General features: G+C 46.4%; 55 protein-coding genes and 1 tRNA gene (2 of these 56 cut by a window edge). 24 read left to right on the top strand and 32 right to left on the bottom strand.

Translation table 11 applies throughout. From position 1 onward, the window contains the following. The 21 genes from murF to tpiA form a co-directional block, all read right to left on the bottom strand. Window positions 1-940, bottom strand: partial view of a UDP-N-acetylmuramoyl-tripeptide--D-alanyl-D-alanine ligase gene (gene murF / locus OXI21_RS05700; RefSeq protein WP_279618596.1) — the 5' portion only. It extends 398 nt beyond the left edge of the window; the window shows 940 of its 1338 coding nt (coding positions 1-940); the start codon lies at window positions 938-940; its stop codon lies beyond the left edge, outside the window. Window positions 941-945: 5 nt separating this feature from the next. After that, window positions 946-2469, bottom strand: coding sequence for a UDP-N-acetylmuramoyl-L-alanyl-D-glutamate--2,6-diaminopimelate ligase (locus tag OXI21_RS05695; RefSeq protein WP_279618595.1), 1524 nt, complete (start codon window positions 2467-2469; stop codon window positions 946-948). Between the two features lie 16 nt (window positions 2470-2485). Beyond that, window positions 2486-4258 (bottom strand): penicillin-binding protein 2, encoded by a 1773-nt coding sequence (locus tag OXI21_RS05690; protein ID WP_279618594.1) that lies wholly within the window; start codon window positions 4256-4258, stop codon window positions 2486-2488. A 4-nt stretch (window positions 4259-4262) separates the two neighbouring features. After that, window positions 4263-4574 (bottom strand): cell division protein FtsL, encoded by a 312-nt coding sequence (locus OXI21_RS05685; RefSeq protein WP_279618593.1) that lies wholly within the window; start codon window positions 4572-4574, stop codon window positions 4263-4265. A 17-nt stretch (window positions 4575-4591) separates the two neighbouring features. Further along, a complete protein-coding gene (gene rsmH, locus OXI21_RS05680) occupies window positions 4592-5533 on the bottom strand; it encodes a 16S rRNA (cytosine(1402)-N(4))-methyltransferase RsmH (RefSeq protein WP_279618592.1) in 942 nt (313 codons plus the stop codon). Window positions 5534-5992: 459 nt separating this feature from the next. Continuing rightward, window positions 5993-6550 carry a pilin gene (locus tag OXI21_RS05675; RefSeq protein WP_279618591.1) on the bottom strand — a complete coding sequence of 186 codons (558 nt, stop codon included), beginning with the start codon at window positions 6548-6550 and terminating at the stop codon, window positions 5993-5995. A 251-nt stretch (window positions 6551-6801) separates the two neighbouring features. Beyond that, window positions 6802-7323 (bottom strand): pilin, encoded by a 522-nt coding sequence (locus OXI21_RS05670; protein ID WP_279618590.1) that lies wholly within the window; start codon window positions 7321-7323, stop codon window positions 6802-6804. Between the two features lie 100 nt (window positions 7324-7423). Beyond that, window positions 7424-7975, bottom strand: a complete 552-nt coding sequence (locus tag OXI21_RS05665) for a pilin (protein WP_279618589.1) — start codon at window positions 7973-7975, stop codon at window positions 7424-7426. 414 nt (window positions 7976-8389) lie between these two features. Further along, a complete protein-coding gene (locus tag OXI21_RS05660) occupies window positions 8390-9394 on the bottom strand; it encodes an AAA family ATPase (RefSeq protein ID WP_279618588.1) in 1005 nt (334 codons plus the stop codon). Further along, complete coding sequence (gene tmk / locus OXI21_RS05655; protein ID WP_279618587.1) at window positions 9384-10055, bottom strand: dTMP kinase; 672 nt, start codon at window positions 10053-10055, stop codon at window positions 9384-9386. Before tmk ends, OXI21_RS05660 begins: the two co-directional genes overlap by 11 nt. Then, a complete protein-coding gene (gene mltG / locus OXI21_RS05650) occupies window positions 10056-11114 on the bottom strand; it encodes an endolytic transglycosylase MltG (RefSeq protein ID WP_279618586.1) in 1059 nt (352 codons plus the stop codon). Between the two features lie 100 nt (window positions 11115-11214). Next, the gene (fabF, locus tag OXI21_RS05645; protein WP_279618585.1) at window positions 11215-12459 is read right to left on the bottom strand and encodes a beta-ketoacyl-ACP synthase II; all 1245 of its coding nucleotides are present in this window, start codon (window positions 12457-12459) and stop codon (window positions 11215-11217) included. A 159-nt stretch (window positions 12460-12618) separates the two neighbouring features. Then, the gene (gene acpP, locus OXI21_RS05640; RefSeq protein WP_279618584.1) at window positions 12619-12852 is read right to left on the bottom strand and encodes an acyl carrier protein; all 234 of its coding nucleotides are present in this window, start codon (window positions 12850-12852) and stop codon (window positions 12619-12621) included. Between the two features lie 126 nt (window positions 12853-12978). Further along, entirely contained in the window at window positions 12979-13713 is a 735-nt protein-coding gene (gene fabG / locus OXI21_RS05635; RefSeq protein ID WP_279618583.1) for a 3-oxoacyl-ACP reductase FabG, read from the bottom strand. A 175-nt stretch (window positions 13714-13888) separates the two neighbouring features. Further along, a complete protein-coding gene (zapD, locus tag OXI21_RS05630) occupies window positions 13889-14605 on the bottom strand; it encodes a cell division protein ZapD (protein WP_279618582.1) in 717 nt (238 codons plus the stop codon). Continuing rightward, window positions 14602-15267 carry a dephospho-CoA kinase gene (gene coaE / locus OXI21_RS05625; RefSeq protein WP_279618581.1) on the bottom strand — a complete coding sequence of 222 codons (666 nt, stop codon included), beginning with the start codon at window positions 15265-15267 and terminating at the stop codon, window positions 14602-14604. The genes zapD and coaE overlap by 4 nt, the downstream gene beginning before the upstream one ends. Before the next feature lie 7 nt (window positions 15268-15274). Beyond that, entirely contained in the window at window positions 15275-16219 is a 945-nt protein-coding gene (locus tag OXI21_RS05620; RefSeq protein WP_279618580.1) for a prepilin peptidase, read from the bottom strand. Between the two features lie 3 nt (window positions 16220-16222). After that, window positions 16223-17440, bottom strand: coding sequence for a type II secretion system F family protein (locus OXI21_RS05615; protein WP_279618579.1), 1218 nt, complete (start codon window positions 17438-17440; stop codon window positions 16223-16225). 196 nt (window positions 17441-17636) lie between these two features. Beyond that, window positions 17637-17721 (bottom strand) — tRNA-Leu (locus OXI21_RS05610). Between the two features lie 4 nt (window positions 17722-17725). Then, entirely contained in the window at window positions 17726-18049 is a 324-nt protein-coding gene (gene secG / locus OXI21_RS05605; RefSeq protein ID WP_279618578.1) for a preprotein translocase subunit SecG, read from the bottom strand. A 48-nt stretch (window positions 18050-18097) separates the two neighbouring features. Beyond that, a complete protein-coding gene (gene tpiA, locus OXI21_RS05600) occupies window positions 18098-18850 on the bottom strand; it encodes a triose-phosphate isomerase (RefSeq protein ID WP_279618577.1) in 753 nt (250 codons plus the stop codon). Between the two features lie 170 nt (window positions 18851-19020). Between tpiA and OXI21_RS05595 the strand changes: the two genes are divergently transcribed. The 9 genes from OXI21_RS05595 (at window position 19021) to pckA (ending at window position 29503) form a co-directional block, all read left to right on the top strand. Further along, entirely contained in the window at window positions 19021-20070 is a 1050-nt protein-coding gene (locus OXI21_RS05595) for a rod shape-determining protein (protein ID WP_279619406.1), read from the top strand. 57 nt (window positions 20071-20127) lie between these two features. After that, window positions 20128-20988: a rod shape-determining protein MreC gene (mreC, locus tag OXI21_RS05590; RefSeq protein ID WP_279618576.1), complete on the top strand. Its 861-nt coding sequence runs from the start codon at window positions 20128-20130 to the stop codon at window positions 20986-20988. Between the two features lie 9 nt (window positions 20989-20997). Next, entirely contained in the window at window positions 20998-21483 is a 486-nt protein-coding gene (gene mreD / locus OXI21_RS05585; protein ID WP_279618575.1) for a rod shape-determining protein MreD, read from the top strand. Further along, entirely contained in the window at window positions 21480-23384 is a 1905-nt protein-coding gene (gene mrdA / locus OXI21_RS05580; RefSeq protein ID WP_279618574.1) for a penicillin-binding protein 2, read from the top strand. The genes mreD and mrdA overlap by 4 nt, the downstream gene beginning before the upstream one ends. Window positions 23385-23386: 2 nt before the next feature. Beyond that, entirely contained in the window at window positions 23387-24523 is a 1137-nt protein-coding gene (gene rodA, locus OXI21_RS05575) for a rod shape-determining protein RodA (protein ID WP_279618573.1), read from the top strand. After that, on the top strand, window positions 24524-25705 hold the full coding sequence (gene mltB / locus OXI21_RS05570; RefSeq protein WP_279618572.1) for a lytic murein transglycosylase B: 1182 nt from the start codon (window positions 24524-24526) through the stop codon (window positions 25703-25705). It abuts the gene before it with no gap. A 5-nt stretch (window positions 25706-25710) separates the two neighbouring features. Further along, complete coding sequence (locus OXI21_RS05565; RefSeq protein ID WP_279618571.1) at window positions 25711-26493, top strand: septal ring lytic transglycosylase RlpA family protein; 783 nt, start codon at window positions 25711-25713, stop codon at window positions 26491-26493. Window positions 26494-26570: 77 nt separating this feature from the next. After that, window positions 26571-27767, top strand: coding sequence for a D-alanyl-D-alanine carboxypeptidase (locus OXI21_RS05560; protein WP_279618570.1), 1197 nt, complete (start codon window positions 26571-26573; stop codon window positions 27765-27767). 128 nt (window positions 27768-27895) lie between these two features. After that, window positions 27896-29503: a phosphoenolpyruvate carboxykinase (ATP) gene (pckA, locus tag OXI21_RS05555; protein WP_279618569.1), complete on the top strand. Its 1608-nt coding sequence runs from the start codon at window positions 27896-27898 to the stop codon at window positions 29501-29503. 135 nt (window positions 29504-29638) lie between these two features. On the opposite strand, the gene OXI21_RS05550 is transcribed toward pckA, so the two are convergent. The 4 genes from OXI21_RS05550 to pilB all read right to left on the bottom strand — a co-directional run bounded on the left by OXI21_RS05550 (window position 29639) and on the right by pilB (window position 33879). Next, the gene (locus tag OXI21_RS05550; protein WP_279618568.1) at window positions 29639-30220 is read right to left on the bottom strand and encodes a DJ-1/PfpI family protein; all 582 of its coding nucleotides are present in this window, start codon (window positions 30218-30220) and stop codon (window positions 29639-29641) included. Window positions 30221-30402: 182 nt separating this feature from the next. Then, window positions 30403-31455, bottom strand: a complete 1053-nt coding sequence (locus OXI21_RS05545) for a methyltransferase (RefSeq protein ID WP_279618567.1) — start codon at window positions 31453-31455, stop codon at window positions 30403-30405. Next, the gene (locus OXI21_RS05540; protein ID WP_279618566.1) at window positions 31452-32171 is read right to left on the bottom strand and encodes a pseudouridine synthase; all 720 of its coding nucleotides are present in this window, start codon (window positions 32169-32171) and stop codon (window positions 31452-31454) included. Before OXI21_RS05540 ends, OXI21_RS05545 begins: the two co-directional genes overlap by 4 nt. Window position 32172: 1 nt before the next feature. After that, window positions 32173-33879, bottom strand: coding sequence for a type IV-A pilus assembly ATPase PilB (pilB, locus tag OXI21_RS05535; RefSeq protein WP_279618565.1), 1707 nt, complete (start codon window positions 33877-33879; stop codon window positions 32173-32175). 134 nt (window positions 33880-34013) lie between these two features. Between pilB and OXI21_RS05530 the strand changes: the two genes are divergently transcribed. The 3 genes from OXI21_RS05530 to OXI21_RS05520 are packed head-to-tail and all read left to right on the top strand — an operon-like array spanning window position 34014 to window position 36053. Beyond that, complete coding sequence (locus OXI21_RS05530) at window positions 34014-35048, top strand: PhoH family protein (protein WP_347815516.1); 1035 nt, start codon at window positions 34014-34016, stop codon at window positions 35046-35048. Further along, window positions 35039-35503 carry an rRNA maturation RNase YbeY gene (gene ybeY, locus OXI21_RS05525; RefSeq protein WP_279618564.1) on the top strand — a complete coding sequence of 155 codons (465 nt, stop codon included), beginning with the start codon at window positions 35039-35041 and terminating at the stop codon, window positions 35501-35503. The genes OXI21_RS05530 and ybeY overlap by 10 nt, the downstream gene beginning before the upstream one ends. A gap of 22 nt (window positions 35504-35525) precedes the next feature. Then, window positions 35526-36053, top strand: coding sequence for a hypothetical protein (locus OXI21_RS05520; protein ID WP_279618563.1), 528 nt, complete (start codon window positions 35526-35528; stop codon window positions 36051-36053). Between the two features lie 82 nt (window positions 36054-36135). On the opposite strand, the gene cmoB is transcribed toward OXI21_RS05520, so the two are convergent. The 4 genes from cmoB to tatA are packed head-to-tail and all read right to left on the bottom strand — an operon-like array spanning window position 36136 to window position 38995. Further along, window positions 36136-37089: a tRNA 5-methoxyuridine(34)/uridine 5-oxyacetic acid(34) synthase CmoB gene (gene cmoB / locus OXI21_RS05515; RefSeq protein ID WP_279618562.1), complete on the bottom strand. Its 954-nt coding sequence runs from the start codon at window positions 37087-37089 to the stop codon at window positions 36136-36138. Between the two features lie 30 nt (window positions 37090-37119). Then, complete coding sequence (cmoA, locus tag OXI21_RS05510) at window positions 37120-37875, bottom strand: carboxy-S-adenosyl-L-methionine synthase CmoA (RefSeq protein ID WP_279618561.1); 756 nt, start codon at window positions 37873-37875, stop codon at window positions 37120-37122. After that, window positions 37872-38711, bottom strand: coding sequence for a Sec-independent protein translocase protein TatB (gene tatB, locus OXI21_RS05505; RefSeq protein ID WP_279618560.1), 840 nt, complete (start codon window positions 38709-38711; stop codon window positions 37872-37874). Before tatB ends, cmoA begins: the two co-directional genes overlap by 4 nt. 44 nt (window positions 38712-38755) lie before the next feature. Continuing rightward, entirely contained in the window at window positions 38756-38995 is a 240-nt protein-coding gene (gene tatA / locus OXI21_RS05500) for a Sec-independent protein translocase subunit TatA (protein ID WP_279618559.1), read from the bottom strand. Between the two features lie 379 nt (window positions 38996-39374). On the opposite strand from tatA, the gene gpmI reads away from it, so the two are divergent. The 3 genes from gpmI to uvrA all read left to right on the top strand — a co-directional run bounded on the left by gpmI (window position 39375) and on the right by uvrA (window position 45266). Then, window positions 39375-40904 (top strand): 2,3-bisphosphoglycerate-independent phosphoglycerate mutase, encoded by a 1530-nt coding sequence (gpmI, locus tag OXI21_RS05495; protein WP_279618558.1) that lies wholly within the window; start codon window positions 39375-39377, stop codon window positions 40902-40904. An 81-nt stretch (window positions 40905-40985) separates the two neighbouring features. Continuing rightward, window positions 40986-42347: a S41 family peptidase gene (locus OXI21_RS05490; RefSeq protein WP_279618557.1), complete on the top strand. Its 1362-nt coding sequence runs from the start codon at window positions 40986-40988 to the stop codon at window positions 42345-42347. A gap of 93 nt (window positions 42348-42440) precedes the next feature. Beyond that, the gene (uvrA, locus tag OXI21_RS05485) at window positions 42441-45266 is read left to right on the top strand and encodes an excinuclease ABC subunit UvrA (RefSeq protein WP_279618556.1); all 2826 of its coding nucleotides are present in this window, start codon (window positions 42441-42443) and stop codon (window positions 45264-45266) included. Between the two features lie 119 nt (window positions 45267-45385). Here uvrA and OXI21_RS05480 read toward each other — a convergent pair whose 3' ends face one another. The 3 genes from OXI21_RS05480 to sufU form a co-directional block, all read right to left on the bottom strand. Further along, a complete protein-coding gene (locus tag OXI21_RS05480) occupies window positions 45386-47554 on the bottom strand; it encodes a pilin (RefSeq protein ID WP_279618555.1) in 2169 nt (722 codons plus the stop codon). 39 nt (window positions 47555-47593) lie between these two features. Beyond that, a complete protein-coding gene (locus tag OXI21_RS05475; RefSeq protein WP_347815515.1) occupies window positions 47594-47902 on the bottom strand; it encodes an iron-sulfur cluster assembly protein in 309 nt (102 codons plus the stop codon). A 177-nt stretch (window positions 47903-48079) separates the two neighbouring features. Further along, window positions 48080-48541 (bottom strand): Fe-S cluster assembly sulfur transfer protein SufU, encoded by a 462-nt coding sequence (gene sufU, locus OXI21_RS05470; protein WP_279618553.1) that lies wholly within the window; start codon window positions 48539-48541, stop codon window positions 48080-48082. A 238-nt stretch (window positions 48542-48779) separates the two neighbouring features. Here sufU and accD point away from each other — a divergent pair, with 238 nt between their 5' ends. The 9 genes from accD to OXI21_RS05425 form a co-directional block, all read left to right on the top strand. Further along, complete coding sequence (gene accD, locus OXI21_RS05465; protein ID WP_279618552.1) at window positions 48780-49652, top strand: acetyl-CoA carboxylase, carboxyltransferase subunit beta; 873 nt, start codon at window positions 48780-48782, stop codon at window positions 49650-49652. A gap of 7 nt (window positions 49653-49659) precedes the next feature. Continuing rightward, the gene (locus tag OXI21_RS05460) at window positions 49660-50994 is read left to right on the top strand and encodes a bifunctional folylpolyglutamate synthase/dihydrofolate synthase (RefSeq protein ID WP_279618551.1); all 1335 of its coding nucleotides are present in this window, start codon (window positions 49660-49662) and stop codon (window positions 50992-50994) included. Continuing rightward, a complete protein-coding gene (locus OXI21_RS05455) occupies window positions 50978-51862 on the top strand; it encodes an SPOR domain-containing protein (protein ID WP_279618550.1) in 885 nt (294 codons plus the stop codon). Before OXI21_RS05460 ends, OXI21_RS05455 begins: the two co-directional genes overlap by 17 nt. 27 nt (window positions 51863-51889) lie before the next feature. Beyond that, window positions 51890-52570, top strand: a complete 681-nt coding sequence (locus OXI21_RS05450; protein WP_279618549.1) for a CvpA family protein — start codon at window positions 51890-51892, stop codon at window positions 52568-52570. A 121-nt stretch (window positions 52571-52691) separates the two neighbouring features. Beyond that, complete coding sequence (ubiG, locus tag OXI21_RS05445) at window positions 52692-53384, top strand: bifunctional 2-polyprenyl-6-hydroxyphenol methylase/3-demethylubiquinol 3-O-methyltransferase UbiG (RefSeq protein WP_279618548.1); 693 nt, start codon at window positions 52692-52694, stop codon at window positions 53382-53384. Next, window positions 53381-54106: an SDR family NAD(P)-dependent oxidoreductase gene (locus OXI21_RS05440; protein WP_279618547.1), complete on the top strand. Its 726-nt coding sequence runs from the start codon at window positions 53381-53383 to the stop codon at window positions 54104-54106. Before ubiG ends, OXI21_RS05440 begins: the two co-directional genes overlap by 4 nt. A gap of 43 nt (window positions 54107-54149) precedes the next feature. Beyond that, on the top strand, window positions 54150-55628 hold the full coding sequence (locus OXI21_RS05435; protein WP_279618546.1) for a pitrilysin family protein: 1479 nt from the start codon (window positions 54150-54152) through the stop codon (window positions 55626-55628). A gap of 2 nt (window positions 55629-55630) precedes the next feature. Further along, on the top strand, window positions 55631-56950 hold the full coding sequence (locus tag OXI21_RS05430; protein WP_279618545.1) for a pitrilysin family protein: 1320 nt from the start codon (window positions 55631-55633) through the stop codon (window positions 56948-56950). 360 nt (window positions 56951-57310) lie between these two features. Further along, window positions 57311-57671, top strand: partial view of an ATP-dependent DNA helicase gene (locus OXI21_RS05425; protein ID WP_279618544.1) — the beginning only. 1589 nt of this gene lie beyond the right edge of the window; 361 of the gene's 1950 nt are visible here — the first part of the coding sequence; it begins with the start codon at window positions 57311-57313; its stop codon lies off the right edge, out of view.

Genomic DNA, 57671 nt, shown 5'->3' with positions numbered 1-57671 from the left:
GTTCCAAGCGCCCTTTCACCGGCATTAATGCCTCGAGCCCTTGTTTAATATCCTCAAAGGTTGCCCCCGCCATAAGCGCCGCCGCTGCCGCTGCCGCACTGTTACGAATATTGTGCGCGCCAAGGAGATTAAGCGAAACTTCAACGGATTTGTCTTGATAGCGAAGCACAAAGGTCATTCCTTCGATAATCTCGTAAGTTAAATCCGCTTGCGCTTTTTCATAGACGCCAAACGTGATCTGCTTGTGCCCCGCGGCTTTCTCTTTCCACAACGGTGCATAGGTATCATCGCTATTAATAACGGCAACGCCATTATCGGTTAACCCTTGATAGATCTCCGCTTTCGCATTCGCAACGCCTTCAATGGAGCCAAACCCTTCTAAATGACAAGGGCCTGCGTTATTGATAATGGCGATATCAGGCCCAACCAAGTCGGTTAAATAAGCAATTTCACCGGCGTGATTTGCGCCCATTTCGATCACGGCAATGTCATGTTTTTCACTCAGTTTTAAGAGCGTTAATGGACAGCCCACATGATTGTTAAAATTGCCTTCAGTCGCTAACACCGAATGGCGCAGACTTAAAATGGAGCGGATCATCTCTTTGAGCGTTGTTTTACCATTTGATCCGGTAAGCGCAATGGTGGTACCTTGCCACTCTTTTTTCCACGCTTTGGCTAAAACGGCGAGGGCTTTTTGGCTATCGTCCACCACAATTTGCGCGAGCTCTGCCGATGGAATAAATCGCTCAACAACCGCCGCAATTGCGCCTTTTGCCGCCGCACTTTCTAAAAACTGGTGTGCATCGAAATTATCGCCTTTCCACGCAAAAAAGAGTTCACCCGGTGCGAGAAGCCTCGTGTCAGAGCTTGCACCAAAAAAGTGAGCATCTTCGCCATGCAAAGTGCCATGAATAATGTGACTTGCTTCTGATAGTTTCATAATAATCATTCTCTATTAAAACGTTCGATCTCTTCGATGTCTGAAAAGTGGATGACGCGATCGGCTAAAATTTGGTAATCCTCATGCCCTTTCCCCGCAACGAGGACAATGTCGCCTTTTTGAGTCTCTGATAACGCCATCGCGATCGCTTTTTGACGGCTAATCTCTTCTAAAATAGAACTGCTTTCAGGCGTTTTTAGCCCGGTTTTAATCTCATCGATAATCGCCTGCGGATCTTCACTACGGGGATTGTCGCTCGTGATCACGACACGATCCGCGTGCGCTTCAGCAATTTCGGCCATAAGGGGGCGTTTCCCACGATCGCGATCGCCACCGCAACCAAAGACCACGGTCAATTGCCCCTCCGAAAGGTGTTCCCGCAAGGATTTTAACGCCTGCAATAATGCATTGGGTTTATGGGCATAATCCACCAGTGCCACCGCACCATTTTTAAGCTCAACTCGCTCCATGCGCCCTTTGACGTGGGTAATCCTCGGTAAAATTCCGACAATCGCCTCCATCTCAATGCCATAACTTAATAAAATCCCCACCATCGCGGTGAGATTATAGGCATTAAAACTGCCATAGAGCGGGCTTTCAAGCGCATACTGCTTGCCTTGAAATTGCAGCGTAAACGCAAGGCCGCTATGAGTCAGCGTGAGAGCTTGAATCTGTAAAAAATTAGGGTGATCGCACTTGCCTTGCCCGTAGGGATATAAAATCCGACTTGGAATCCGTTCTTGCAGCCCGTGATAGAGCGATTTTCCTAACCCGTCATCGATGTTTAACACCGACGAAACCGACTCATACTCATAAAAGAGCTTCGCTTTTTCCGCCGCATAAGCTTCAATCGTGCCGTGATAATCGAGATGATCGCGAGTTAAATTGGTCTGTGCGGTGACTAAAAAACGTAAATTTTCCACACGTTTTTGCGCAAGTGCATGGGAGGTGACTTCCAGCGTGCAAGGCCTTTTGCATGCTCCTTCTTCACCCTTATACTTGACATCAAAGGCTTGGTTAATCTCACTAAGGGAGCGGTAGAGAGCAAGAAGATCCGGGGTTGTATGAGTATTTTCTTTGAGCTCACCTAAAAATCCAATCCCGTTGGTGCCAATGAGCGCACAGGATTGCCCTAAATGCTCAAAGGCTTGCGCGACAAATTGGGTCACCGAGGTTTTCCCTTCCGTTCCCGTCACCCCCATCAGCGTTAAACTTTCAATGGCGTTTTGATAAAAGGCGTAGCCAATTTTAGGAAGAAGCGCGGTTAGATTTTCAATCTCAATGGCAGGAAGATCGCTTGGAATCTCATACCCTTCTGCCGCTTCATAAACAATTGCGCTCACCTCTTTCTCGCGTAGCGCATCAAGAAAGGCTAGTCCATGAGAATGCTCGCCCCGCAGTGCAAAAAAGAGATCGCCCGCTTTTGCGTAACGGCTATCAGACGAGAGCCCGCCAATTTCGAGCGCCCCCCAATCAGCCTTTAAAACAGCATTATCCACAAACGGTTTTAATAATTCGGCAAGTCGCATAAAGATCCTTTTGTTGTTATTGTGAGATGAGTTGCAGTTTCGGCATCCTCATCATTCCATCAGGCCTTATCCCCATAATTCGTAACGTATTTCCCATCACTTCAGAGAATATCGGAGCGGCCACAAGCCCTCCATAATACCCGCCTTCAGTAGGCTCATCAATCATCACAGCGATAATAAACTCAGGGTCCGTCACCGGCGCAATGCCGACAAAAAAGCTGCGATGCTTATTATCACTATAGCGCCCATTTTCCAATTTTCGTACCGTTCCGGACTTTCCAGCGACGCGGAATTTATCCACCTGCCCACGCCAACCGCTGCCGCCCTTACTTTTATTAAGTACATCTTCAAGCAGATAGAGCACCGTCTCCGCACTCTCTGGCGAGAAAACCCGAGTTTCCGGCAATTGATAATTACTGCGCACGATGCGAAGCGGTTTATAAACGCCTTTATTGGCAAAAACCGTATACATCTGCGCAAGTTTCAGCGTGTTGACGCTCAAACCGTATCCAAACGATTTTGTCGCATATTCAAATTCATTGCGCTTCCATGCCGAAAGATCGGTCACCGTTCCCGGCACCTCTCCAACAAGGCCAAGATGGCTCTTTTCCGCAATGCCGAGCATTTTATATTTACGCCATAAAATATCAGGATCCATCGAGAGCGCAATTTTCGCCACGCCAATGTTACTCGATTTAATCAAAACGCTGGCCACATCAAGCTCTTTGGCATACCCAACATCGCGTACTACATGCCGGCCAACGCGGAAATAACTGCCAATTTTAATGGTGGTATCAGGGCGCCATTTTCCCGTTTCTAATCCCGTTGCCACCACAAATGGCTTCATGGTTGACCCCGGTTCAAAGACATCGGTAATCGCACGATTTCGCAGTAACCCGGGCGTAGCGCGATCTTTGGCACGATTCGGATTTCCCGCTGGCTGATTCACCATTGCGAGAATTTCACCGGTTTTAGCATTGGCGACCACCACCGTTCCGCCTTTGGCTTTATGTTTAATCACTGCCGCTTTAAGTGCTCGATAAGCAACAATCTGAATTTGACGATCGATCGTTAAGGTGAGATCGCGCCCAGGCTCTTCCGCCGTTAATACCTCACGATCTAACAGTCGCCCGCGACCATCGCGCGTCAGGCGATATTTCCCATTCGTTCCACTTAACCACTCATCATACGAGAGCTCCACCCCTTCGATTCCCTCATCATCAATATTGGTAAATCCAAGCAGGTGCGAGGTGATCTCCGCATCGGGATAATAGCGTTTATACTCTTTAATTAGCGAAATACCATCGCCCTCAATTTGACGGACGAGATGGGCCATTTTTGGAGAGATGTGGCGCGCAATCCAAAGAAAGTGAGTGTTTTGACGTTTTTGCACCGCCTGATAAAACTCATTGGGATCACGCTCTAAAACATGCGCAAGCAGCGCAATCTTATAGGGATTATGAATGAGCTGTTTAGGGTTAATTGCGATCGATTCCACATCGACCGATACCGCGATACTGTTACCATTGCGATCATAAATGGAACCGCGCACCGCGTTAGTATTCTCAATTTTACGGTAGCGTTTATTGCCCTCAGCGATCAGCTTATCCGCTTGCGTCACTTGACGATAAAAAGAGCCGGTTAATAAAATTCCCGCCACAACAAAAAGCGCAAACAACACCAGTTGTCTGCGCCAGTTGGGTAAATTAAATTGCCCAATACGTTGAAGTAGCGCCGGTTTATCACCCTTTTTTTTAGGGGTTCCTGTTCGCTTTGAAGCTGCCTTCATACCATTAATTTCTCATCGAATATTGCTCTGCCTCTTGAGCGTTACGCGCTGCAACATTGCCCATCGCCGGTGCTTCGATCACATATACAATCGCGCTTGACTCCGGAACGACCATGCCAAGCTGTTCGCGACTGCTCTCATCTAAAAGCGCCTCGGTAATGAGCGTGCTCTCTTCAAGTTTGAGCTTTTTATAATCTTCCGTTAATCGATGATTCTCTTTTGCGACGCTCTCAATCTCGCGCACAAGCTCCTGAGACTGCTGCGTATTCGCAACACTGTACATGCCAAGAGCCATCACCATAACCCCAAGTATCATTGTAAATCTTGCCGTAATCATTTTATTTTCTCTGCTATTCTCAAAACTGCACTTCGCGCACGGATATTCCGCTCGCACTCTTCATCACTCGCTTTAATCGCTCTGCCAATTAATTTCAGATCCGGATTCGAATCGGTAATTAAGATAGGAAGGTCGGGAAATAGATCCTTCACCTCCGAGCGATCGCGCATAAAATTCTTCACAATTCGGTCTTCTAACGAGTGAAACGAGATCACCACTAAACGCCCACCAACGGCTAAGGAATTCACCGCCCCTGATAACGCTAAACGAAGCTCATCGAGCTCACTATTTATCGCAATCCGAATCGCTTGAAAGACGCGCGTTGCGGGATGTTTCTGCTTACGCCCTTGCCTTAGCGGATTCACTCGGGTGATGATTTCAACCAGATCAAATGTGGTGGAAATCTCTCGCTCTTCTCGCTCCTTGACAATTTCACGTGCAATCCTTGCGGCTAACCGTTCTTCCCCATAATCGCGAAATACTTGAATCATCGTCTCAAGCGGCGTTGTCATCACCCACTCGACGGCGGTCATTCCTTCCGCCTGATTCATCCGCATATCGAGCGGCCCATTTCGCATAAAGCTAAATCCACGGCTCGCATCATCAAGCTGTGGCGACGACACCCCGATATCCATCAGTACGCCGTCGACTTTTTCAATGCCAATCGATTTTAAATGCGCTTCAATGCCACTCATATTGCCCCGACAAAAGGTAAAATTGTCATCATCAGCAAAATGGAGTTTGGCATGGGCTTCCGCCGCTTCATCTCGGTCAATCGAAATGAGTCGCCCCGCCCCCTTTAACTCATTTAAAATCAGACGTGAGTGCCCTCCTCGACCAAATGTTGCATCGACATAGATGCCATCTGGTTTGATATCAAGCCCCGCTAAACTTTCGTCAGCTAAGACACTTTTATGTTTAAAGGAATCATTACTCACGGGCAAGCCTTCAATTAGGGAGGAAAACAGTTATCAATATGATTGAGTAACTATATATACCACTTTTTACCATTTTTTACCACCAAGGCGTTTAATAAAAAACCACTTTCTTCCCTTTCATCTCCCCGACATAAAACCCATCCGCCAAAAATCGCCTCTACAATCGTCAATATCGAGAGTTTGGCATAATTTAAATAAGGGATAAAAGTGGAAAATCGCGGGGAAAAAGTGGTGAACGAATCTATAGATCTGTAAACAGGCAAGATTTATATCACTATTTATTGATCTTAGTCGTTAATTTTACTGGCTAATTTCAAGAAGTGTAAACTGACAAAAAAGAGGAAGCTTCGATGCGGTAAAAAGTGGGAGACTCTAGGAAAGCTAAAAACTGTGGACAATAAAAAACTCACCCTAAGGTGAGCTTTATAATTCATTCCATAGAAAAAGAGTCGTTCGTGCTTAGCTTGCAGTAGGTGCTGTTAAATCACGGCAACTTGAAGGAAGATGTTTAGTCTGCAATTTCTGCTTAGTCGTTGTACTACCGCTAGTTGTCTCAGTTTCTTTACCATCACATGACCAGCGTACTGCACCGCCGGTATCCCATGCTCTAAGCACTACAATTGCATTATCCTCAACCTTAGTATTGTATTTGATCTCAATATCATTACCTTGGATAGGTGTTGTAATCGTTCCTACTTGACCGGCTGAATCAGTTGGAGCATCTAACACGGTAATGCTTTTAACCGCATTCCCTGTGATATCACTAGGCTCAGCAATTCCAGCCTGTTTATTCGTAGTAGTGTCTCCTTGTTTCTTAGCTGGCCACTTACCATTGGAAGCAAAATATTCCGTGACCGCTGATTTAGCAGATGCGGCTAATTGAATCCCTTCGGCAACGTGCGTCCGTTTTGTATAATCTTGGTACGCAGGCAGTGCGAACATTGCCAAAATACCAATAATCGCCACAACGATCATTAACTCAATTAAGGTAAACCCTTTTTGTAGATTACTTCTCATAAATTACTCCAATTAACTAGTTATAATTTTTATCGACAATAAATATAGAATCGACATTAACTATTAAAGAGAAAATCATGCCAAGAATCAATCATTCACCTAGCTGAGTTCGCAAACCACCATTAATATTTTCAATAACTTACAGATAAAGAAACGTTAATAATTAACGATGCTTCACGATAATATTATTAATAACAATCAAAACAATCTAACAAACCAATAAACTAATAATCTTATTATATAATTATTATCTAAGAGCGCGTAGCAGGATTAGTTAAATCACGACATACGACCGGAAGATATTTATTAGGAATCGCATCTTGATCCTCACTCCCGCACGACCACTGCATCGTCGTTCCATTATCCCACGCTTGCATCGTGACAAATGCATTGGGCGTTTTCGTCACTTTTTGATTAAAGCGTACCACTACTTTGTTACCAGAGATGCCTTGCGCTTTTTCCGCCTCTAAAATTTCCACAGAATTCACCGCGCCGCCTGTAATCTCAGTAGGTTTTGCAAGCCCCACGATTTCATTGAGGGACGTTTGCCCAGCGGATAAATCACTCTTCATGAGCCACTTACCATCATTAGTAATATAATGATAAACCACCGCCATTTTCGCAGTCGATGCCAGCGTCAACCCCTCCGACACATGCGCACGGCGTGCATAATCTTGGTACGCAGGGAGCGCAAACATCGCTAAAATACCGATGATCGCCACTACAATCATTAGCTCAATTAAGGTAAAGCCTTTTGTTTTAGTTTTTTGCATAAGTGATAATTCCTCATTACAAAAAAAGAGCCCGAAATTCGAGCTCTTTAATTTATCTACAATCAAATATATTCTTTATTTTAATAAGAATACAAACTTCCTATGGCTTATCAGCCCAATTAGCTGGTGCTGTACGACAGTTCGCTGGGCGATATTTAGCATCTACAGTACCACCAGCAGTACCTTTGTCACAAGCCCAAATCACAGAACCACCTGCATCTTTTGCCTTTAAGATAACAGTTGCACCAACAGTAAGAGGTTTGTTATCAGAATCTTTACCTCCATCTACCTTTCCTACTTTTTCATTATAAGTGATCGTAATCGTGTTACCTTCCCCACCAGTTACAGTATCAGTACCACCAATAGCCACTGAATCTACAGCATTTCCTTTAATAGATGTGGCAGACTCTAATCCTGCAACTTTATTTAAATCTTCTTCACCACCATCAACTGCTTTAACCCAAACACCATTCGATGCATAATACTCTGTTACTGCAGATTTTGCAGATGCTGCTAAAGAGAGACCTTCTGCAACGTGAGTACGTTTAGTGTAGTCTTGGTACGCAGGAAGTGCGAACATTGCAAGAATACCGATGATCGCAACAACGATCATTAACTCGATTAATGTAAAACCTTTTTGTAAATTTTTCATCTTTACTACCTTTTTTCTATGGAATGAATCACAGTTTAATAACTGCGTTTGACGAATGTCTTGCCTCTATTAGATGCAAGCTTCGTGCCAACGGAAGATATTCTCTTATTTTTTGTTAAGAATGTAAAGCGATGTTAATTTAGATGATTGATTTTTATGGTTACACATCTGTTTTTATAAAGGATAACAATCAAAAAATATTTTTGTAAAGATGCTGAAAAGCCAAATTCAACCTTAATTAAATCGGGGAAATGCCATATTGGCCACAAAAAGGTGCCAATATTTGTCATACCAGGCAATTTTAGACTTGACCCGAATCAAGTTTTTAATTTTGTTCCCAAAAGTGACTTAAAGTGCCAGCTTTATAACGCTCTATATGTGTCTCTGATGGGTATAGAAATAATCGAGAAATTTCTAACGACTTAAAAACCAAGCTTCTAAAGCGTAATCTAAACGGGTCTGTTTATGGCGATCTGCGTAGATATTAACGAGTCTTTCATAACGGGTAAGGCAATTTTTCGCGGGAATACGGGAAAAGTAGCGCACCATTCCCTCCAATGCTGGGAGTGTGGGCATTTTATAGAGCGCATCACGAAGGGCAAGAAAGAGGAGCTCAAAGAGGAGCGTTGCTTTAACCTCATCTTTAACGAGCATCTCAAGCTCTTTAACGGCGTGACTTGGCACCGCGAGAAAATTGAGCAGTTTTGTTGCCATCTCCTCGACACCACTAAAAAAATTAACGTCGTATCGCGCAAGCGCGCCGAAAGGGGAATTAAAACAGAGCTTATAGAGGAGCGTTGCCGTATCGGCATTTAGAGTTAATTCATTTTGTAACCAAGTAACCACGCTGTTTTCACTTGGACTCAGAATAGGATAGTGTTGCGAGCGGCTTAAAATGGTTGCTGGCAATTCCCGCGGGCGCTCCACCGTTAAAATAAATGTAAGATGACTTGGCGGCTCTTCTAAAATTTTAAGGAGGCTATTGGCAGCGCTCACATTCATCCGCTCTGCCTCATCTAGAAAAACAATTTTCCGTGCTGATTCCCCTTTAGTGACGGAGAATTTTTGGATCGTCCGAATTTCATCCACTTTAATCTCACGCCCGCCCCCAAGATAAATAAGATCCGGGTGATGTTCTGCATTAAACCAAGCGCAACTTTGGCAGGCATTACAGGCTTGCGGTAAATCAGCTTGATTTGGCGCTTGGCATAATAAGGCTTTTGCGAGCTCAAGCCCGAGCTCCCGTTGCCCTACCCCTTTTTCACCGCTTAATAAAATGGCGTTGGGTGCTCTCCCCATCTCAAAGCGCGAGAGGATAGAACGATAATAGTCATGAAGCCACGTTGCTTTGTGAAAGGCATTGGGATATTGCTTGGTGAGCGCTAATATTTGCGGTGCGCCCTCTTTTTTACGACTCATGAGCCACTCCTAACGCTCGTGGAAAGCGTGCATCAATCCCGCGTATAATATCCGCTTCAATCTCGCTGATGGTTTGCGTTGCATCAATCCGTACAATTGGCCGCTTACCACTCTCGTAGAGCGTCTTAAATCCTGCATTGACCTTTTCAAAAAAGGTGATTTTCTCTTGCTCAAATCGATCAGTCACATCGCGGGAACGTGCCCGTTTTAAGCCCACTTCAACCGGGATATCAAACCAAAAGGTGAGATCCGCGCGCGGTTTTTCAAGCGTGACGCGCTCAAGCGTTTCAATCATTTCAAGTGAGAGACCTCGCGCAAAGCCTTGATAGGCAAAACTCGATTCGGTAAACCGATCACTTATTACCCACGTTCCGGCATCGAGTGCGGGTTTTATTTTCGTGATCCAATGTTCACGGCGTGCGGCAAACATTAAAAGAAGTTCGGTTACCTCGTCCATCTCATCATTTAATAAAAGCGCGCGAATTTTTTCCCCAAGCGGTGTGCCACCGGGTTCACGGGTTATGACTACATCGATCCCATTTGCCTCTAAAAAGCAGGCAAGCTTGGTCATTTGAGTGGTTTTCCCCGCTCCTTCTGAGCCTTCAAAAGTGATAAATTTTCCCTGCGTCATCGTTATCGTCATTGCTACATCATTATCCATTTACTGTTTCTTAATCGCTTTGCGATATGCCTGCACGGCGCGGTTATGCTCATCGAGCGTATTACTAAAGACATGCTCGCCCGATCCATCGCCTTTTGCCACAAAGTAGAGGCTTTTCCCCGTTGCAGGATTGGCGGCCGCATAGATCGCCGCACGGCTTGGCATCGCAATGGGCCCCGGCGGTAATCCCGCGCGCGTATAGGTATTATACGGGGTATCACGTTTTAGATCACTCAGATAGATATCGCCGCGATAATTATCCCCTAGGCCGTAAATAACCGTCGGGTCAGTTTGAAGCTTCATATTAAGATTGAGGCGACGGACAAAGACACCGGCAATTTCAGGGCGCTCAAAGGCAACGCCGGTCTCTTTTTCAATAATGGAGGCAAGCGTTAACAGTTCGTGAAGTGATTTAATCGGAAGATCGCCATCTTTACGTCTCCAAGCATCTTCCGCCACACGTTGCATTGCGGTGTAACTGCGTTTTAAGAGCGCTCGATCTTCATACCCTTTCGGGAAAAAATAGGTATCCGGGAGGAAATACCCCTCATAATGCGCACCATCTAAACCAAGCGCCGTCATAATTTCATCGGGCGATAATCCCTCTAAGGTAAAGGTGATATCGGGATCTTTTTTAAGCTCGGCAATGAGCTGTTTAAAAGTCCACCCTTCAATGAGGGTAAAACTATATTGAATTGATTGCCCGCTTGTGACAAGGGAGAGAATATCTTGCGCCGTCATCCCCGGTTTTAAGAGATATTCGCCCGCTTTTAATTTACCGGATTGCCCGGTTAGGCGGCTGTAGATTTGGAAATAGCGTTCATCATGCAAACCGGCTTGCTTGGTGAGTTTTTGCGTGAGTGAGGCGAGCGATGTGCCACTTGGAATCTCAAGACGAACCTCTTCGGTCATATTAAGAGGCGTTTTTAAAAAGTTGCCAAGATTATAAGCAAAGCCCACCACACTGCCAAAAATTGCGAAGACCACCACTAAAAAGAGGCCCCGTGAAAAGAGATACTTGATGATGGAAAATATCCAACGTCGAATCAATCGCAACACGCTATATCCTTTATTTATCCGTTTGTCTTATACACTAAAAAAGATATGGATGAATGCGCCTTTGACACATCCACACCATATCTTTTACAGGTAAGGCGTTCTACTCGTCAATTTTTTTAAAGAGCAGTGACCCGTTGGTACCACCAAATCCAAATGAGTTCGATAGTGCGTAGTTAATCTCCATCTTCTGTGCAGTATTAGGCACGAGATTGATTCCTTCACACTCTTCAGCTGGATTGTCTAAGTTAATGGTTGGAGGCGCGATCTGATCACGAATGGCAAGAATGGTAAATACCGCTTCGATCCCACCGGCCGCACCTAAAAGATGCCCCGTCATCGATTTTGTTGAGCTAATCGCGGTTTTATAGATATGATCGCCAAGCGCGCCTTTTACCGCTGCTATCTCCATCACATCACCAACTGGCGTTGACGTCCCGTGCGCATTGATATAATCAATCTCACTTGCATCAATGCCCGCATCGTTAAGCGCTGCCACCATACATTGCATTGCGCCGCTGCCGTCTGGCGTTGGACTGGTAATGTGATAGGCATCGGAACTCATACCAAATCCGGTGAGCTCGCAATAAATCTTAGCGCCCCGTTTTTTGGCATGCTCATACTCTTCAAGTACCAGAACGCCCGCACCATCACCTAATACAAATCCATCACGATCTTGATCCCACGGACGTGATGCCGCTTCTGGATCATCATTGCGTTTAGAGAGTGCACGCACTGCCGCAAACCCGCCAATTCCGGTTGGGCATGTTGCCATTTCAGCGCCACCTGCCACCATCACATCGGCATCACCATACGCAATTAAACGCGCCGCTAGCCCGATTGAATGGGTACCTGACGCACACGCGGTGACCGCCGCTAAGTTAGGCCCTTTAAGACCTCGCATAATGGAGAGCTGTCCTGCGACCATATTGATAATTGCACCAGGCACGAAAAATGGGCTGATGCGTCCGGGACCTTTGTTTAAAAGCGTTGAGTGGCTCTCTTCAATCCCTGGTAATCCGCCAATGCCCGAACCGATCATCGCACCGATACGTGTGGCATTTTCATCGGTCACTTCCAGTCCTGAGTCATCGAGCGCCTCAAGGCCTGCCACCAATCCGTATTGAATGAACTTATCCATACGACGTGCTTCACGAGCACTAATATAATGTGAAGGATCAAACTCTTTAACAGGTGCCGAAAACGTGACGGCATATCCTGTAGGGTCAAAGAGATCGATAGTTTTCGCCCCGCTCTTCCCTGCAACGATATTCGCCCATGATTCGGTTACGTTATTTCCAACGGGCGTTACCGCCCCTAATCCAGTTACTACAACACGGCGTTTCATCCAAAACTCCTTACAAAATATTTTAGCGCTCGTAGATAAAAATAAAGCGACTGATTTAGTGACTTCATATACTACAAAGCCTAAATACAGTCGCCCAAAATTCTTAAATTGTGACTATTGATTACAAATCTCTTTGTATCACAACGTTAAACTAGCTTCTTATAAGTTTGCGTTAACGTAGTCAATAGCCTGCTGAACTGTTGTAATTTTTTCAGCTTCTTCATCAGGAATATCGCACTCAAACTCTTCTTCAAGAGCCATAACTAATTCAACAGTATCGAGTGAATCTGCACCTAAATCGTCAACAAAAGATGCTGTATTTACAACTTGTTCTTCTTTAGCATCAAGTTGTTCCATAATAATTTTTTTGACACGTGTTTCGATGTCGCTCATAACTATATAAATCCTTAAACTAATTTAACAATAGGCACAATCGCCAAAATGCATTTTAAGAAATATTCAGATTAAAGTCCAAACTTATTTCTTGAAGTATGATTATAATCTGAATATTTCGATTAATCAATCCATCAGCATGCCGCCATTGACATTGATCGTTTCTCCGGTGATATATCCCGCACCTTCAGAGGCTAAGAAAGTGACCGCATTGGCGATCTCTTCAGGGGCTCCTAAGCGTGCAAGGGGAATGTTCGCTAGCAGTGCCTCTTTCACTGATTCTGGTAGATCTTTAGTCATATCGGTATCGATAAAACCCGGCGCTACAGCGTTCACTGTAATCCCGCGCGAACCCACCTCTTTTGCCATCGATTTAGTAAAACCGAGCACACCGGCTTTTGCAGCTGCGTAGTTGGTTTGCCCCGCATTACCGGTAATTCCCACCACAGAGCTAATATTAATAATACGGCCAAAACGTGCTTTCATCATCGGACGCATCACTGCTTTTGAGATGGTATAGACGCTCGTTAGATTGGTTTGGATAACATCCATCCAGTCCGAATCTTTCATGCGCATTAAGAGCTGATCTTTGGTGATTCCGGCGTTATTGACCACAATAAGCGGTGCACCTTTTTCATCGGCGATCGTTTTTAATACCGCTTCAATATTCTCATTATCGGTAACATCGAGCACTAAACCACGGCCTTTATCGCCTAAATAGGCAGAGATGGTATTGGCGCCATTTTCAGAGGTGGCCGTACCATACACAAACGCGCCAGCGCCAGCTAAACTCTCGGCAATCGCCTTACCAATCCCACGGGTTGCCCCAGTTACTAAAGCAACTTTTCCTTCAAAATTCATAGTCTCTCCTAATTCTCTAATCGATGAGAATGTTAAAAAATTATCCGTTTTTATCAAAAACAATCCACTGTTTCGAGCGGGGTTTACTCTGTAAAACTGACCTAGATCAGTTTTTTAATCGCTTTTTCCATCAATATTCGAGCGTTATTCAATCACAATTGAGGCAAGTTTTCTCTTATTCGCCACAAATCTCTACAACATATTGGCAATCATCGGGGATTTGTGTCGCGCGCTCCCAAGGAAATTCTTGTTGAAATAGCCTCACACTCAGCTGATGGCGGTTTCCACTAAATTCAGGATAGATATTGGGATCATCGATCTCTAAGCGCACCAGCGCCGCATCCCATTTAATGCTGCTGTAATAAAATCCACGTTTAAACTGGCAATGCTCTTCACGCTTTAAACTGCGGATGGTCTGTAGGGTAAATTCGATCGTTCCCACCATCTTATCGAGTGCTGAAAACCAACGATAAAAGTGATCTTTACGCACTTCATGTGGTCTTTCGAGCCAATTGTGTAAAAGGGGGACATCAAAGCCACAGGTGCCGCCAGGAATATGGATCCGCTGGCGTAAAATATTTAAAAAGGCATTTTCTTTGATCTCATCGTAGGCGCGCACCGACTGCATCGTCAGCTCGGTTTTAAGCGTTTTAGCGTGCTCTTTCACCTCATCGGTGAGATTCTCATTGAATGAAAAATCATCGAGCACCCGCAAAATGCTCACTTTAAGATCGTTTTTAGTCACTAATCCCACGGTATCAAGGAGTGTACGAATCGCAGCAAGCGTTGCGTAAGGGGAATCAAGTTCAATGCAGTTACGCGCCTGATCAACGAGCATTTCAATGCGAAGCAGACGGCGTGCACCTTCACTTAAAGGGTATTCATAAATCATCGTCCGCCCCCTAATGTGTGGTGAATAATGCGTGCATGTAGTTGGTCTAATTTTCGCACAACGCCTCCTCGATCGTGATTAATAATAATAACATCCACCAATTTTCGCCGTTCTAACCGCGAGATTTGTGATGCCATCATCTCATCGGCAAGCGCCTCAGTAATCCCATCGCGCGCCATTAAACGTTTTTTCTGCTCCGCTTCAAACACCTCTACGCCAATGGTGAAATCGGCAAGGTTTAAATAGGGTGAACCTTTATGCAAAAGCGGTACAACCATCAAGTGATAGGTGGAAACGGGCTCTGCAATACGCTCTTTGGTGAGCGATAAAATTTGTGGGTGAAGTATCGATTCTAATATTTTTTTAGCGTTTACGTCACTAAAAATTCGTTTTCTAAGATAGGCCCGATCTAAATTTCCATCGGACGTTAATATCTCTGCCCCGAGCTTTTCCGCAAGCAGCGCTAAGGTTTTACGCCCCCGCTCGCTACCAGGTGACACCACCTCGCGAGCAAGAAGATCGGTATCGACAATATTCGCGCCAAGTGAGCCTAAATACTCAGAGACAAAGGTTTTCCCTGTAGCAATACCGCCTGTAAGTAAGATCACTGGTGGCGCATGCGAGATTGAAGTATCTAAGAAGGCGTTACGATCGTGTGACATATCGTTATTAGAGCCAAAGCGGCGGCACCCATTGATGGATAAACGAGGCACCAAACAATAGATAAATCACCCCGGCAAGCGCTAAATAAGGCCCAAATGGAATTGGCTTACTGCGCTCGTGACGGAAAAAGAGCATTAACGAAATTCCGACAATTGATCCCACAATGGTGGAGATCAGAATAATCGGTAAAATCGCATTAACACCAAGCCAAGCCCCTAAAAGGGCGAGCAACTTAAAATCGCCATGCCCCATCCCTTCTTTACGAAAGAGCGTTTTATAAACAAAGTTAACGATCCAGAAAAAGAGATAGCCAACGACCGCGCCTAAAAACGACGCCTCAAAGGGCATCGACACCCATCCTGCAAAGCTTGCGACCAATCCTAACCACAAAAGTGGCAACATAATTTCATCAGGAAGCAGGTAATGTTTAAGGTCAATAAAAGTCGCGGTGATTAATCCGAGTAACAGCACAATAAAGAGCCCTGTCTCAAGATTCGCCCCGTAGAGCCACACCACGAGTCCCACTAAAATTCCGGTAAGCGCTTCCACAATCGGGTATTGGATCGAGATCGGCGTATGACACCCCTTGCATTTACCGCGTAAAAAAAGCCAACTTAAGACAGGAATATTCTCATAACTCTTAATTTTATAATTGCAATTTGGGCACGCAGATGGCGGCCACGCCAGATAACGATAAGGTTTAGCTGCAAGTGGCGCATCGGGGGTTGCTTGATAGGTGCCATTATCAACCATCTCAATCCCGGTCTTCTCTTTATTTACCACCGCATCATCTAAAATCTCTTTAATATTGGCGTACCACTGACTCTTCATAATCACCGGCAAACGACAGATCACCACATTTAAAAAACTGCCTACCAATAAACCAAAAACTACCGCCACAAACGTGGCGATAGCAGGTTCTTCTTGTAACATGAATAACAGATCATTCATTATTTACACCATGTCTCCCATACTGAAGAGTGGCAGATACATCGCAACGACGATTCCCCCAACGAGAACCCCGAGCACAACGATCAAAATCGGCTCAATAAGCGACATCATTCCATCAATGGCGTTATCAACGTCCTCTTCATAGGTCTCGGCAACGCGGTAGAGCATATCCGATAAGTTACCGGATTTTTCACCAATCCCGACCATATGCACAACAAGCTCTGGAAAGAGCCCTGATTGACGCATCGCAAAGTTAAGCTCCTGACCAATCGAAACGTTTTGACGCATTTTTAATGTCGCTTCTTTAAAGAGCTCGTTCGGCGTTGCACCGGCAACGGTTCCAAGCGCTGAAATCATCGGTGTACCGGAGTCATACATGGTTGCAAGGGTACGAGCAAAAATCGAGCTATTACTAAGCTCTGATAATTTACCAATTACCGGGAGACGCAGTAAAAACTTATGAACTTTATAGCGTAATCCCTCATTGGTTCTCACCATCTGTCTAAAGGCAAAAATGGCCAGTCCTGCGATAAAGAGAAACGCGATAAATCCAACAGATTGAATAAATTCAGAAATATTAATCACCACTTGCGTTGGCGTTGGTAGCGCTTGCCCCCCTTGTTCGAACATATCTTGGAACACAGGAACGACTTTAACTAAGATAAGCGCCGTGATACTGAGAGCAATGACAATTACCGCGATCGGATAGATCATCGCTTTTTTGATCGCTTTTTTCGTACTCTCTGATTTTTCTAAGAACGTTGCTAATTGCTCAAATACCGTTTCGAGTGTACCTGACTCTTCACCGGCCGCTACCAGCCCACGAAACATGGGTGAAAAAATAGTTGGGCGTTTATTGAGCGCGCCTGATAACCCATCCCCACGGTCAACGTCGGCGCGAAGCCCAAGGAGCAATTCGCGCATACTGAGCTTATCCATCCCCGCCGCCTGCATCCCAAGCGCCTCAGAGATCGGAATCCCCGCTGACATCATGGTAGTCATCTGGCGCGAGAAGTTCATAATATCTTCGTTGGTAACTTTACCGCCACGTCCGCGCTTACCTTTACTCTTAGTAATACGGATTGGTTGGATGCCCTGCTCGATTAGAAGCGTTTTAATAACCGCTTGAGAGGTTGCACGATGCGTTCCTTCTATTCGCTTTCCGGCTTTATCGCGCCCTACCCACTTAAAATCATACTCTCGTTTTATATCTGTAGCCATATTTGCCTCATCTATCGACTGTGAATTGTGGGCTGATACCCATCGAATCGACTAAGAAAGATTAATTTTCGTTGAAATATCTATAATTATTGACGGCGTCAATTATACCAGACTCTTAATTAAGTACGCACTATCCTCAATCAATGAGGCATAAAAAAACCCAAACTGATGACTTATATCAGTTTGGGTCTCTGTATGGTACCGACGCCCAGATTTGAACTGGGATGCTGTTAGGCACTACCACCTCAAGGTAGCGTGTCTACCAATTCCACCACGCCGGCAAAACTAGTTTGGAATGTGATCTGCGCCACTCTTATCTGTGTCTTCAATCACCGACTCGACTTGTTTCTCGTCTAGTACGCTTCCAGTGGTGGTAATCTTACCAGAATTAAACATCATTGCAAGACTTGTGATGAAAAATAATACAACACACCATTTGGTGAGCTTTGCTAAGAAGTTTGTCTTCCCCGCCGCACCAAAAACAGTGCCCGATGCACCACTACCAAAAGCCGCCCCTGCAGACGCGCCTTTCCCTTGTTGAACCATCACAAGAGCAATAATGCAAAGACATAAAACAATGTGTACGACGTAGATTAATGTAGTAAGCATTCCACACTTTCCTAAAAACTATAAATTAAATGAACAACTCAAGTGAGCTTAGCGTGCAGCGATAATGGTATTAAAATCGTCCGCTTTAAGTGAAGCACCGCCCACGAGCGCCCCATTTATATTCTTCTCTTCAAACAGGCGTTTGGCATTGCCCGCATTGACACTGCCACCGTATAAAATTCTGATTGAGCCGGCTATTTTATCATCATACTTTTCTAATGTACAGCGGATTAACTGGTGCACTTCTTCGGCCTGTTCAGGGGTTGCCGTTTTGCCTGTACCAATGGCCCACACAGGCTCATACGCGATCACGGCTGTCTCAAATTTCTCAATCCCGACAATATCGATCACCGTTGAGAGTTGACGCTCGATCACTTTTTCCATATTGCCCGATTCGCGCTCATCTAAGGTTTCGCCGATACAGATAATCGGCGTTAATCCGTGCTCAAGGGCTTTCACCATCTTTGCAGCCACATCCGCATCGGTTTCACCGTGATATTGACGACGCTCAGAGTGCCCAATCATGGCGTATTCGCAACCGATATCTTTCAGCATCGCCCCTGACACCTCACCGGTATACGCCCCTTTTTCTTGGCTTGAAACATCTTGCGCGCCCACTTTAATGAGACTATTTTTTGTTTTGGCAATCGCTTGGGGAAGATAGACCGCGGGAGGAAACACAACAACCTCAACATTTTCCGCTGTCACTTTGGTTAAAAGCGCGTCTAAAAGTGCATCATTCTCGGCCATTGAGCCATTCATTTTCCAGTTACCTGCTACCAATGGTTTGATTGCTGTCATCTAATACCTCTACTCATTTTTCGTGAATCAATACGATAGATAAATCGATCTGAAGCGGAGAATAAATAATTAATCATTCGCCCATATAAATTGGTATAATCATACCTTATTTTGTGGAAAGTTTGTGAAACTTTGTGTAGTTTAACTTGTTATTTTGAGTGGTTTTTATGATTCCGAAACGTTTAAGATCTCTTTTCTCGCGCGATCTCTCGATCGACCTTGGTACTGCAAATACACTAATCTATATGCATGGACAAGGCATCGTCTTGAACGAACCATCAGTGATTGCCTTAGAACGCGATCGTAAAACAGGCCGTCCTCGCTTAGCAGCTGTTGGACACGAAGCAAAACGCATGCTTGGCCGTACACCTGACGGGATCGAAACGACTCGCCCATTAAAAGATGGTGTGATTGCCGATCTCCCTAAAACTGAGATTATGCTGAGCAAATTTATCAGCCAAGTGCTCTCGCGCAATATTTTCTTAGGTCGTCCTACACCGCGCGTAATTGTGTGCGTTCCCTCTGGCGCAACCCACGTTGAACGCCGTGCCATTAAAGAAGCGGCTGAAAATGCCGGCGCCCTTGAAGCAAAACTCATTCCAGAGCCGATGGCGGCAGCGCTTGGTGCAGGAATTCCTGTGCATGAAGCAACCGGTTCTATGGTACTTGATATCGGTGGCGGCACTTCGGAAGTAGCGGTGATGTCCTTAACCGGAATTGTCTATGCCAACTCCGTTCGTATCGGCGGGGATACCTTTGATGAGGCGATTATTAATTATGTTCGTCGCAACTACGGCATGTTAATTGGAGAGCCTACCGCTGAGCGCATTAAACACGATATCGGAACAGCTTATCCCACTGCTGAAATTCTTGAAACCCAAGTTCGTGGACGCAATTTAAATGAAGGCGTTCCACGTACCTTTACCTTAACCTCCAATGAGATTTTAGAGGCGCTTGCAGAGTCTCTACAAGGCATCGTAAGTGCGGTGCGTTTAGCGCTTGAATCGACCCCACCTGAGCTAGCTGCTGATATCTCTGAGCGTGGCATTGTCATTACAGGTGGTGGCGCACTCTTACGGAATATTGATAAATTAATTGCCGAAGAGACCGGTTTAGATACCATTATCGCCGATGATCCGTTAACCTGCGTTGTGCGTGGTGGCGGGAAAGCCCTTGAACAGCAAGGCCTCTACGGCAGTAACGCATTTGGATTAGAATAATCCCATCTCGTTTCACCCCTCGTTTATCCATTCGGGCCGATTTTATACAAAGGTTCTATGTCGAGAAATAAAGATATCACCGTAAACAGCTCCCTCATGAAGATGAAGGCGCTGTTTTTTTGTCTTTTTTCCCTACTGTTGATCTTTTTAGATCACCGCACCGCCTATTTGGAAAGCATCAAATACTATCTAAATGGCGCAGTCTACCCGCTTCAAGCCACCGCAAAAACTCCGGGCGACGTTACTCGCGTGGTGAAATCGTGGTTTGAAGATCGCTCGGAATTAATCAAGCAGATCGAAGCCCTTGAAAATCGCGAGCTCTACCTCTCCTTTGAGCTGCAAAAGATGTCTACGGTGATTGCGGAAAACCGGCGTCTGCGTCTATTGATGCGCTCATCGGTCAATGTTGAGCACCCGACAACAACAGCAGAGCTCCTTAATATTACCTCAGATCCGTACCGCCATCTTATTATGCTCAATCAGGGCGAGCGCCAAGAGATTCACAACAATAGCCCCATCTTAAATAATAGTGGCATTATCGGGCAGATTATTGAGATCTCCCCCTTTTCGAGCAAAGCGATCCTCATTACCGATCCACACCATTCGCTTCCCATTGAGGTCAATCACAATGGCGTGCGCGGAATTGCGTCAGGCAATGGCAAGATCAATCAGCTCGATGTAACCAATATTCCCTATAGCGATGATCTTAAAGTCGGCGATCTCCTTGTCACTTCGGGGCTTGATGGGATTTTCCCCCACGGCTATCCCGTTGCCACCATCGATTCGATCGATATTGATTCAACCGGATTCTTTGCTAAAATTACTGCCACACCCACCGCGAATCTTGAACGCATTCGCGAGGTTCTCGTGCTCCAACCGCAACCGCCTGCGGAACGCGCCTCATCCACGTTACCGTAGAATGCCCTTATGAAAAAAACGCTCTTTATCAGTTTTACCATTCTTCTTGGCATCATTCTCGATATCATGCCCCTTGGAAAATATCTGGCGCTCTTTCGCCCCTATTGGACGTTGATGATCGTGATTTTTTGGGCGCTCTATCTGCGTAACAGTTTTGGGATCGGCAGCGCATGGCTCGCGGGATTAATCCTCGATATTAGTAAAAATTATCTGCTCGGCGCACACGGATTTATCTTTGCGCTCACCGCCTATTTAATTAAACGCAATTATCACTGGCTCCGCGAGCTTTCGATTGTCGAGCAATCACTCCTTGTGGTGTCGCTCTTTGCCTTCCAAGGCTTAGCGGTGATTGTGATGAATGGCTTTTTAAATATTCCCAACGTACATGTGGCGCTTGCCGCGATTCCGATCATCCTTTCGAGCATCTTATGGCCCCTTTTAAGCGGACTTTTAAGCGAGCTCAGTTTTATGTTGCAGATCGATGAGAAGAAATGAAACCGTTAAAGAAACCGAAAAAACATAGCGATCATGCCAATCGTCATATTTTCAGAAATCGCCTCTTAATTGGGGGACTCCTGATTACACTCGCCTTTTGCGGTCTTTTTTATCATCTCTTTTCCCTTCAAATCGCCCATTACGATAAGTATGCGACACTGTCCGACTCAAACCGTATAAAACTCGTCCCGCTTCCGCCGACTCGTGGCCAAATTTTTGACCGTAATGGCGAGGTGTTAGCCACCAACTATCCGGTTTATAATATTGAGCTCATTAAACAAGATATCGACCGCAATCATCTTGATGCGCTTCTTGAGGATATTCACGAAATTATTCCACTCACCGATGATGAGATCAGCCAATTTAAACGCCAACTCGCGCGGAGCCTTCCGCAAGATCCGGTGGTGCTGAAAAGTGAGCTCACTCAAGAGGAGATTGCACTCCTATCGGTCAATCTTTATCGCTTAAACGGGGTCTATATCAACCCTGAAATGGTGCGCATCTATCCCCATAAAGAGGTGGCGGTGCATGCGATCGGCTACGTTGGCCGTATTGACCAAAAAGATATGGAGGAGATCGAAGAGAATCACCTCACGCGCGAGTATATGAATATCTCTCATATCGGTAAACGCGGCAGTGAAAAGAGTTTTGAAGATCTTCTTCGCGGTGAAGCGGGCTATGAAAAGGTGGAAACTAACTCCAATGGGCGAATCGTTCGCGTGATTGAAGAGCACCCGCCAACGCCTGGAAAAGATATCTATCTCACCATCGACCTAAGACTCCAAAAACTTGCGGAAAAAGTGCTTGGTGATTATAACGGCTCGGTGGTGGCGATTGACCCCAATACCGGCGATATTTTAGCCTTTGTCTCCAAACCGATGTATGACCCCAACCTCTTTGTCAAAGGGATTAGCCAGAGCGATTATAATCGTCTCCATACCGCCGATAGTCCCTTTCTGAACCGCGTGATGCAAGGTAGATATCCGCCTGGATCGGTGATTAAACCCCAAATTGCCCTTGCGGGCCTCAGCAATGATTTTATCACTTCATCAAGCACCGTCAATTGTAATGGATCGTTTCAAGTACCCGGAAATACCCACCGTTTTCGCGATATGGGGGTTCACGGCCCAACCAATGCACATAAGGCGATCGAGCGTTCCTGCGACGTCTTTTTCTATAGCCTTGCCTATGAGATGGGCATCACCTCGATGACCGATTTTTTAACCCAATTTTATTTAGGGCGTAAAACCGGCATTGATCTGATTGGGGAATCCCCTGGCGTCCTGCCAACGCCCGCTTATAAACAGCGCACCTTTAAGCAAGCGTGGTATGCCGGCGACTCGGTTACCGCGGGAATTGGCCAAAGTTTCTGGCTCACCACCCCGCTTCAGCTCGCGCAGATGGTCTCAATTACCGCTATGCGTGGTGAAACCTATGTGCCCCATATTTTACATTCTCACAGTCACGCCAATAGTGATGAACGCATTACAAAGCCGCTCGAACCAATTGAGCCGATGCAAGTGAGTAGCACCAAACATTGGGATACCATTATCGATTCGATGGTGGCGGTGGTTCATGGCAATCGCGGAACTGCGCGCCGAATCAATAAAGGCATCAATTATAAGATCGCCGGAAAAACCGGAACGGCGCAGGTCAAAACCATCGCCCAAGGGGAGCGCTATAATGAGAAAGCACTCGATAAACGTCATCGAGATCACGCGCTCTTTACCGCCTTTGCTCCCGCCGATCAGCCTAAAATTGCGATCTCGGTGGTGGTTGAAAATGGCGGATCAGGCTCCGGAGTTGCCGCGCCCATTGCCAAAGAGGTGATTCACGCGTGGCTTACGGACTTTAGAGAGGTTTCAAACAGCCTACAACTTAACGAAAATGCAGGAGAATAGCGATGGAGATTAAATCCGCTTATGAAAATGAAGAGGTGCGCCCAAGTGGCTTTCTCCGCATTTTTTGCCTCGATACGACACTCACTCTTCTGATTTTGCTCCTTTGCGCCGTCGGGCTTGCGATCTTATTTAGCGCCTCAAATTTTAATGCCGATTATGTGATGTCGCAGGGGAAAAAGATTGTCGTCGGCTTTATTTTAATGACGCTTGTGGCGATGATGCCACCGGATCTGTTAAAACGTCTCACCCCGATTATCTTTATTGGGGGCGTAATTTTATTGCTGCTGATTTTTGTGATTGGCCTTGAGATTAAAGGGGCGCGCCGCTGGATCAATTTCTATATTTTTAAATTCCAACCCTCTGAGATTATGAAGCTCGCCACGCCGCTCATGGTGGCCTACTTCTTAGATCGATTTAATCTCCCGCGAAGCTTTACCTCGCTTGTAGTCGCGCTCACCTTAATTGCGATTCCCTTTATGCTGGTGCTCATTCAGCCAGACCTTGGAACCGCGCTTATTATCGCCTATTCCGGTGTTGCGGTGCTCTTTTTAGGCGGGCTCTATTGGCGCTACATTATTATTACCGCGCTCATATTAGCGGTGAGTCTGCCGGCGTTTTGGGCATTTGGCATGAAACCTTATCAGAAAGATCGCGTCATTACGCTGATCAATCCTGAATCGGATCCGCTTGGAAAAGGCTATCAGATTATCCAATCGAAAATTGCCATCGGATCGGGCGGAACCTATGGAAAAGGCTGGCAAAATTCAACGCAAGCCTCACTCCAATTTCTGCCGGAATCCACTACCGACTTTATTTTTGCCATCACCGCCGAAGAGTTTGGCCTGATGGGAAGTGGATTATTATTGCTCACCTATCTGTTGATCATTTATCGATCAATCTTTATCACCTTGAAAGCGCGGGATGATTTTTACCGGCTGATCGGCGGGACCATTTGCCTCTACTTTTTCTTCAATATTTTCGTTAACATCGGCATGGTGAGTGGCATTTTACCCATTGTGGGAATTCCGCTCCCCTTTATCAGTTATGGAGGCACCTCGATTGTGACTCTATTTGTCTCTTTTGGTATATTAATGAATATCTATTCCAACCCCCTTCCTAAGCGAAAAAGGATTGAGTAAATGCAGAAAAAAATTAATTGGGCCGTAAGTTCTCTTCTTGTCACCGCGTTTGTTACCGGGTGTGCGACCTCAAATGCTCCAGAAGGGGGCAATCAGGCAACGAGTCGCGGCATCACCGCGCCCACAAATGAGATTATTTTCCCTGAAACTGGCTCACCGAATGTGCCTTATACCCAAGGAACCTCTCCCTCACAAGTTAAATCAACAAACGCGAAATCAAGTGCTCAGCCAACGCCTTCTCGCAGCGCAAAATCCGGCCTTGCCAATCGTAAAGATGTACAAGCCTTTGCCGATCGCGTTGCGCGCAATAATAATCTCGACCGCGATTGGGTACTCGATATCTTAAGCCGTACTGAACTTAAGCCTAAAATTGTTGAAGCGATGAATCGCCCGGCGGAAGGAATGATTTGGGGCCAATATCGCCCAATCTTCATTACCGATAAACGCATCAATGATGGAGTGAAATTCTATCACACCCATCAAAAAGCCTTAGAGCGTGCCTACAATCAATATGGTGTTGCTCCTGAGGTGATTGTGGCGATTATCGGTGTTGAAACCAGTTACGGACAAAATCGCGGCAACTGGGCCGTATTAGATGCCCTTGCCACCCTTGCGTTTGATTATCCGCGCCGTGCTGAGTTTTTCAGTAAAGAGCTGGAAAATTTCTTTGTCATCTTAAATGAGACCAAACTTGAACCCTTTAGTTACAAAGGCTCATATGCCGGCGCGATGGGCTTTCCACAATTTATGCCATCGAGCTATTTAGCTTATGCGGTGGATTTTGATGGTGATGGCCTACGCGATCTTTGGAATAATCCCGTTGATGCGATCGGATCGGTCGCGAACTATTTAGCCAAACATGGTTGGGTGCAAGATGGGACGGTTGCGCTTGAGGTAAAAATTCCTACAGGCAATACCGCTCACCTTCAATATAAACATACCGGCCGATTAGTGCCGCCAAAATACTCAGTGGCCACGCTTAAAGCGGCAGGTGTACAGACCTACGCGCACAATAGTAATAAGGCCAATCTTTTTGAATTTGAGATGGAAAAGAATAATCCAGCTGCGTCTCAATGGTGGCTTGGCTTTCAAAACTTCTACTCCATCACCCGATACAACCACTCCCCTCTCTATGCGCTTGCCGTGCATCAGTTAGCTGAGGGCATTAAAGCAAGGAAATAGACGATATGGGGGTATTGTTCAATAAACGAGTGATGGCGTGTGTGATCGCCTCACTCATTTTAACGGGGTGCGCTTCAAAAGGGCATCGCATCAAGGAAATTCCAGGCGGAGGCGCTGTACCAACAGAAGAGCCCTTAAGCCGCTCGGGAAATCCTAAAACCTACAAGGTACTTGGAAAAAACTATACCCTTCGCGATACCACAAAGGGCTACTCTGAAGTGGGCGTTGCCTCTTGGTATGGTAAAGATTTCCACGGGAAAGCCACCTCAAGCGGGACGCCATATAATATGCATGCCTATTCAGCGGCGCATAAAACGCTCCCCATTCCAAGTTATGTCAACGTGACCAACCTTGAAAATGGCAAGAGCCTCATTTTACGCGTCGATGACCGTGGACCATTTGTGAAAAACCGCATTATTGATCTCTCATTTCGCGCGGCAAAAGAGCTTGGCGTACTCCAAAATGGAACGGCTAAAGTTCGCGTAACCGCCATTCCTCCGCATCAATCGCTCACCAATAAGAGTACCGTTTATCCGAACACCCATAGTAAACCGCTACCGAGTAATGTTTTATCGGGCCATAACTACTATCTACAAGTTGGAGCCTTTGGCGATGAACAAAATGCAGTGAACTTTAAAAACTCGCTGCAATATCACGGCCTTAATGATGCGAAAATCGTCCCGAATAAAGGGCTATATCGTGTTATAATTGGACAATATCAAAATTATAACGCTGCCAAAGAGGCCTCGTATCGCCTCGGTCTACCGAATACAGTGATCACGATTTAACGGTCGTGATCCTTCTGTTTTTTAACGCGTTACGATACGATCTACTTTCTACAAACGATTCAAACAATAGATAAACTATGATGAAAAAACGATTTATCACCGCCATTTTATGGGTTGCAACCGTGACATCTACGGCCTTTGCTCAACCGGTCCAAAACCAGCTCTATATTCCTGAATATAACGCCGCCTCATGGATCTTAATGGACTACGAAACCGGCGCCGTGCTTGCAGAAAAAAATATGCATCAAAAGCTCGAGCCTGCGAGCATTACCAAAGTGATGACGAGCTACATTATCGCCGAAGAGATTGAGAAAAACACGATCCAATCTGACGCACTGGTGACCATCTCAAATAATGCCTATCGTCAAGGCGGTTCGCGCATGTATCTTGAGGAAAATTCTAAAGTGTCGGTGGAAAATCTCGTCAAAGGCCTTGTGATTCAATCAGGTAATGATGCAGCTATGGCGCTTGCGGAATATGTCGCCGGATCATCCGATGCCTTTGCGTTTCGTATGAATCAAAAAGCGCGCGAACTTGGCATGAAAAACACACACTTTATGAATCCAAGCGGTCTACCTGACCCCAATCACTTTAGTACCGCCTATGATTTAGCGGTGCTTTCGCGCGAGCTCATTAAAAATTACCCAAGCCATTACGGCATTTACGCGGAAAAATCCTTTACTTGGAACGTCGATACCCGTACCGGTCGCCCCATCACTCAACCGAATCGCAATAATCTTCTCCGTGAAGATCCAAGCGTTGATGGGATTAAAACTGGCCATACCGATAGTGCGGGATATTGTTTAGCCTCAAGTGCTGAGCGTAATAATCACCGCTTTATCGCCGTGGTACTCGGGACACAGAGCGTCCATGATCGCGATCGCATTAGCCAAAACATTTTAAACTTTGGGTTCCAAAATTTTAGCAAACAGCATCTCTTTGATGCCGGTGAGCCACTTCAAACCATCAATGTGCGTAAAGGCACGGCGCAGAGCGTCGCGGTAGGTACAGCCGGAAAAATTGAAGCCACTTTACCGCTCCTTGACTATGACAATGTCAAAAGCCAAATTCGCATCAAAAATAATGTTGTCGCTCCTATCGAAAAGGGATCGGAACTTGGATCTCTTGAGATTCATCTCGATGACCAGCTGATCTATTCAGCACCGCTTGTGGCCCTTGAATCGGTCGAAAAAGCTGGATTTGTGAAACAAATCTGGGACGACTTCAAATTTAAGTTACACAATAAGTATATGAAATTTAAGGCAGCTCTCTAAAGAGAGCTCAGGCTGCACCGAAAAGATTTACAAAATATGTAGTCTTTTTGTAGTTTTTTCGTTATGATATGCTCCAGCCGTTTAGTTGGTTTACTATTTTATTACACATTTATTAGGAAATTTATTAGATGTCACAAAAGATCATAGATGCATTACAAGAGAAAGGTATTGTTGCTACAGAAATCGTTTATAACCCAAGTTATGAACTACTCTTTGAAGAAGAGCTCGATCCATCCTTAGAAGGTTATGCAAAAGGAACTCTTACTGACTTAGGCGCAGTTGCCGTTGATACTGGTATCTATACAGGTCGTTCACCGAAAGACAAATACATTGTCCGCGACGAAACTACCAAAGATACCGTTTGGTGGGCTGACTCAGGTAAAGGTAAAAACGATAACAAACCTCTTTCACCAGAAGTTTGGGCTGATCTTAAAAAAATCGTTACTGATCAACTTTCAGACAAACGTCTCTTCGTCGTCGATGGCTATTGTGGCGCAAACAAAGATACTCGCTTAAGCGTTCGCTTCGTAACAGAAGTTGCATGGCAAGCACACTTTGTTAAAAATATGTTCATTCGCCCATCAGCAGAAGAACTCGAAACCTTCGAGCCAGACTTCACTGTATTAAACGGTGCGAAAACCAATAACCCGAACTACAAAGAACACGGGTTAAACTCAGAAACATTCGTTGCATTTAACTTAACTGAAAACATGCAATTAATCGGCGGTACATGGTACGGCGGTGAGATGAAAAAAGGTCTCTTCTCTGTAATGAACTACCTCCTTCCCCTTAAAGGCATCGCGGCAATGCACTGTTCTGCGAACGTAGGTGAAGAAGGCGATACTGCAATCTTCTTCGGTCTTTCAGGTACTGGTAAAACCACCCTTTCAACCGACCCTAACCGTAAATTAATCGGTGATGACGAGCACGGTTGGGACGATGACGGTATCTTCAACTTTGAAGGTGGCTGTTATGCGAAAACCATCAACCTTTCTAAAGATTCAGAGCCAGAAATCTACGGTGCAATCCGTCGTGACGCGCTTTTAGAAAACGTTGTAGTTAATGATGGCGTTGTTGATTTCAACGACGGTTCAAAAACTGAAAACACTCGTGTTTCATACCCGATCTATCACATCGATAACATCGTAACGCCAGTCTCTAAGGCGGGCGCTGCGAAAAAAGTGATCTTCTTAACGGCAGACGCATTCGGTGTATTACCTCCGGTATCAAAATTAACCCCAGAGCAAGCGCAATACTACTTCCTCTCAGGATTTACAGCGAAAGTTGCTGGTACTGAGCGCGGTATCACTGAACCAACCCCAACCTTCTCAGCATGTTTCGGGGCGGCGTTCTTACTCCTTCACCCAACTCAATACGCTGAAGTATTAGTAAAACGCATGCAAGAATCTGGTGCGACTGCATACTTAGTGAACACCGGTTGGAATGGTACAGGCAACCGTATCTCACTTAAAGATACTCGTAACATCATCAACGCAATCCTTCGTGGCGATATCGATGAAGCAGCAACGGAAACCGTTCCTGTTTTCAATCTTGAAATCCCAACTGAAGTTAAAGACGTTGACGTGAAACTTCTTGACCCACGCAGCACTTATGCAGCAGCATCTGAGTGGCAAGAAAAAGCGGAACACTTAGCAGAACTCTTCACCAACAACTTCGATCAGTACACTGATACAGATCTTGGTAAAGAACTTGCGAAAGTGGGTCCTAAAAAATAATTAAAGCAGAGTCACTGGTTTAATTAAACGACTTAACTAAAACAAAAAGCACGGCTGATCACCGTGCTTTTTTATTGCCTGCTAAAACCGTTACCACCTGCAAAAACTGTTTCCAAAACTATTTACCAAGACCGCTTAAATCTCGATCGTGGCTCCGAGCTTTTTCACAAAGGCGGCAAGCCATGCAGGATGAGCAGGCCAAGCCGGCGCGGTAATGAGATGATCGCTTACTTCCACTCCATCGACGGGAATATCGCAATAGATCCCACCGGCAAGCGTTACCTCTGGGCCACATGCTGGATAAGCACTCACCTTTTGCCCTTCAATAATTCGGGCAGCTGCTAAAATTTGCGCGCCATGACACACCGCTGCAATGGGCTTTTTCGCCATATTAAAGGTTTTTACAATCTCGATAATGCGCGGATTTAACCGAAGATACTCTGGCGCACGCCCACCCGGAATCACAAGCCCGATATAATCATCGGGATTAACCGCATCAAAATCGTAATTTAAAACAAAATTATGCCCCGGTTTTTCGCTATAGGTTTGCGCTCCCTCAAAATCATGGATCGCGGTAAATACTGTATCGCCCGATTTTTTTTCAGGACAGACCGCATGCACCTCATAGCCGAGCATCGTTAATGCCTGAAACGGCACCATGATCTCGTAATCTTCAACGTAATCGCCCGCTAATAGTAAAATCTTTTTCGTACTCATATCTATCTCCTTAGATGGTGAATTATTAATATTATGAGGGACCATCAATCCCCTTATATCACCCATTTATGACACAACGGTGAACGGGTATAAAACAAGATAATACGAATTAAATAAAGTGACAATAAAAAAGCACGAGTGATTCACTCGCGCCCTTCAAAGTTTCCTATCAGTCCCGCTAACTAAATCCTCATGGCCAATACTTTAAACTGTCCATTTTGCGCAAGGCATTCACTTTTAAGCCCTGCCTTTTCAATCCACTCTTCAATTCCGATAAAGCGGTTCACCACAAAATATGCCACGCCTTTAAATTTAAGCAGTGCTTTTGCGCGATTAACAAATTTTTCTGTCAACTCTGTTGAGGTTGAAAAGCCTTGATGAAATGGGGGATTGGAGATCACCACATGCGCTGAGCGGTCTAAAAGTGTGCTGCCGCAATCATCGATTAATACCTCGCCTTCAACCCCATTTTGGGCAAAGTTTTGCTCGCAACATCTAATCGCGGTAATATTATTGTCCGTTGCAATGATCGAATCAAACTCAAAATGCGCTTTCAGCATCACGCTCAAATAGCCATAGCCTGCACCTAAATCGACTACATTCCCTTTAATCGGCGCCTTTGTTTTAATCAAGGTTTCAATTAAAAAGGCACTGCCGGAATCGATCTTATCAAAGCCATAAACGCCCGGTTTTGAGGTAAATTGAATACCATTCTCCGTTTCAAGCGTATGAATAACATTATATTCAGCTACCCGTTTGGGCGTTTCAAACTCCGCTACATCTCCAACAGTAATCGCCGCGTAGCGTAAGCCTTTACCAAGCAACTCCCCTTCTGCATGACCCGCGCACCATTTCTCTAAGTTTTTAATGAGGCTCTTAATGCCCTCATCATTATTACCGGTGACAATGATTTTCCCTGCTGATTTTAACGCCATTTGCGCCACATGCACGAGATAATGTTGCAAGATTTTTGATTTTGGCGCACGAAGCAACACATAATCATAGGCGCCCTGCTCAATTTTTTCGAAATCAAAGTCGTGCAGCGCCGCCGTCACCTGCTCATTTTTTTGATTCAGAGCTTTAAATGAGGTGACTAAATCATAACGATTACTCACAAGATCAAGGGTGAGATTCGAGAGTTTGATTGGCTCCACATTTTCATCGGCAAGCCACAGCCCACGCCCGGTTAATGCATCTAAATTATGAAAGAGCGCGCTTATGGCTGGATCGATCATGCTAATATTCCTTCTATTTCGTCGTTGGTTAAGGGGCGATATTCTCCCACAGATAGCCCCTCAAGATCAATGATTCCCACACGATCGCGGTGAAGCGCGACCACTAAATTTCCTACGGCCGCCATCATGCGTTTGACCTGATGATAACGCCCTTCTGAAATGGTGAGATAACATTCAGTATCACTCAGTTTCTCTACCATTGCGGGAAGTGTCGGATCGGGATCATTGCGAAGTAAAACTCCCGTTTCAAGGGATTTAATCATCGCTTCGGTAAGCGGATTTTCAAGCGTGACTCGATAACGTTTATTGATTTTTCGATTCGGATGAGCAACTTTGTGCGACCAATCGCCATCATCGGTAATGAGCGTCAGCCCCGTGGTATCAGCATCGAGCCGCCCTGCAATATGAAGCTCCATCACGCGCGGTTCATCGAGTAAACGAAAGAGCGACGGATGCCCATCATCGCGGTGACTTGAGACATATCCGCTCGGTTTATAGAGCGCAAAATAACGGAGTGAGGTCTCTAGTATGAGTCGCTCGCCATTAAGTTCAATTCGATCAGAGACCGGATCAATCATGCGCTTCCTTTGCCGTTCCCGCTCACCATTGATAGTCACCGATTCACGTTTTAACAGGTCGCGCGCCTCTTTCCGAGAGATTTCACAGCTCTTTTGCAAATATTGATCGAGCCGCATTCGCTCTACGTCACGGCTCATCTTAATCAGAGGTAACGCGGAGCAACTCTTCAATACTGGTGACCCCTTCGAGCACTTTTTTAATTGCTGATTGACGAATACTGTCAACGCCATCTTCACGGGCTTGATCAGCAATATCGAGCGCCGTTGCCTCACTTAAAATGAGACGCTCCATCGTTTCAGAGATTGGCATCACTTCATAGATACCAACACGGCCTTTATAGCCGCGCGTACAGTTATCACAGCCCACTGGCCCGTAAATACGCGAGGTGGCTTGGGTTCGGCTAAAGCCTAAACGCTCAAGATAATCCGCATCCACGAGCACTTCCTCTTTACAAGAACAGAGGCGACGGGCAAGACGTTGCGCAATAATTAGATGCACCGTTGAGGCAATGTTAAATGGTTCAACCCCCATGTTAATGAGACGGGTTAAGGTTTCAGGCGCTGAGTTTGTATGCAGAGTCGAGAGTACCAAGTGCCCCGTTTGCGCCGCTTTAATCGCGATATCGGCGGTTTCTAAGTCACGAATCTCCCCGACCATGATCACGTCCGGGTCCTGACGGAGGAATGAACGCAGCGCTTCGGCGAAGGTAAAGCCAATGCCGGGGTTCACCGCCACCTGATTAATCCCTTCCAAGTTGATCTCTACCGGGTCTTCCGCGGTGGAGAGATTTAGCTGTGGATTATTTAAAATTCCCATACAGGTATAGAGCGTTACGGTTTTACCCGATCCCGTTGGCCCTGTTACCAGCACCATCCCTTGCGGACGATGAATCCCTTCTAAAATCGCCTGTTTTTGCACATCGGTAAATCCGAGAATATCGATATTCAATTTCGACGCCGAACTATCGAGAATACGCATTACGATCTTTTCACCCCAAAGAGTTGGCAAAATACTGACCCGGAAGTCAATCACGCGGTTCCCGGAGACCACCTTAATCCGACCATCTTGCGGCTTACGGCGTTCGGTAATATCCAGCTGTGACATCACCTTAATTCTCGCAGAGATCTGGTCACGATGGGATTCTGGGGGCGCATACATCTCTTGCAATACCCCGTCAATTCTAAAACGAATGCGATAGGATTTTTCATAAGGTTCAAAGTGAAGGTCCGACGCGCCTTTACTGATGGCGTCCGCTAACACCCCGTTAATAAATTTAACGATCGGCGGGTCATCGCGTTTAATCGCAAGGTTAAAGGAGACCACATCGGATGCGCCTGTACTTGCGCCTTCGGTCCCCGCTTTGGCAAGCTCCCCTTCGATCACACGGCGGTCAACCCCGCCCGTTGCCGAAAGCATATAGTCAAAACTGCTGGCATCAACTAAGATCGGCTGAACAATTGAGCGCGACTTAAAGCGTAATCGATCGATCGTTTGCGTGTTAGTCGGATCAACGACGGCCAAATAGAGCACCCCGTTACTTTTACGGAGCGGATAGATAAAATCTTTCTCCATCTCTGCCATCGATACCAAGGAGTTAAGCTCCTTGTTATTGATATCCATCTCCATCGATTTTGGATCAAACACCGGCGCCGTTGAGATCTTCATCGCATGTTTTAAGATCGTTTTACTGCTAATCGCATTATTTAATAACGCCCGCACCAGCGATAATCCGGTTACCGTCATCGCGTTTTCGACTTTCTCAAGCTTTTCTCTCGAAAGTTCCCCTCCCGCCATCAGCGAGCGAACGAGAGCATTACTCTCCAATACCGATACTTTTTCATCCATTGGTGTTGAACCTTATATCTAATTAGACAATTCTTTGTAAGAGCTCATTTTACTATAGATTAGTTAATAAAAGAACTCCTTGAAAGCATGGTATCATAAGAGGATTGAACCGTTATTTGAGCAATATTAAAAAAATGGAAACAAAAAACTTTGAGTTGGAATCGGACAACCGCCGACTTGCCAATTTAGCCGGCAATCTTGATGAACATATTCGCTTAATTGAGAAGCGCTGTTTCGTTGAAATTGCCAACCGCGGTGCCAAATTTTTAATTACCGGCGCCGACAGTCGTAATGTAGAGACCGCCCAAGCCATTATTGAGGCACTTTTTAAAGAGACCCCCACCAAACAACTCACCCCCGATGACGTGCATCTGATGATCGCCGAAATCGGGAATGATACCGTCGCAGCGCCAACGCTCACCCACTTTAAAGAGCATGTAATTAAGACCAAAGGCGGCGTCATTAAAGGGCGTACGCTCGCGCAAAAAGAGTATCTGCATACGATCGCAACTAATGATATTAACTTCGGAATCGGGCCTGCCGGAACGGGGAAAACCTATCTCGCCGTTGCCGCTGCCGTTGAAGCACTCCAAAAAGATGAAGTGCGCCGCATTATCCTCGTTCGCCCTGCCGTTGAGGCTGGGGAAAAACTTGGATTCCTGCCGGGGGATCTTGTGGAAAAGATCGACCCGTATCTGCGCCCCCTTTATGATGCGCTCTATGAAATGCTCGGGTTTGAAACGGTTCATAAACTGATTGAGCGCCACACCATCGAGATTGCACCGCTCGCCTTTATGCGTGGTCGCACCTTAAATGATGCCTTTATTATTCTCGATGAAGCGCAAAATACCACTATCGAACAGATGAAGATGTTTTTAACGCGAATCGGGTTTGGCTCAACCGCTGTTGTAACAGGGGATGCCTCCCAGATCGACCTGCCGCGCCATCTCACCTCGGGGCTTAATCATGCGATTAAAACCTTGGATGACGTTGATGGTATCGGCATTAGCTACTTTACCGCCGTGGACGTTGTGCGCCACCCGCTCGTTGCTAAAATTATTAACGCTTACGAAATTGCAGAAGCGAATGACGAGGCCGAACGAGAAGCCCGTAAACTTCGCCGTGAGGCGATGCGCAAAGAACACAATGAGGAACCGACATGGAATTAACCCTCGATCTCATTAACGACACCGAGCATACCCTTCCGGAAGAGGCTGAGTTTAAGCGCTGGATTGAAACGGCACTTAAAACAGCTGAGTATGATAAGCCAAGCGATGTGGCGATCCGCTTTGTGGAAAATGAAGAAATTCAAACCCTCAATCGGGAGTATCGCGATAAAGATAAACCCACCAATGTGCTCTCCTTTCCCTTTGAAGTACCCGATTTTATCGACGAACATATTCCAACGCTCGGCGATATTATTATTGCCATGGATGTAATCATTCAAGAGGCGGCCGAACAAGAAAAAACCGTGAACGCCCATTTAACCCACATGACCGTGCACGGAACGCTCCACCTTTTAGGTTTTGATCATATTACCGATGAGGAAGCTGAGGAGATGGAAGGGCTTGAGATTCAAATTTTGGCGGAACTCGGTCTACCCAATCCCTATCTTGAACGTTAATCAATGCTGATAAAGGAGTTTTATGACCCAAACACAACCCAATAAAACCGATCAAGCGCCGATCAAATCCTCTACACCTCCGCCAAAAACAGCGGGCGGTTATGCGGTGATCTGGATCTTGATGTTTATCTTTAATTTCGTCTTTACCCGCCCGAAAATGATGGTGCCGGTGTCGATTATCGCCGTCTTTATGATCTTTTTGGCCGGCGCTCTCTTTAAAGAACGGAAAAATCTGCGCCCCTTTGCACTCTTTGCTGGTATTACGGCAATTGCATTTATCTCAACGACCTATGTGGGCACAATTTTACTTGAATATCCGGTAACAAATCTTCTTGATATTCAAGCGCCAACTCTCTATGTCACTCTCTTTTATCTTTTTGCCTTTTTAAATGCGGCGAACTTTATGACGATCGGCCCGGTACTCTTTCGTTATCTCAATCGTCCTCGCGGGATTATCATTTCGATTCTCGCCAACGCCCTACTCTTTGCCGGCATTATCTACGGCATGCGTAAGTTTGTAGAGATCTATATTATTCCCGCGCTCGCGTAAAAAGCATCAGATACAAAAAAGCGAATCTCCTCTTTCATAAAAGAATCCGGGATTCGCTTTTTTCTTACCGCCTATTTAGCGATTACTTCGGTTTTCGCGCAATCATCACCGCACGTTTTGGCGCGGGATAACCTTCAATCGTTTTAGTGCGATCATTGAGGTCTAAAAAATCCGGCAGTGAGAGATAATCCATCCACTCGGTGGTGCGCTGTTCATCAAGGGTTGTGACCGATAGATCCACGCAACGCACCTCTTTAAATCCGCAACGCTCAAGCCAACGGGTTAATGCCGCAACTGAGGGTAAAAACCAGACATTACGCATCTGTGCATAACGATCTTCCGGCACTAACACGGTATTTTCATCGCCATCAATCACGATCGTTTCAAGCACCAATTCTCCGCCCGGTTTCAACGTCGCTTTGAGATCATAAAAATGATCCATCGGCGAGCGGCGATGATAGAGAACGCCCATGGAAAAAGTGACATCAAAAGTTTCACTATCCGCGGGCAGATCTTCAAGGGTGAGTGGCAATTGCCAAATCGGCGCCTCAGGCAGATAGGTTTTTGCCGCTAAAAATTGATAGAGAAAGAGCCAATTCGGATCAATCCCCACAACGCGCGCCGCCCCTGCACCAAGCATGCGGTAGCCGTAATAGCCATTTCCCGATCCCACATCGAGCACGCTCTTTTGCGTCAAATCGATATGCGGTGCAACCCGTGCCCACTTAAAGTCCGAACGCCATTCCGTATCAATGTGCACGCCGGCAAAGGTAAAGGGGCCCTTGCGCCACGGCATTAAACGCTTTAACGCATCTTTAAGGGCAATCTCATCGGTCTCGCCCACAAGTTTAAACGCCTCTTTTAGCTCAACCTCGAGCGCATTTATCTCTGGAAGATCGAGAACGGCATGCTCCCAACGCGGGCTATCGCCATGCTTTTTCGCTAAAATCGGGGCTAAAACGGGTTCTAATGAACGAATAAAAGCGCGGAGATGGGTCTCATCTAAACCGCGCGTTAAATTTTCATAACTAATCATGATTAATCTATTATGTTGAACTTTATAAAATTAAGCGATCGCTAAAATTGAGCCAAAATTAAGGGTTCGGCTCCAGAGATATACTTTGCTAAATCCCGCTGCAAGCAGGCGTTCACGATGCTCGCTAAAGGTGTTAATCTTCATCACATCCACAAGCGAATCGCGCTTTTGTGCAATCTCTAGCTCGGAGTAGCCATTTGCCCGCTTAAACTCTAGATGCAGCGCATTGATAAACTCATGCTCTTCGGGGTCTTCAAGGCGTAACTTTTCCGATAAAAAGAGCGCGCCGCCCGGATTTAAACCCTTGCGGAGTTTGGTTAAGAGCGCTAACCGTTTCTCGGGCGGAATAAATTGCAAGGTGAAATTCATCGTCATAAGAGAGGCATTTTCATACTCAAAGTCGGTGATATCTGCCTCAACCACCTCGATCGGCAGCAGGGATTCCACCATCATCTCTTGCGCTTTAAAATACTCTTTCGATTTTTCCACCATCGCCGCTGAACTATCAAGCGCGATCACCCGGCAATTGGCCTTATTGACCGCTGCGCGAAGCACCATCGAAACCGCACCAAGCGAGCTTCCCAAATCATACAGATGACTATTTTCGGTGGCAAAATAGGGCGCGAGATGGCCGATATTTTCCACAATGGTGGTATAGCCCGGCACCGAGCGACGAATCATATCGGGAAAAACGCTCACCACTTCTTCATTAAAGGAGAATTTCCCTTTTTCACGGCGAACGGAAAAGAGATCGTCTTTTTTACAATCTAAAAATAGTGAATTCATGATGCGCGATTAATCTCCTCTAACCGCTCAAGATAGCGCTCGTGACGCTCCCGCTCGGTGAGAAGTTTACGATTTTTCTGACGTTTTAAAAACTCATACATCGCATTGGCGCTCTCATTGTTTTTCGCCGCAATTTCAAGCTGACGTTCACGAAGACGCATCTGCCAATCCACTTCAACGCCATCGGTTGATTTAATCGGATTAAATCCTTTTGGTGGCGCCGTCATAATGGTGTCATCTTCCTCCACAATAGTGCTACTGTGAGAGAAGTTATCCGCTTCAAAAGCCTCGATTTCAGCTTTCGCCCCTGCAAGATCGGCCTCACTTAAAGGAAGCTCGGGAAGGTCGCTATCGTGATAGAGCTCATCCATAAGATCCTCGTCATGGAGCGCCTCGACATCCTCACCCCCACTTTCAAGTAAGTTGCTGGGCGCATGCTTACTAAAGAGCGGTTTTTTCACCGAGCTTTCAAGCTCCGTTAAATCTTTTTTAAGATGGGAAGTAGCCGCATCGAGCGGATTTTTAACGGTGTTTAAGCCATCGTTTAACTGCGATTTCATGCCGCTAACAGCCGATTCGGTATCCGATTTCAAACTGGTGAGCTCTTTTTGCAGCGATTTCATACTCTCGCTATTTTTAAGCTCATTGAGCGACTCTTTCACCTCATCAACGTGAAGCTCCCGCTCAAGTTCTGAACGAATATTATCAGTGTAGTTTTTCACCTTCCCGATAAATCGACCTACACTGCGCACTGCTTCTGGCATTTTTTGGGGCCCGATCACAATCAAGGCCACCACAAAAATGATCAGCAGCTCAAACGAACTAATGCCAAACATATTCTATTTTTTAATCCCGTTATTTGATTAAAACGCCAAAACGATCACGCGTTGTGCTCGTCTTTTTTCTCTGCGTGTTCGTTAACAACGGTGTCATCTAATTCAGATTTTTTCTGTGCGATTTTTGCTTGTTCCGCTTCTTTTTCGCCTTCGCCGACCGCTTCTTTAAAGCCTTTTACCGCCGAACCTAAATCTTTACCCATATTGCGGAGTTTTGAGGTACCAAAGACTAAAACCACCACTAATAAAACGATTAACCAATGCCAAATACTTAATGCACCCATGCTTCTGTTTCCTTTATTTGCAAATCTAACAAACATTTCATGAAAATTGCCTATATCATACCTTATCTCGCGCCGTTCGTCTGCACTTTTCTCCCGCGAAACCCTCGCGAAATATTCACAAAATCGTGACAAAATACGATGCGATCGTACTCTTTTATCAGGCCAGTATGACCTTTTTGTGACCTAAGTTTAGCAAGCTTTGTCCATTTTTTGGCGCTCCGGGTAAACGCTTTCCCCCCTATCACGGAAAACGCCCTTTAATTAAAATGGTTTTTTGCGTGGAAAACTTTCCTTTTTCGGTCGATCTCTTCTGATATTTTCTCTACTTTCACCTATAATATTGGAGTATTTGATTTTAATTAAGAAGGATTTCATTTAAATGAACACGCCAAAACCCTTGGTTCTCTGTATCTTAGATGGTTGGGGTTTCCGTAAGGAAACGGAAAATAATGCAATTGCGGCAGCGAATACGCCCAATTGGGATCGTTTTTTAGAAATCGGTGCGACCACCTTAATCAATACCTCTGGTGAGTTTGTCGGCCTCCCCGATGGTCAGATGGGTAACTCTGAAGTTGGGCATATGAATATCGGCGCGGGACGCGTGGTATATCAAGATTTCACCCGCATCACCCAAGAGATTGAAACCGGCGAACTTGGCCGAAATCCTGTGATCAATAGCGCATTTAGCGACATTAAAGAGGAAGGCAAAGCCCTTCACGTCTTTGGTCTTTTATCCCCCGGTGGCGTTCATTCCAATGAAGCGCACATCTTCGCGCTCATTAAACAAGCGGTGGAAAAAGGGGTGGAAGAGATCTATCTTCACGCTTTCTTAGATGGCCGCGATATGCCTCCACGCTCAGCGAAAGCCTCGCTCGAAAAAGCCGACGCACTCTTTAAATCTTTAGGCAAAGGCCGCGTTGCCACCATGATCGGTCGCTACTTTGCGATGGACCGTGATAAACGTTGGGATCGCGTGGAAAAAGCGTACAATCTCATTAGCCAAGGCCTTGGGGAATATCATGCAGAGAGCACACTTGAAGGGCTTGAAGCCGCGTATGAGCGTGGCGAAAACGATGAATTTGTTGAGCCAACCGTGATCGGTGAAAAAGTAAAAATCAATCATGGCGATGCCGTGGTGTTTATGAACTTCCGCGCCGACCGTGCTCGCGAAATCACCTACCCCTTTACTGAAGATGATTTTGAAGGCTTTACTCCAAAATATCGCCCGAAACTCTCTCATTACATTACGCTTACTCAATATCAAGAAGGGCTCAATGTTGAGATCGCTTACCCTCCCGTTGAGATTAAAAACGGTTTAGGGGAAGTCCTTGCTCATGAAGGCTTAGCGCAACTTCGCATTGCTGAAACGGAAAAATATCCGCATGTGACCTTCTTCTTTAATGGCGGTGAAGAGAAAGTCTTCCCCAATGAAGAGCGCATTTTAGTGAGCTCACCGAAGGTGGCAACCTACGATCTTCAGCCTGAAATGAGTGCGCCGGAAGTGACTGAAAAGCTTGTTGAAGCGATTCATTCGGGTAAATTTGATGTGATTATCTGTAACTACGCCAATCCTGATATGGTCGGCCATACCGGCGTATTTGACGCGATCGTGAAAGCGGTAGAAGCGGTGGATAGTGGCATTGGTAAAGTATATGAAGCGGTGAAAGCGATGGGCGGTGAAATGCTCGTTACCGCCGACCACGGCAATGCGGAAAAAACGTGGGACCCTGCAACGGAGCAACCTCACACAGCGCATACCACAGGCCCGGTTCCCTTAATCTATCTTGGACGTAAAGCCACCCTTTCGCCCGATGGTTCGCTCTGCGATCTATCACCGACGATTTTAAGTCTCATCGGGGTAAAACAGCCCTCTGAGATGACTGGGAAAAACCTAGTGAATTTTCAATAATTAAGCTGGGAGTCTGATACGCGCTGCAACACTTACTAATAAGGCCGTATCAGACCCTGCAACACAAAAGAGGATATAACGATGAAATTCAAACGTCTCTGGCTTGCCCTATTTTTAACCGGACAGCTCACACTCGGACTCGCCCAAGGCTCACCCCTTGCAGACGAGACTCCGCAGAGCGATATTAGTGATGCTCCGATCACCGTTCCGGCGATGCCAAGTGCTTCGTCGCACGATCCTCTTCCCATTGACGATGTGCGTCTTTTTATTGAAACTTTAGAACAACTCAAAGAAAATTACGTCGACCCAATTAGCGATAAAGACCTCATGACCAACGCCATTAAAGGAATGCTCTCAGGGCTTGATCCACACTCGACGTTTTATACTCAAGATGAATATGAGTCCGCCAAAGAGAGCACTTCTGGTGAATTTGCCGGCCTTGGCATTGAAGTCACTGCCGATCGCGGATTTATCAAGGTGATCTCTCCGATTGATGGCAGTCCTGCGGAAAAAGCGGGAATCAAACCGGGCGACAATATTATTCAGATCGACGACATTGCCGTTCAAACCATCGATACCGATAAAGCGATTAAAATGCTGCGCGGCGATGTGGGCACGACGGTTACCATTAAAGTGCTTCGTGATCAATCAAACACCCCGCTCACCTTTGAGATTATCCGCGATGTGATCAAAACGAAAAGCGTGCAATATGAAACGCTCAACGATTCGATCGCCTATGTGCGCCTCAGCCAATTCCAAGAAGGCAGCACCAAAGAGGTGGAAAGCGCCATCAAAGAGATGCAAACCCATGCGATTGCCAAAAAAGGGGCGATTAAAGGGATGATTCTTGACCTGCGCAATAACCCCGGTGGACTCCTTGATGAAGCGGTATCGCTCTCGGATCTCTTCATTCAAAATGGACTGATTGTCTACACCAAAGGCCGCGCCGAACATGCGCAAGAATCCTTTAGCGCGACCAAAGGCGATCTTCTTGCCGGAGCGCCGATTATTGTGCTGATTAACTCAGGTTCAGCGTCCGCCTCCGAGATCGTTGCTGGAGCCCTTCAAGACCAAAAACGTGCGTTAGTCGTTGGTGAAAAGAGCTTTGGAAAAGGCTCGGTGCAGACAGTGATCGATCTTGCGGACGGTCAAGGGTTAAAATATACCTCCGCGCGCTACTACACGCCCAACGGCACCTCCATTCAAACCACCGGGATTATCCCCGATGTGATGGTGGCGCCAGTCAATGTAGAGCTGCAAACGCAACTCTTATCGATCCGCGAGCAAGACATTAAAGGCCATCTTGAAAATGAAAATGGCAACGCGCCCGCTGAGATTCACTACATCGATAACAGCAAACATGCGGAGACCGATTACTATCTCTACGAGGCGCTCAATATTTTACAAGCGCTGATGGTGACCAAAGAAAATCAGCTGATCTAAACGCAACAAACACACGAAGAACAGACCTGTAGATTTCTACATTCAACGTCAGATTCCCCGCTCGGTGCGGGGATTTTGATTTAAGGATAATTTATGGACGATATTATCATTCAAGGGGCTCGCACCCACAATCTTAAAAACATCAATCTCACCCTGCCGCGCAATAAACTGATCGTGATTACCGGGCTTTCGGGATCGGGCAAATCGTCGCTCGCCTTTGATACGCTCTACGCCGAAGGGCAGCGCCGTTATGTGGAATCGCTCTCGGCTTACGCGCGCCAATTCCTCTCAATGATGGATAAACCCGATGTTGATCACATTGCCGGATTATCGCCCGCGATCTCCATTGAGCAAAAATCCACCTCCCATAATCCGCGCTCAACGGTGGGCACGGTTACTGAAATTTACGACTATCTTCGCCTCCTTTTCGCGCGGATCGGTACGCCCCATTGCCCAACGCATAAACTCCCGCTCAATGCCCAAACCATCACCCAGATGGTGGATATGACGCTCGAACTCTCCGATGAAAAGCGCCTCATGCTGATTTCGCCCATTATTCGAAATCGAAAAGGCGAGCACGCAAAACTCTTCGATGAGCTCAAAGCGCAAGGATTTTTGCGAGTGCGCATTGATGGTGAGGTCTATGAGATCGACCAAATTCCCACGATCAATCCCAAGCAAAATCACACCGTTGATGTGGTGGTTGACCGCTTCCGCGTTCGTCCCGATCTTGCGCTACGTCTGGCGGAATCGCTTGAAATTGCGCTCGATCTTTCCGATGGGCTGGCGCAAATTGTCGATATGCAAAGCGGTGAAACAGAGCTCAGTTTTTCCGCCAATTACGCCTGTCCTGAGTGCGGATTTTCCATTCCGGAGCTTGAGCCGCGTCTCTTCTCGTTTAATAATCCTGCCGGTGCTTGCCCGAGTTGTGAAGGGTTAGGCGTGAGCCAATTTTTCGACCCGGATAAAGTGATCACCTCGCGCTCGCTTCCGCTCTCTGATGGCGCGATTCGTGGCTGGGATAAAAATTCCGCCTACTATTTTGCCATGCTCCAATCCCTTGCGGCGCACTATCAATTTAATATCGATACGCCCTTTGAGGAATTGCCGAAAAAGATCCAAGAGATCGTGCTTTACGGCAGTGGCAGTGAAGAGATCGAATTTCACTATGTGACCAATCAAGGCAAACGCTCTATTCGCATTCATGAATTTGAGGGGATTTTACCCAATCTTGAGCGCCGCTATCATGAGACCGATTCGCAGGTGGTGCGTGAAAATCTTACCCGATTTTTAGCGACGCGCCCTTGCCCGAAATGTCACGGGAGCCGATTAGGGGAAGCTGCGCAAAATATCTTGATTGCCAATAAAGCGATCCATCAAATTACCGCCCTTCCCATCGATGAAGCGCTCGACTGGGCTAAAACTGTCGAACTCAAAGGGGCGAAAGCGGAAATTGCCGATAAGATCTTTAAAGAGATCGTCGAACGCCTTGGCTTTTTAGTCAATGTGGGGCTCGATTACCTCAATCTCTCCCGTTCGGCGGAAACCCTCTCAGGTGGTGAAGCGCAGCGGATTCGTCTTGCCTCTCAAATTGGTGCGGGACTGGTGGGCGTTCTCTATGTACTCGATGAGCCGTCGATCGGCCTTCATCAGCGCGATAATGATCGCCTCTTAAAAACGCTTATTCACCTCCGCGATCTTGGCAATACCGTCATTGTGGTGGAGCACGACGAAGATGCCATTAACGCCGCAGACTATATCGTCGATATTGGCCCTGGTGCAGGGGTTCACGGCGGAAATATTGTTGCGGAAGGCACCCCACTTCAAATCAAGAAAAATAAACATTCCCTCACCGGCGCCTATCTCTCAGGGCGTAAAAAAATTGAGGTGCCCACAGAGCGCACCGCGCCCGATCCTGAACGATTTTTAGAACTTGTGGGCGCAACCGGCAACAACCTTAAAAATGTCACCGCAAAATTCCCGCTCGGACTCTTAACCTGCGTTACCGGTGTTTCAGGATCGGGGAAATCAACGCTCGTCAATGACACGCTCTATGGCGCCATTGCTCGTGCGCTCAACGATAATCATAGCGTTGAGATTGCCCCGCATAAGGCGCTTAATGGCCTTGAGCATATTGATAAGATTGTCAATATCGACCAGAGCCCGATTGGGCGAACGCCGCGTTCCAATCCCGCTACTTACACCGGACTTTTCACCCCCATTCGTGAGCTCTTTGCCGGCACACCAGAAGCGCGGGCACGGGGCTATCAACCGGGGCGTTTTAGTTTTAACGTGAAAGGCGGCCGCTGTGAGCATTGTCAGGGCGATGGCCTCATTAAAGTGGAGATGCATTTCCTTCCCGATATCTATGTGATGTGCGATGAGTGTCACGGGAAACGCTACAATCGTGAGACCCTTGAGATCAAATATAAGGGAAAAGCGATTAATGAAGTGCTCGATATGACCGTGGAAGATGCGTGCGAATTTTTCGAAGCGATTCCTGTGGTGCATCGTCGCCTTAAAACCTTGATGGATGTGGGCTTGAGCTACATTACTCTCGGGCAAAATGCGACCACCTTATCCGGCGGTGAAGCGCAGCGGGTCAAACTCTCGCGCGAACTCTCCAAACGCGATACCGGAAAAACGGTCTATATCCTCGATGAGCCCACAACTGGCCTCCATTTTGATGACATTGCTGAGCTATTACAAGTGATTCATCATCTTCGCGATCAAGGCAATACCATTATCATTATTGAGCACAATCTCGATGTGATTAAAACCGCCGATTGGATTATCGATCTTGGCCCTGAGGGCGGCGCTAAAGGCGGTGAAATTCTTATTTCAGGCACACCGGAAGCGGTAGCAAAATGCAAAAAGAGTTATACCGGGAAATTCCTTGCGCCATTCCTTAAAAAGTAAACGAGTAAGCATATAAAAATCAAATAACCGGATACCGGATATGAAAAAGCCCGTAACGACCTCAATTAAGAGTCTTCGTTACGGGCTTTTTATTGTTTCTGTTTTACTTTAATTAAAAATTAAAAACGGCAATTCGCAGGAAGATAACGATCGGCGATGTCGATGGAATAGCAATTCCAAACTACCGAGCCCCAGCCATCCTCAGTCGCGCTGCCTTCCAAAATAACCGAACCATAATCGAGCATTTCATCAAAGTGAATTAGAATCACATTTTCATTAATCTCTACGCCGCGCACCGCATTACTGCGAATCGTATCTGCCGGTAAAAGTCCCGCGGTTTGATTATCCGCAGGCCACTCACCCATGGTTGCGTAATACTCTGTCGCCGCCGCTTTTGCCGCTGCCGAGAGCATCAATCCTTCCGCCACCATTTGACGCTTACCATAATCTTGGTACGCCGGAATCGCAAACATGCCCGCAACGTCCACCATATAGAGCTGCGCATAGGTCGAACCGTAGCCATAATCGTAATCGGTAGGCAACAATTCATATTGATAGCTCCAGCCGAGATACTCTTTGGTCCAATCGAGCGAAATATTAACCTGTGACGACTCTTTCACGCGAAGATCGCTGTAGAGCGGGAATTCATTTAAATTCACCGGCACATTCATCTCATCGCCAAAAACTTGGAGACGCTCAAGCAGGCCGTAATAATACTTCTGATACGCGCCTTTGACATTGATTGTACTGCCTAAGAATGCATTCTCGGAGCGGTAGCTATTCTCTTTTAACCATGGCGCTACTTTAAATTTCGCTTTTTTACGCTCAATTAATGGCTGTGGAATCGAATTCACAAATACCCAATCATTATCTTCCACTAAATAGAGATGGCTATCCGGGGTGAAAAATTGATTCATAACGCCGAGGTCAACCCATTTAGCCAATAAGAAACGCGCCACAATCACCCCATCACGCGCTTCGGGCTCCGCCTCTGAAAAAGCAAAATCAATCAGTTCGCGGTAGCTTTGATTATTAAAATGGTAATGAGTCACGCCGGATTTTTTCTCAGCGGATTCTGCCGATTTTTCAAGTGCGCTTGCGAGCTCTTTATAGGCCGCTTTATCACGAATGCGGATAGCGGTATTATCGCCTGAATCATCTTTATAGACGGCAATATCCGGGCCAAAGGCTTTCACAAAGAGCGCACTATCAAAGCCAAGTTTTTTATCCAATTCAGCTTTGAATTTCTCTTTGCCAATGCGATAAGCCTCTTGCTGATCAACTTCTAGAAAATTAAGAATGTGATTTTCAAAGCTGTTCCATTCCGCAATTGAGGGAAGCGTTTGATGCGCCATATATTGCGGCGTTCCGAGCGTTTCAAAATTTAATGGCGTTTTTTCGCTGCCAGAATACCCTAATACTTTTTGCGTATCTCCTTCGATTACAAAGCGAATTTGCCCGCGATTTTCATCGGTTTTACCTGCGCCAAATGAGAGACCTTTAAAATCCGGATGCAACAGCATTGGGAAGAGCGGATTTTCATCCATCATCATAATAAAAAAGGCGAGCTCTTCGGCCAATTGTCCCTTAGGCGCGCTCATCCAGAAAAAGAGTCCATCGCCCGAGGGATCAATGCGCGACTCGGCAACGCTCATTACATTCCCTTCTTTATTAGCGCGGCTATTTAAAGTTTTCTTCCACGCTTCAAGCTCGGTAAGTCCCGCCCCTTTCGATGATCCCATTAAATATAGACGTTTTGCTTTGGTGTCAAAATGGATCGCTACAGCGCCAGCAGCAAGATCGCCTTCAGGGCTTAATTGAATGGTCGGCGGAACGCCTAACGTTTGCAGAAATTGATTGATCTCACGGACCGATTCAAATTCAACGCCGGCCGTTAGATAACCTGAGAGATTTTCAATGCTTTGCCCCACAACGGCCACTTCAAGCGGTGAATTAATGCGGCTTAATAGCGCAATTGCGTAGCTAAATTCAGCGGCATTGCGGTTTACCCCAAGACGTTTTAACGCGCCTTCCACCGTTTTAGGATTTTGGATGGCTGCCGCAAGCGCTTTGGTGGTTTTTTGGAATTCTTTATTGGAGTAGAGGCGGTTTAATTCATTATGATTATTGCTCAGCGTGCCGCCGCTCACTAATTCTGGAACGCGTAAATAAAGGAGCGTATCCTCTTCGATATGCTCCCGTAACAGTGCCCCAGAAGGAGCTGCCAATGCGATGCTCGTTGCAAGTAACGAGCTTAATAAGGTCACTTTAAAAAGTGGTCGTTTCATAGGTACAGCTCCTTTGGCATTTGCCAATTTATTGTTTATTTAGAACATATTGAGTTCCAATTTAGCACGCAACGACATGCGCTCGGGTGTCCAGAAGGGTTCCCATACAAGATCCACTAAACACTCTTTAATTTGCGGAATTGAGTAGATTGCGTTGCTTACCCAGCTCGGCATTTCACCGGCAACAGGGCACCCTGGCGCGGTTAACGTCATGTCGATTTGAACGCGCACATTATCCTCGGTTAGCTCGTTAAATTCAATCGCATAAATAAGACCTAGCTCATAAATATCCACCGGAATCTCAGGGTCGTACACTTTTTTGATCGCTTCGATAATTTTCGGAACCATCTCTTCCGCCGCGCGTGTATTCGCTTCCGTCTGCTCCACCCCTTCTGCAAATAAGATGCGTGGAAAATTGGGATCGTCGGTTTTAATCTCCATTTTATTGTGTCTCCTAAACCAATAAAGCCGCTGGGCGACTCGTTTTTATTTCAAGTTATTTCAATTGTAACGTGTGTATCTCGGTTATTCTTTTTCGCTCTCTACCGCGCCCGATGCGTGATGGATCGCCGCTTGCAAAGCGTGCCAAGGAAGCGTTGCACATTTAACGCGCGCCGGATACTCCCGTACGCCCACCAATGCACTTAGATCGCCAAGATGAGCAAGTTCATTACTCGTTTCATTCGCCTTCACTGCCATTTCAAATGCGGTAAAAAGCGCCTCAATCTCGCCGATCGACTTCCCAATCACAAGCTCTGTCATAATGGAACTTGAGGCCGTTGATATCGCGCATCCTTCCCCTTGAAAGGCCGCCGCTTCCACAATGCCCGCCGAATTGACTGAGAGATAGACCTCAATCTGATCGCCGCAGAGCGGATTAAAACCCTTGCCCGTATGCGTTGCCGGATCGATCACTCGGAAGTTGCGCGGACGCTTATTGTGATCAAGAATCACTTCCTGATACAGCTCTTTAATATCAACACTCATAACAAAATTCTTTCAGCTCGTGTAATTAGCACTAAAAACGTACTAATTATATCGTAAATTGACAAAAATTCGAGAATGATTGGAAAAATATCTCCAAAATCATTTCATGGTAAGATAGCCTATATTTAAAAATTCTGATCGGCGTGACAGGGTCATGCCCGCTAATCTTACGATTGGCTATTTCTCTTTTTTATGAGAAAATCATCCTTCTAAAAAGTTTATTAAAAGGTGTTTACGAATGAGTTGGTTCCAACGTCTTAATCCCATGCGGATTCGCACACAAAGTGCTAAAAAACAAGTTCCAGAAGGTGTCTGGGCAAAGTGTAATTCATGTGATTCGATCCTCTATCAACAAGAGCTCGAGGCGAACTTAAATGTCTGCCCTAAATGTGATCACCACATGCGTCTTTCGGCGCGCAATCGTCTTGAATCATTCTTAGATGAAACAAGCGGAAAAGAGCTCGGTGCAAACTTAGCCTCCGTTGACTTTTTAGGCTTTAAAGATAGTAAACGCTATAAAGATCGTTTAGCCGCGGCGCAAAAATCCACGGGCGAAACTGAAGCGCTCATTGTGATGGAAGGCTCTGTAAAAGGACTTCCGATCGTGGCAGGCGCATTTGATTTTAGCTTTATGGGCGCATCGATGGGATCGGTTGTGGGTGAGCGTTTTAAAATCGCCGGAAATCGTGCGATGGAGCTTGGCATTCCCTTTGTGGTCTTTATCACAAGTGGCGGCGCGCGTATGCAGGAGGGCTTAACCTCACTGATGCAGATGGCCAAAACCTCCGCTGTTGTGGCAAAAATGAATGAAAAAGGACTTCCCTTTATCTCTGTGTTAACCGACCCAACCTTTGGTGGAGTATCGGCAAGTTTTGCGATGCTGGGCGATGTGATTATCGCTGAACCGAAAGCGCTGATCGGCTTTGCTGGCCCTCGCGTCATTGAACAAACCGTGCGTGAGAAATTACCGGAAGGTTTCCAACAGAGTGAATTCTTAATCGAAAAAGGTGCGATCGATATGATCGTTGACCGCCGTGAACTTCGTAACGAAATTTCACGTCTACTTGCAAAATTATCACACTTACCTGAATCGATTGCAGAGGTTCAATAGACCTATTATGCGTAAACAGCTCGATACGCTCGATGCGTGGCTTAGCCACCTTGAGTCCATTCACCCATTATCGATGGATTTTAAATTAGAGCGTATCCGTGCTGTGCTCAAAACGCTCGCAATCGAACCCATTGCCCCGCACGTTATTATCGTTGCGGGCACCAATGGTAAAGGCTCTACCGCGACCACAACGGCGACGCTCTTTACCGAGCAAGGCTATAAAACCGGCCTCTTTACCTCGCCTCACATCAATCGTTTTAATGAACGCATTCGCCTTAATTTAAAAGAAGCGGGTGATGCGCTCATTATGGAAGCCTTTAACGCGATTGAAACCGCTCGTGGCGAGATCACGCTCACCTACTTTGAGTTTGCAACCTTAGCGGCGTTTTACTGCTTTAAAAAAGAAAATGTCGATGTGGCGATTTTAGAGGTGGGCTTAGGCGGCCGCCTGGATTCAACCAATATCACCCGTGCCGATATGGCGCTGATTACCCCGATCGACCTTGATCACACTCACATTTTGGGCGATACCATTGAGAAAATTGCCTTTGAAAAAGCAGGCGTAATTAAAGAGGGCGCGATCGTGATTACCAGCGAAGTCAATCCGCCTGAACCGATCATCACCCAATGCGAAAAAATGGGGGCGACGCGTTATTCCCAAGGCGATGCAATTACGTATGAGATTTTAGAAGATGGGCGTTTTACCTATTCGCTCACCCAGAATTCCACCGCCCAGAATCTCGCAAGCAACCAAGCAAACTCAAAGGAAACGATCGAACTGACGCTGCCTAAATTAAGTCTCCTTGGCCGACATCAATATCAAAATGCGGTAACGGCGATTAGTGCGCTTCTGCTCTCGCCCTTCCCCGTCGATCTAGAAAAAATTGGCTCAGGGCTTTCCCATGTGTCGCTCAAAGGGCGCTTTCAACCGCTTAAAAAAGAGGGTTCACCGGATCTCTATCTCGATGTCACTCACAATCGCCAAGGGGCACGCGTTTTAAAAGACCTCATTGAGAGCTATCCACCTAAAGGCCGTGTTTTAGCGGTTTTTGGTATGCTCATTGATAAAGACCCGTTTGCGGTCACCCATGAATTAAACTCCCACATCGATCACTGGTATTTAACCGGAATTGATGGCGAACGTGGCCAAACGGAAGCGGCGTTGCTTGAGCGAATTGCCACCGAAATTGATCACCGTTATACCCTCACTCACGATGTGCCATCCGCTTGCGAAAAAGCATTAAAGGACGCCTCTAAAGATGATATAATCATCGTATTTGGCTCATTTCACATTGTTTCTGCAGGAATAAATTGGCTTAACGACTATGGCTATCACGATTAATAAAACACTCTTACGTCGCCTGATTGGGCTTCTATTTATTGTGGCAATCGCGTTATTGCTCTCGCCGCTCGTCTTTAAACCAAATCCCAATTTACCGGGGCAAAGCACGCAGATGCTCAGCGAAAATGATCTTAAAAACGAGAAGACCAATCGCTTAGTGATCCCCATGACCACCAAAAATGACGATGGCTCAAGCACCATTATCGTCAAACCCCCTACGGTTGAATTTAAGCCCAAAGAGACCAAACCTGCGCTTCCCCCAATGACGGAAGAATTCCCAGATCCGATGGTCGAGGGCGGCAATAAATCGGTAGTGCCTGAATCGCTTTGGGATAAGATCGAGAGCGAGCCCAAAACTGTGGCAGAAACGCCCAAAACAGTCATCACCAATAAACGCCCGGATCCCCTTCCGGCTGGCCATTCCCTTGCGAAAAAAGAGACCACTAATGCTCAACAAGGGACAAATAACGCACACAATGGCAATCCTGCTACCAACACACAAAAGCAGGCTCAAGCCCAAACAAAACCTAAAGCGGAAGTGAAACCGCCGGCGATTAAACTCCGTTCGGTACAAGAGAATAAACCGGCTACAAAGACACAAACCGCGCAAGCAAGCAAACCCGCTCAAACGGCCGCAGTATCAAGCGGCGGCAAAGGCTGGTATGTGCAAGTGGGAAGCTTTGGCAGTCGCCAAAATGCAAACGCTCGCCATGCCGAGTTTAAACGCCAAAATTTACCGGCGGTCATCTTTGTAGAAGGAAAGTTTAACAAGGTTCAAATTGGCCCATATCGCACCCGCGATGAGGCTGAGCGAATTCAAAGTCGCCTACGCGCTAATAAAATCGATACCACCATCTTATCTCGATAATCTGACTCTCAATAAAGGACCCAAATAGTGGAAGAATTAAATATCATCGATTACATTATTTTAGGCATCATGCTGATTTCGGTGCTCGTTGCGTATACCCGTGGCGTGATTACCGAGGTACTGTCGTTACTTGTCTGGATTGGCGCCATCATTGGGGCAACGCTCTATTTTGAAGATGTGGCGAAAATGCTTCCCAATATTTTATACGATAGCCCTGCCTCAAACCTTGCCGATGCCACCGATCCAAATAATCGAAACGATGTGATTCTCACCTCGATTTTAAGTTTTCTGATCACCTTTTTTGGCCTTCTTTTCATTTTGGGGCTAGTCAATTTAGTGATCTCACTCTTTATTCGTCACTTTAAAATCAACTTTATCGACCGCCTGCTCGGCGCTGCATTTGGCGTTCTTCGCGGGATTTTGATTGTGGCGTTTATCTCGATGTTTATCATTACATCCCCCTTAAGCGATCATCCTTATTGGCAAGAAGCGCGCCTCTCACCAACGGTGACGGAGTGGGCAAACAGCTTATCGACCATTATTCCGGAAGATTTCTTAAGCAAAATTAATAGCCGCAGCCTGCTCGAAGACATTGAAAAAGTCCGCACGAGCACTGAACACACTCGCGGTTTACTCGATCAGGATGGCACCTCTGCCCCTGCCGATTCAACACTCAATCAGCGCCTGATGGAACAAAGTGATCAATAGGCATCGATAAGGACTGATGGTTCTGCGAACATCGTAGAACCCCTGCCTTGCGCTTGAAAAAATGAGGGTTCGCCCTCATTACTTGTTTTTACTCTGCTGAGCGATGGAGAGACTAATCAGTATGAATATTTCACACGACGAAATTAACAAATTTAACGACCAAGATTGGTGGAATGAAGATGGTGATCTTAAAACCCTTCACGACATCAATCCGACCCGCTTTGAATATATCACTTCCGAGATCGATCTCCATGGCAAAACCGCACTGGATGTCGGTTGCGGCGGCGGCATTATTTCTGAAGGATTAGCCGCTCGCGGTGCGAAAGTGACCGCTATTGATATGGCGCCAAATGCCATTGAAACTGCTAAAGCGCATGCGTTAGTGAACGATCTTACTATCGATTATCGCGTCACTACTGTGGAAGAGTTTGCAAAAGAGAACCCTGAGAAATTTGATGTGGTGACCTGTCTTGAAATGCTCGAACATGTGCCGATGCCGGGCTCCATTGTTAAAGCGTGCGCGGAGACCTTAAAACCGGGCGGAATGCTCTTTTTATCCACGCTTAACCGCAACATGAAATCAAAAATGCTCGCGGTTTTTGCGGCGGAACACCTCCTTCGCATCGTTCCGAAAGGCACCCATAACCCCGATTCATTTATCACCCCGCTTGAACTCTATGAGATGTGCGAAATGGCCGGGCTTAAAGTGAAAAGTATCAAAGGCATGCACTACAATCCCTTTACCCGCGTCGCCTATTTAAAAGATGATGTGAGCATTAATTACCTACTCTGCGCTGTGAAGGAGCAATCATGAGCGATACGAAAAAGTTTACTGGAAAAGTATTTATTGTGACCGGCGCATCGGGCGCAATCGGGAAAGAGTCGGCGTTTCGCCTTGCCAATTTAGGCGCAACCGTGATTTTAATGGGGCGTAAAGAGGAAAAACTCAATCAAATTTACGACATTATCGTCGCCCGTGGTAACCCAGAGCCGGTAATTGTCAGCATGGATTTCAATAAAGTGACCTCGGAAGATTATTACGGGCTTGCGCACAATATTGCCCAAGAATTCCCGAAAATCGATGGCATTATCCACACTGCGGTCAACCTTGGAAATCTCGCGCCCCTTGCGCATACCGAGCCCGCAAAATGGGATTTAAGCATCAATTTAGCGCTCAATGCGCCCTTCTATCTCACCCAAGCGATGCTTCCCCTTCTTCATAAGGCAGAGCCTCGTGCGTCGGTGATCTTCTTTGAACACAATGAAGTGGCAAGCGGTAAAGCCTATTGGGGCAGTTACGCCGTAGCCAAAGCGGGCATTGCCACCTTAAAACACCTCTTTGCCGAGGAGTATGAAGCGAGCCAAGCGATCCAATTTAACAGCATCGACCCCGTTCGTATCAATTCTGCACTACAATTTAGTGTATCGCCTACGGGCGCAGAGAATCCGAAGAGCCTTCGCGATGTCTGCAATCTCGTTGAAAAACTGTGCGATACCGAGCGTGAGTACATTAACGGAGAGACCTTCACGCTCTAATTCATCCGTTCGTCAAACCCGACTATCATCTATAGGAGGTTTTATGAGATTAAAAAAATTCACTAAAACAGCGCTTACCTTGTGTGGCGCCGTTTTTGTTTCTAGCATGGTTAATTTTGCGGGCGCAAGCCCTACTGCTCCCTCGAGCTTTGCCGAAAACACGTTTGAGCATCAGCTCGACAATGGCTTAAAAATTATCGTACGCGAAAATCATCGCGCGCCAGTTGTCACCACCATGGTGTGGTATAAAGTCGGCTCGGTGGACGAACCTCGCGGGCTTGGCGGCATCTCCCACATGCTCGAGCATATGATGTTTAAAGGGACCGATACCTTGGGCCCGAATGAACATTCCACCATCATCGCGAATTTAGGCGGTCGAGATAACGCCTTTACCTCCTACGATTACACCGCTTACTTTGAAAATCTTCCCAGTTGGGAGCTTGAAACCGCTCTTAAACTAGAAGCGGATCGCATGCAAAATCTCGTGCTGACGGAGGACGATTTTACGCCGGAGCGATTAGTGGTGGCCAATGAGCGCCGTCAACGCACCGACAGCAGTCCACAAGCGAAATTCTTTGAAGCTTTTAACGCGACCGTCTGGAATACCAGCGCCTATCGCAATCCGATTATTGGCTGGATGCCGGAAATTGAGGCGTGGACGCTTGATGATCTTAAAGATTGGTACGCACGCTACTACGCGCCCAATAATGCAACGCTCGTTGTGGTTGGCGATGTGGATGCGGAAAAAACCTTTGCGCTTGCCGAACACTATTTTGGCGCCATTCCGAAAAGTGAGGGGATCGTTCACCCCAATGAATTTGAGACGGAGCAACTTGGCGAAAAGCGCATTCATCTCAATATTCCTGCCAATATGCCGTTTTTATTGATGGCCTATAAAGTCCCGAGCATCAATACCGCAGAAGATAAAAATGATGTCTACGCACTTCTTCTAGCGAGTACGATTTTAGATGGGCTCGATTCATCACGCATCACCAAACGCCTTGTCCGCCAAGAGCAGATCGCGCTTAGCACCGGCAATTATTACAGTTTTGATCGCCGTTACGACACCACGGTACTCTTTAGCGCTGTACCCACTGCCGGCGTTTCACTGAGTGCCATTGAAGCGGAGATTAAAGCGGAGATCGCGCGCCTGCAAACGGAAAAAGTGAGCAAGGCAGAACTGAAACGCATTATCAATCTCTACCGCGCGTCGGAAATTTATGGCCAAGATTCCATCTATCAACAAGCGATGATGCTCGGCAGTACCACGACCACCGGCGAAGGTTGGCAAAATCGGGAAAAACTGCTCGATGAGCTTGAAAAAGTAACGCCCGAAATGATCCAAGAGGTGGCGCAACGATACTTTATCGATCAGCGTCTCACCGTCGGCCTGCTTGAACCAAAGGCACTGCCAGAATCTGAGCCTGAATCTGAATCTGATCCTGCAATGGAATCTGCAATCGAACCCGTGACGGAATCCACCGATACGAAAGAGTCCACCGATGAATCCCAAGGAGCTTAACGATGAAACGATTATTGAAATCACTCGCGACCATCGCATTAACGCTGGGTCTGCTACTGAGTGCCAACGCTATGGATAAACCCACCACCTGGACCACCGAAGAAGGCGCAAGCGTCTATTATCTCAATCTGCCAGAGCTCCCCATTCTCGATCTGATTATTGCGCTCGATGCGGGGAATTTCCGTGCAGGGGATCAACATGGGCTCGCCTCTTTGACCGCATCACTCCTTGTGAAAGGAACAAAAAATCAAGATGAAGAGACGCTCATTGAGACGATGGAAGGCTTAGCGACCTCCATTACCGCCGGCAGTAATATGACGCAAACGACGATCCGTTACCGCTCGCTCACCGATGAGGAAGTATTAACGCCGTCCGTTGATCTGCTGTTAGAGATTTTAAAATCGCCCCGCTTTGATGAAGAGACATTCAATCGAGAAGTTGCGCAAATTATCGATGCTCAAAAAGCGCGCCTTGATAATCAAAATAGCCTTGCAAGTGAAGCCTACTACGCGATGCTCTACCCCGGGCAACATCTTGGATCGACCTCCGAGATGCTCGTGGAATCGCTCAAAAAGCTCACTACCGATGATCTAAACGCCTTTAAAGAACGTTATTATCACAGCAATAATGCAAAGATTATTATCGTCGGCGATCTATCTCTCGCCGAGGCGAAAACACTGGCCAATCGTATTAGCGAGACCCTTGGCACCGGCGAGGCTCAACCGGCCATTGATGAAACGCCCCTTCCTAGCAAAGGTGAAACGAAAGTGATCGCCTTTGATAGTCCGCAATCGCGCATTATGATGGGCCACCCTGCGATCGATCGCTTTGATCCCGATTATTTCGCGCTCTTTGTAGGCAATCACGTCTTAGGCGGCAGTGGATTAACCTCAGAACTCATGATGGATATCCGCGAAAAGCAAGGGCTCACCTACGGCATCTATAGCTATTTTGCGCCCTCGTTTTTAAAGGGGCCGTTTACCATTTCGCTCTCGACCACCAATCAAGATGTCGATCATGCCATTTCTGAGACGAAAAAGCTCGTTAAGCGCTTTATTGAGGAAGGCCCGAGCGAAGAGGCGTTGACCCGCGCGAAAAATAATCTCACCGGGAGCATGGCCCTCGATCTCGATAGCAACATGAAGATGGCCAGCGCACTTCTCTCCATTGCCACCTATCAATTACCGCTCGATTACTTCGAGCAATATGCCGATAACGTCAATAATGTGACTCGCGAGATGATCCAAGCGGCGTTTAAAAAGCATGTGGATGTGGAAAAATTGAGCACCGTCATTGTCGGCGGCTATCAAGAAACGCCCTAATCGACACAACTGACTTATCCCAAGCTTTCCACATTGTCTGTGGATAAGTTTTGGGATAGGTTTATAATAGCGGTCAAATCCATTGATATGAGAGGGGTTTCAGAGATGATCAAAAATCAGACACTAAAATCCCTTTCTGTTTTATAATTAAAAATGTCAAGCGAATTGATGGTGAAATTTCACCCAGAGCCCTTCTCCACAACTCTCCACAATGCCTGTGGATAAGGTTTGGGATAGCTCTCGAGCAAGTAGTTAATCCATTGATCTGATGCGCCTATTCAGTTTTGCGCGAAAAATAGACAAATTTAAGTTTTTATTCTTTTCACTCAAAGTCAAGCAGTCATTGCGCAATATTTAATCATGAGCAAACACCCAAACGCGATCACCTCCTTTTTCGGCCCCGACGGCGAATTGAGCCAAGTTATTTCCGGCTATGAGCCGCGCGAGCAACAGATCGAAATGGCGGAACGCGTCTATCAAGCGATCAATTCGAGCGAGACACTCGTTGTTGAAGCGGGAACCGGAACCGGAAAAACCTTCGCCTATCTCGTCCCCGCCCTTCTCTCCGATGCAAAAGTCCTCGTCTCAACGGGAACTAAGCATCTGCAAGACCAGCTCTTTGAGAAAGATATTCCCCTCATTCGCTCGCTGATTAAAAAACCGATTAGCACAAGCCTTCTAAAGGGACGCGCCAACTATGCTTGCCTCTATCGCATTCAAT

The organism is Ignatzschineria sp. RMDPL8A (assembly GCF_029815055.1).
Classification (GTDB): domain Bacteria; phylum Pseudomonadota; class Gammaproteobacteria; order Cardiobacteriales; family Wohlfahrtiimonadaceae; genus CALZBJ01.
The sequence above is the reverse complement of the archived record's forward strand: the minus strand, read 5'-3'. Positions and strand labels throughout refer to the sequence as shown.

Coding starts and splice junctions, on each gene's coding strand:
- OXI21_RS05695 (WP_279618595.1), bottom strand. CDS start 2,469: ATGCGACTTGCCGAATTATTAAAACCGTTTGTGGATAATGCTGTTTTA.
- OXI21_RS05690 (WP_279618594.1), bottom strand. CDS start 4,258: ATGAAGGCAGCTTCAAAGCGAACAGGAACCCCTAAAAAAAAGGGTGAT.
- OXI21_RS05685 (WP_279618593.1), bottom strand. CDS start 4,574: ATGATACTTGGGGTTATGGTGATGGCTCTTGGCATGTACAGTGTTGCG.
- OXI21_RS05675 (WP_279618591.1), bottom strand. CDS start 6,550: ATGAGAAGTAATCTACAAAAAGGGTTTACCTTAATTGAGTTAATGATC.
- OXI21_RS05670 (WP_279618590.1), bottom strand. CDS start 7,323: ATGCAAAAAACTAAAACAAAAGGCTTTACCTTAATTGAGCTAATGATT.
- OXI21_RS05665 (WP_279618589.1), bottom strand. CDS start 7,975: ATGAAAAATTTACAAAAAGGTTTTACATTAATCGAGTTAATGATCGTT.
- OXI21_RS05660 (WP_279618588.1), bottom strand. CDS start 9,394: ATGAGTCGTAAAAAAGAGGGCGCACCGCAAATATTAGCGCTCACCAAG.
- tmk (WP_279618587.1), bottom strand. CDS start 10,055: ATGGATAATGATGTAGCAATGACGATAACGATGACGCAGGGAAAATTT.
- fabF (WP_279618585.1), bottom strand. CDS start 12,459: ATGAAACGCCGTGTTGTAGTAACTGGATTAGGGGCGGTAACGCCCGTT.
- acpP (WP_279618584.1), bottom strand. CDS start 12,852: ATGAGCGACATCGAAACACGTGTCAAAAAAATTATTATGGAACAACTT.
- fabG (WP_279618583.1), bottom strand. CDS start 13,713: ATGAATTTTGAAGGAAAAGTTGCTTTAGTAACTGGGGCAACCCGTGGG.
- zapD (WP_279618582.1), bottom strand. CDS start 14,605: ATGATTTATGAATACCCTTTAAGTGAAGGTGCACGCCGTCTGCTTCGC.
- coaE (WP_279618581.1), bottom strand. CDS start 15,267: ATGTCACACGATCGTAACGCCTTCTTAGATACTTCAATCTCGCATGCG.
- OXI21_RS05620 (WP_279618580.1), bottom strand. CDS start 16,219: ATGAATGATCTGTTATTCATGTTACAAGAAGAACCTGCTATCGCCACG.
- OXI21_RS05615 (WP_279618579.1), bottom strand. CDS start 17,440: ATGGCTACAGATATAAAACGAGAGTATGATTTTAAGTGGGTAGGGCGC.
- secG (WP_279618578.1), bottom strand. CDS start 18,049: ATGCTTACTACATTAATCTACGTCGTACACATTGTTTTATGTCTTTGC.
- tpiA (WP_279618577.1), bottom strand. CDS start 18,850: ATGACAGCAATCAAACCATTGGTAGCAGGTAACTGGAAAATGAATGGC.
- mreC (WP_279618576.1), top strand. CDS start 20,128: ATGTCGAGAAATAAAGATATCACCGTAAACAGCTCCCTCATGAAGATG.
- mreD (WP_279618575.1), top strand. CDS start 20,998: ATGAAAAAAACGCTCTTTATCAGTTTTACCATTCTTCTTGGCATCATT.
- mrdA (WP_279618574.1), top strand. CDS start 21,480: ATGAAACCGTTAAAGAAACCGAAAAAACATAGCGATCATGCCAATCGT.
- rodA (WP_279618573.1), top strand. CDS start 23,387: ATGGAGATTAAATCCGCTTATGAAAATGAAGAGGTGCGCCCAAGTGGC.
- mltB (WP_279618572.1), top strand. CDS start 24,524: ATGCAGAAAAAAATTAATTGGGCCGTAAGTTCTCTTCTTGTCACCGCG.
- OXI21_RS05565 (WP_279618571.1), top strand. CDS start 25,711: ATGGGGGTATTGTTCAATAAACGAGTGATGGCGTGTGTGATCGCCTCA.
- OXI21_RS05560 (WP_279618570.1), top strand. CDS start 26,571: ATGATGAAAAAACGATTTATCACCGCCATTTTATGGGTTGCAACCGTG.
- pckA (WP_279618569.1), top strand. CDS start 27,896: ATGTCACAAAAGATCATAGATGCATTACAAGAGAAAGGTATTGTTGCT.
- OXI21_RS05550 (WP_279618568.1), bottom strand. CDS start 30,220: ATGAGTACGAAAAAGATTTTACTATTAGCGGGCGATTACGTTGAAGAT.
- OXI21_RS05545 (WP_279618567.1), bottom strand. CDS start 31,455: ATGATCGATCCAGCCATAAGCGCGCTCTTTCATAATTTAGATGCATTA.
- OXI21_RS05540 (WP_279618566.1), bottom strand. CDS start 32,171: ATGAGCCGTGACGTAGAGCGAATGCGGCTCGATCAATATTTGCAAAAG.
- pilB (WP_279618565.1), bottom strand. CDS start 33,879: ATGGATGAAAAAGTATCGGTATTGGAGAGTAATGCTCTCGTTCGCTCG.
- OXI21_RS05530 (WP_347815516.1), top strand. CDS start 34,014: ATGGAAACAAAAAACTTTGAGTTGGAATCGGACAACCGCCGACTTGCC.
- ybeY (WP_279618564.1), top strand. CDS start 35,039: ATGGAATTAACCCTCGATCTCATTAACGACACCGAGCATACCCTTCCG.
- OXI21_RS05520 (WP_279618563.1), top strand. CDS start 35,526: ATGACCCAAACACAACCCAATAAAACCGATCAAGCGCCGATCAAATCC.
- cmoB (WP_279618562.1), bottom strand. CDS start 37,089: ATGATTAGTTATGAAAATTTAACGCGCGGTTTAGATGAGACCCATCTC.
- cmoA (WP_279618561.1), bottom strand. CDS start 37,875: ATGAATTCACTATTTTTAGATTGTAAAAAAGACGATCTCTTTTCCGTT.
- tatB (WP_279618560.1), bottom strand. CDS start 38,711: ATGTTTGGCATTAGTTCGTTTGAGCTGCTGATCATTTTTGTGGTGGCC.
- tatA (WP_279618559.1), bottom strand. CDS start 38,995: ATGGGTGCATTAAGTATTTGGCATTGGTTAATCGTTTTATTAGTGGTG.
- gpmI (WP_279618558.1), top strand. CDS start 39,375: ATGAACACGCCAAAACCCTTGGTTCTCTGTATCTTAGATGGTTGGGGT.
- OXI21_RS05490 (WP_279618557.1), top strand. CDS start 40,986: ATGAAATTCAAACGTCTCTGGCTTGCCCTATTTTTAACCGGACAGCTC.
- uvrA (WP_279618556.1), top strand. CDS start 42,441: ATGGACGATATTATCATTCAAGGGGCTCGCACCCACAATCTTAAAAAC.
- OXI21_RS05480 (WP_279618555.1), bottom strand. CDS start 47,554: ATGAAACGACCACTTTTTAAAGTGACCTTATTAAGCTCGTTACTTGCA.
- OXI21_RS05475 (WP_347815515.1), bottom strand. CDS start 47,902: ATGGTTCCGAAAATTATCGAAGCGATCAAAAAAGTGTACGACCCTGAG.
- sufU (WP_279618553.1), bottom strand. CDS start 48,541: ATGAGTGTTGATATTAAAGAGCTGTATCAGGAAGTGATTCTTGATCAC.
- accD (WP_279618552.1), top strand. CDS start 48,780: ATGAGTTGGTTCCAACGTCTTAATCCCATGCGGATTCGCACACAAAGT.
- OXI21_RS05460 (WP_279618551.1), top strand. CDS start 49,660: ATGCGTAAACAGCTCGATACGCTCGATGCGTGGCTTAGCCACCTTGAG.
- OXI21_RS05455 (WP_279618550.1), top strand. CDS start 50,978: ATGGCTATCACGATTAATAAAACACTCTTACGTCGCCTGATTGGGCTT.
- ubiG (WP_279618548.1), top strand. CDS start 52,692: ATGAATATTTCACACGACGAAATTAACAAATTTAACGACCAAGATTGG.
- OXI21_RS05440 (WP_279618547.1), top strand. CDS start 53,381: ATGAGCGATACGAAAAAGTTTACTGGAAAAGTATTTATTGTGACCGGC.
- OXI21_RS05435 (WP_279618546.1), top strand. CDS start 54,150: ATGAGATTAAAAAAATTCACTAAAACAGCGCTTACCTTGTGTGGCGCC.
- OXI21_RS05430 (WP_279618545.1), top strand. CDS start 55,631: ATGAAACGATTATTGAAATCACTCGCGACCATCGCATTAACGCTGGGT.